General features: G+C 35.8%; 28 protein-coding genes. 25 read left to right on the top strand and 3 right to left on the bottom strand.

Translation table 11 applies throughout. The annotated features are described in order from the left end of the window. The 5 genes from BUC23_RS15675 to BUC23_RS15655 form a co-directional block, all read left to right on the top strand. The coding region (locus tag BUC23_RS15675) for a tail fiber domain-containing protein (protein WP_167365594.1) at positions 1-781 on the top strand (781 nt) is incomplete at its 5' end. Between the two features lie 158 nt (positions 782-939). Then, positions 940-10,653 carry a beta strand repeat-containing protein gene (locus tag BUC23_RS15670; RefSeq protein WP_139259919.1) on the top strand — a complete coding sequence of 3,238 codons (9,714 nt, stop codon included), beginning with the start codon at positions 940-942 and terminating at the stop codon, positions 10,651-10,653. Positions 10,654-10,821: 168 nt separating this feature from the next. Further along, positions 10,822-12,168, top strand: coding sequence for a TlpA family protein disulfide reductase (locus BUC23_RS15665; protein ID WP_208609331.1), 1,347 nt, complete (start codon positions 10,822-10,824; stop codon positions 12,166-12,168). 135 nt (positions 12,169-12,303) lie between these two features. Beyond that, entirely contained in the window at positions 12,304-13,062 is a 759-nt protein-coding gene (locus BUC23_RS15660) for a T9SS type B sorting domain-containing protein (protein WP_167365593.1), read from the top strand. 18 nt (positions 13,063-13,080) lie between these two features. Further along, positions 13,081-13,983, top strand: a complete 903-nt coding sequence (locus BUC23_RS15655; RefSeq protein WP_167365592.1) for a PorP/SprF family type IX secretion system membrane protein — start codon at positions 13,081-13,083, stop codon at positions 13,981-13,983. 256 nt (positions 13,984-14,239) lie between these two features. Here BUC23_RS15655 and BUC23_RS15650 read toward each other — a convergent pair whose 3' ends face one another. Continuing rightward, positions 14,240-18,313 (bottom strand): T9SS type B sorting domain-containing protein, encoded by a 4,074-nt coding sequence (locus BUC23_RS15650; RefSeq protein WP_084538377.1) that lies wholly within the window; start codon positions 18,311-18,313, stop codon positions 14,240-14,242. Between the two features lie 952 nt (positions 18,314-19,265). Between BUC23_RS15650 and BUC23_RS17240 the strand changes: the two genes are divergently transcribed. The 15 genes from BUC23_RS17240 (at position 19,266) to BUC23_RS17745 (ending at position 34,748) form a co-directional block, all read left to right on the top strand. Then, entirely contained in the window at positions 19,266-19,535 is a 270-nt protein-coding gene (locus BUC23_RS17240; protein WP_084538376.1) for a hypothetical protein, read from the top strand. A 1,367-nt stretch (positions 19,536-20,902) separates the two neighbouring features. Beyond that, positions 20,903-21,766 carry a helix-turn-helix transcriptional regulator gene (locus BUC23_RS15630; RefSeq protein WP_073211124.1) on the top strand — a complete coding sequence of 288 codons (864 nt, stop codon included), beginning with the start codon at positions 20,903-20,905 and terminating at the stop codon, positions 21,764-21,766. A gap of 87 nt (positions 21,767-21,853) precedes the next feature. Then, the gene (locus BUC23_RS15625) at positions 21,854-22,078 is read left to right on the top strand and encodes a putative antibiotic biosynthesis monooxygenase (protein ID WP_073211122.1); all 225 of its coding nucleotides are present in this window, start codon (positions 21,854-21,856) and stop codon (positions 22,076-22,078) included. A 3-nt stretch (positions 22,079-22,081) separates the two neighbouring features. Next, the gene (locus BUC23_RS15620) at positions 22,082-22,594 is read left to right on the top strand and encodes a DUF2938 family protein (protein ID WP_073211119.1); all 513 of its coding nucleotides are present in this window, start codon (positions 22,082-22,084) and stop codon (positions 22,592-22,594) included. A gap of 124 nt (positions 22,595-22,718) precedes the next feature. After that, on the top strand, positions 22,719-23,627 hold the full coding sequence (locus BUC23_RS15615) for an NAD(P)/FAD-dependent oxidoreductase (RefSeq protein WP_073211183.1): 909 nt from the start codon (positions 22,719-22,721) through the stop codon (positions 23,625-23,627). 11 nt (positions 23,628-23,638) lie between these two features. Further along, positions 23,639-24,274 (top strand): class I SAM-dependent methyltransferase, encoded by a 636-nt coding sequence (locus BUC23_RS15610; RefSeq protein WP_073211116.1) that lies wholly within the window; start codon positions 23,639-23,641, stop codon positions 24,272-24,274. A 232-nt stretch (positions 24,275-24,506) separates the two neighbouring features. After that, positions 24,507-25,100, top strand: coding sequence for a short chain dehydrogenase (locus BUC23_RS15605; protein ID WP_073211113.1), 594 nt, complete (start codon positions 24,507-24,509; stop codon positions 25,098-25,100). Positions 25,101-25,264: 164 nt separating this feature from the next. Beyond that, positions 25,265-26,647 carry an alginate export family protein gene (locus tag BUC23_RS15600; RefSeq protein ID WP_073211110.1) on the top strand — a complete coding sequence of 461 codons (1,383 nt, stop codon included), beginning with the start codon at positions 25,265-25,267 and terminating at the stop codon, positions 26,645-26,647. Positions 26,648-26,720: 73 nt separating this feature from the next. Next, positions 26,721-27,404, top strand: coding sequence for a peroxiredoxin-like family protein (locus BUC23_RS15595; protein ID WP_073211108.1), 684 nt, complete (start codon positions 26,721-26,723; stop codon positions 27,402-27,404). 67 nt (positions 27,405-27,471) lie between these two features. After that, on the top strand, positions 27,472-29,088 hold the full coding sequence (locus BUC23_RS15590) for an NADP-dependent glyceraldehyde-3-phosphate dehydrogenase (RefSeq protein WP_073211105.1): 1,617 nt from the start codon (positions 27,472-27,474) through the stop codon (positions 29,086-29,088). Positions 29,089-30,034: 946 nt separating this feature from the next. Next, complete coding sequence (locus tag BUC23_RS15585; protein ID WP_167365591.1) at positions 30,035-32,473, top strand: TonB-dependent receptor domain-containing protein; 2,439 nt, start codon at positions 30,035-30,037, stop codon at positions 32,471-32,473. Between the two features lie 157 nt (positions 32,474-32,630). Continuing rightward, positions 32,631-33,359, top strand: a complete 729-nt coding sequence (locus BUC23_RS15580) for a head GIN domain-containing protein (RefSeq protein ID WP_073211101.1) — start codon at positions 32,631-32,633, stop codon at positions 33,357-33,359. 118 nt (positions 33,360-33,477) lie between these two features. Continuing rightward, the gene (locus BUC23_RS15575) at positions 33,478-33,768 is read left to right on the top strand and encodes a DUF5694 domain-containing protein (protein WP_279625713.1); all 291 of its coding nucleotides are present in this window, start codon (positions 33,478-33,480) and stop codon (positions 33,766-33,768) included. A 529-nt stretch (positions 33,769-34,297) separates the two neighbouring features. Further along, positions 34,298-34,459 carry a hypothetical protein gene (locus tag BUC23_RS17750; protein WP_244153834.1) on the top strand — a complete coding sequence of 54 codons (162 nt, stop codon included), beginning with the start codon at positions 34,298-34,300 and terminating at the stop codon, positions 34,457-34,459. A gap of 124 nt (positions 34,460-34,583) precedes the next feature. Next, the gene (locus BUC23_RS17745; protein WP_244153832.1) at positions 34,584-34,748 is read left to right on the top strand and encodes a hypothetical protein; all 165 of its coding nucleotides are present in this window, start codon (positions 34,584-34,586) and stop codon (positions 34,746-34,748) included. A gap of 57 nt (positions 34,749-34,805) precedes the next feature. On the opposite strand, the gene BUC23_RS15565 is transcribed toward BUC23_RS17745, so the two are convergent. After that, on the bottom strand, positions 34,806-35,513 hold the full coding sequence (locus BUC23_RS15565) for a LytR/AlgR family response regulator transcription factor (protein ID WP_073211095.1): 708 nt from the start codon (positions 35,511-35,513) through the stop codon (positions 34,806-34,808). Continuing rightward, positions 35,510-36,571, bottom strand: coding sequence for a sensor histidine kinase (locus BUC23_RS15560; RefSeq protein ID WP_073211092.1), 1,062 nt, complete (start codon positions 36,569-36,571; stop codon positions 35,510-35,512). The genes BUC23_RS15565 and BUC23_RS15560 overlap by 4 nt, the downstream gene beginning before the upstream one ends. 213 nt (positions 36,572-36,784) lie before the next feature. Here BUC23_RS15560 and BUC23_RS15555 point away from each other — a divergent pair, with 213 nt between their 5' ends. From BUC23_RS15555 to BUC23_RS15535, 5 genes are all read left to right on the top strand, one after another. After that, positions 36,785-38,212 carry a C1 family peptidase gene (locus BUC23_RS15555; RefSeq protein WP_084538375.1) on the top strand — a complete coding sequence of 476 codons (1,428 nt, stop codon included), beginning with the start codon at positions 36,785-36,787 and terminating at the stop codon, positions 38,210-38,212. Between the two features lie 375 nt (positions 38,213-38,587). Next, positions 38,588-39,655: a sensor histidine kinase gene (locus tag BUC23_RS15550; RefSeq protein ID WP_073211089.1), complete on the top strand. Its 1,068-nt coding sequence runs from the start codon at positions 38,588-38,590 to the stop codon at positions 39,653-39,655. Continuing rightward, on the top strand, positions 39,648-40,343 hold the full coding sequence (locus tag BUC23_RS15545; RefSeq protein WP_073211086.1) for a LytR/AlgR family response regulator transcription factor: 696 nt from the start codon (positions 39,648-39,650) through the stop codon (positions 40,341-40,343). Before BUC23_RS15550 ends, BUC23_RS15545 begins: the two co-directional genes overlap by 8 nt. Before the next feature lie 172 nt (positions 40,344-40,515). Beyond that, positions 40,516-41,019 (top strand): nuclear transport factor 2 family protein, encoded by a 504-nt coding sequence (locus tag BUC23_RS15540; RefSeq protein ID WP_073211083.1) that lies wholly within the window; start codon positions 40,516-40,518, stop codon positions 41,017-41,019. 83 nt (positions 41,020-41,102) lie between these two features. Next, positions 41,103-41,472, top strand: a 370-nt coding sequence (locus BUC23_RS15535; protein ID WP_244153831.1) for a carboxypeptidase-like regulatory domain-containing protein, incomplete at its 3' end; no start/stop codon positions are given.

The raw sequence follows: 41,472 nt of genomic DNA, 5'->3' as shown, positions 1-41,472 counted from the left end.
TAGTCCAGTTGCTGGCGATATGTATTACAATACGGGGGATAGTCACTTATATGTATATAGTGGAACGGTTTGGTTACCTATGGATAATAAATTGGCCAATGGAGAATTATATGTGGGTGATGTTTCGGGCATTGCCGTTTCAACATCCAAGAACACGATCGCATTGAGCGGTTTTGCTGCTGCAACAGCGGATATTGATTTGGGAAGCAAAAAAATCGTGAATCTTGCCGATCCAACGGCGAACCAAGACGCAGCGACAAAAAACTATGTGGATACCAAGGTAAGTAGTATAGCCTCCGGTGCCGATAATCTGGGGAATCACACAGCAACACAGAATATTAAGCTTTCAGTTAATTCCATAAATAATGACGGACAAAGCGGTAAAGGATTAAGTTTTGCTACACGGGGCGATGCAAGTTTCGGGCAGGATGTAACTGTGAATGGGAATTTCTACACCCCATCAGACAGCAGGTTAAAAACCCATATTGAAACTCTGGATAACGTATTGCAAAAAATAGAACAGATCAGAGGGATACGTTTTGAGTATAAGGATCAGCATAAATATGCTACAGGATTAAAAGTAGGTGTTATTGCGCAGGAATTGCAAAGTGTTTATCCTGAAATGGTGACACAAGGTAAAGATGGTTTTTTAAAAGTGGATTATACCCAGCTTACAGGTATTCTTATCCAGGCGGTAAAAGAGCAGCAAAAAGAAATTGATGCATTGAGAGCCCAGATGAATCATCAGCAGCAGCAAATCGACAGCATATTAAAAAAATGAATTAATATAAATTAGGGTTCCAAAAATTGACGGGAGGTTTTTATTATGGGTTTCGAATAGAGTTTATCGAGTAATCAGCATAATAGCAACACAATTCACTGGAAGAATATCAAAAGAGTAAGAGACAAGGGTTTCTGAACAAAAAGACACACGTTATTTTGAAGACATTATTTGCTATTTTTAAGATTGTTTTTTTCTTATTGTTTTTCGGAACTGGTACAGTTGCGGCACAAGATTATTTTCAGGTCATTGGTGGTATCCCCTATCTTCCGGCAGTTGACCCTTCCTCTGTTAGTACCCCTGTATCCGGAATGCTTATATACAGCACTACGGAGAATCAACCGCTTATATACAATGGATCTTCTTGGGAAACACTATGCAGCAGTAACATCGATACAGCACCGGTTAATGATTATCTGGAAATAAAAACCGGCATTCCATTTTTACCTTCTTTAAGTGCTGCACCTGCAGGAATAATTAGATCTGGTGCAGTTTACTTGTCGAAAACGGCAAGAGCTATGATGCTTCATGATAAGGACAGTTGGGGATCGGTAGCTACGATCGCCGGTAAGGCTAATTTTATCGAGTATAGTGATTTTTCTACTGACAGCGGGTTGAAAGTTTCCAAACTGCCTGTTCTTAAAAGTGATCCGATACCGTTAAGAAGGGGGGGTATTTACATCAATACGGTTTCAAAAGCCATCCGATATTACAACGGCGCAATATGGGTAGACATAAGTTGTTTGCCTGTAATCTCGCTTATTCCACTTACTTCCATTTCCAGTATTTCCGCTCTTAGTGGTGTTAATATCATCAATAACGGGGGATCGAGAGTAACCCTTCAGGGAATCTGCTGGAGTACAAATGTTAATCCGGATAATACACTCGCCACTAAAATAAGTAATCCGGTATTTGGAACCGATATAGGACTTTTTCCGAGCACCATTGCCAGTTTAAAGGCAGATACGGTTTATCATGTGCGTGCCTATGCGGTGAACAGCTCAGGGATTGTGTATAGTGATGATGTATCATTCAGGACCGCTATGGCTGACTTGGCCTCTCTCATTACCATACCGATTGATGCCAGTTTATCTCTAATAAGTGCCAATAGCGGGGGGATAATCAATAGCGATGGAGGAGGAGCAATCTACCTCCGTGGAATTACCTGGAGCGTCATAGGGGATCCTATAAGCAATCCAGCAACCAAAAGTTTAGATGGTTCAGGGGTTGGTCCCTTTCCTAGCCAGATAACTTCTCTGGTTAGAAATACAAATTACTATGTTCGTGCCTATGCAGACAATGAAGCAGGCCGGGCTTACGGTAATCTATTAGAACTTGTAACAGCTCCCGCCACCACGCCGGTGCTCAGTTTACCTAATATCAAAATTAAAGATATTACAAATACCTCGGCGGTAAGTGAAGTTACCATCATAGATAATGGGGGTGAGGTGGTAACCGAGCGGGGAATGTGCTGGAGTACAGATCGGATAAATATTATTTATGGTCCTTCGGCGGCCGTTGGCCCCACAGATATAGGTTCATTTGTTTGCAATATAACTGGTTTAGTAACGGGAACAACTTATTTTGTTCGGGGTTACGCCAAGAACAGTATAGGTATTAGCTATACTAGTGAGTCAAGTTTTATTACCACTTCTTTACCTACTTTAACCACCGTTATACCCTACAATTATGATGTTGCCAGCTATAAAGATGGTTTTTTTCCAAGCATGGACGGTACCCGGGCTTCCAGCGGCGGAGATATCACCAGTACTGGGATTTCATTAATTACCAAACGGGGAATCTGCTGGAGTACGAGCCCAAATCCTACAGTTGCTTTAGTCACTAAAATAGAAGAGAATATAAGCGGAAAGGGTACCGGAACTTTTTACAAAAGTTTTGCTGGATTAACTCCGGCTACTACCTATTATGTGAGGGCTTATGCGATCAATAGTAATGGGATAGCCTATGGTAATGAACTGCGTTTTAAAACACCACAACAGCCTGTTTTGACAACTACAAGTGCTTCGTTGATTACCAATACCACTGCCAACAGTGGCGGGAATATTGCAACTGATGGCGGTTTGTCGGTAACTGAACGAGGACTGTGCTGGAGTCTTACCGGCACTCCCTCGATTACTGGGGCACATATTGGTAATGGAACAGGGGATGGTAATTTTATCATTAATCTAAAAGATTTAAAGGGAGGAACGACCTATTATATTAGGGCTTATGCCATTAATACGGTAGGAGTAAGTTATGGCAGTATACTTAATTTTGCAACTGCTTCGCCTGAAAAGGCCACAATCACCACAACTGATGTTCTTGACACCTCCGATGCTACAGCCATAGCTGGCGGGAACATTACAGGAGATGGTGGTGCAGATATTAGTTCCCGAGGTATAATCTGGAGTTTTACACCTGATTTTGTCCCTAATTTACTATCGCCTAACAAAATAGAAAATAGTGATGGTACCGCTACGTATAATTGCACCATTATGGGGCTTGTATCGAAGAAGACGTACTATGTTGTCGCTTATGCCATCAATAGTGCGGGTGTAGTATATGGAAATATGATACATTTCAAAACATATACGTTACCTTCTTTAACCACAAAAGCCGTAGCGATCAGCAGTATAAGTGCTACTGCCGCTGTAAGTGGTGGCGATATTTATAGTGATGGAGGAGATATAGTAACCAGCAGCGGAATAGTCTGGAGTACATCGGTCAATCCAACTTCTACATTAGCCACGAAAACAACAGGGGGAATTGGTATCGGGGAATTTATCAACGATATCAATGGATTAATGGGAAGCACTACTTATTATGTTCGTGCCTACGCTATCAATAGAGCAGGTACGGCGTATGGTAATGAAATAAATTTCACGACAAAAGCCCCAACCCTTCCGGATATAGAAACAGCTGATCCTACCAAAATTACAGGGAACACAGCCTTGGGTGGCGGACGTGTAATTAGTGATGGCGGAGGAGTTATTACTGAATTCGGAATTGTTTGGAGTACTGTTTCAGGATTTACCCCCAGTACGACAACAAGCCAAAAAACCGTGCAAACAATGCTACCAACCACGGGTAATTTCACTAGCGACATAAGTGATTTACTTCCCGGGACTACTTATTATGTGTGTGCCTACGCGTCTAATGTATCTGGTACAAGATTTGGTACTGTTGCTGTTTTTAAAACTGCCTTGCTGGCTGTATTAACTACGATAGTACCTATTGGTCCTTCGATTACCAGTACTTCAGCAACCAGCGGAGGCAAAATCATCGCAAATGGTGGATCCTTTATTAGCAGAAAAGGAATCTGCTGGAGTATCACAAGTAATCCAACTATTGCCGATAGTATTAGTGAAGGGGGTTCTGGTTCCAGTGATTTCATGGCAGACCTTAAAGATCTGATGGGCTCAACAACGTATTATGTACGTTCTTTTGCTGTTAATGCTGCTGGTGTCGCTTATGGTAACCAAATAAGTTTTATAACCCGGCCGCCAGTGCTTGTTACCATTGTGACCGCAGCTGCAAGTGAAATTACAGGAGAAATGGCTACCAGTGGAGGGGATATTACCAATAATGGAGGTGCAGTTGTAAGTAGTAGGGGGATAGTTTGGAGCATTGATCCTCTTTTCGATCCAGCTGCCGTTGTACTAAATAGAACAGCGGAGACGGGTTATGAGAAAGGAATTTTCGTCAGTTCCATGAAAACGTTAACAAAGGGTACCACCTACTATGTACGTGCCTATGCGGTAAGTGTTGCGGGTACCTCTTATGGAAATGCGGTTACCTTCACCACTCCCACGATGGCTACTATTACCACCAATTTACCGGGTTTCCTGACCGCTACTACTGCCGTTACGGGCGGTACTATAACAAATTCCGGAGGTTCAGCTGTGCTTAAAAGAGGCGTATTCTGGAGTATTGTCAAGGATTTTGTCCCTGATGCTTCATCAGCCGACCAAACCAATGAAGGTACGGGTATAGGCAAGTTCGATAGTGTACTGAAGGATCTCATAGCCAGTACAACATATTATGTAAGGGCTTACGCGATTACAATTACAGGTATTTCATACGGAGGACAGGTCAGTTTTACCACATCTCTACCTACCAAAGCCAGGTTGACCACGGTTTCGACAACTGAAATCACCAGCACAACTGTGAAAAGTGGCGGAGATATCACAGACGAGGGAGGGGCGACCACTAATATTCGCGGGGTAGTATGGAGCACCGTGCCTAATTTTGATCCTGTTGCAGAAACAGTGAACAGAACGGCACAGATTGGAGCTGGAAAAGGGGTTTTTAGCAGCGCGATTACCGGACTGATTCGGGGTGCAATATATTATGTACGTGCCTATGCTACCAATAATGCAGGGACGACTTATGGGAATGAGCGTAGTTTTACTAGTTCCGTAACCGATCCCATTCCAGTTATGGCAACTATTGTAACTAATGCCGCTGATTTAGTGACTAGTTCCAAGGCTGTTTTGGGCGGTACGATAATGGATTCCGGTGGATCAAGTGTGCTTAATAAAGGAGTTTTCTGGAGTACAGTTAAGGATTTTGTTCCTGATATTGCATCAGCAGACAAAACCGAAGACGGTACCGGCACAAGTAATTTTTACAGCTATCTCAAAAACCTCACCTCAAACACAACGTATTATGTAAAGGCGTATGCAGTTACAACTGCAGGTATTTCTTACGGAGGACAGGTTAGTTTCACGACATCAACAACCACCTTAGCAACATTGACTACAATTGCGGCAACCGACATTACTGGCTCAACGGCTAATAGTGGAGGGGATATTACTGATGAAGGCGGGCAAACCACTCATATCCGCGGGGTAATATGGAGTACGCTACCTGATTTTGATCCTGCAACAGTACTAATAAATAAAACAAGGGAAAGTGGAGCGGGAACGGGTACTTTTGCCAGCACACTGATCAACCTGAATCCGGGTATTACCTACTATGTGTGTGCCTATGCGGTCAATACCGCTGGAATCTCTTATGGGGATAAAATTAGCTTTACCACGCCAACGATGGCCACCATTACGACTAATTCACCGGGTATAGTGACCAATACTAAAGCGGTTATAGGAGGAACAATAAGTAATTCCGGTGGTTCAGCTGTGTTTAAAAGAGGGATATTCTGGAGTACTGCTGCTGGGTTTATTCCTGATATTTTATCAGCGGATCAAACCGATGACGGTACGGGTATCGGAAGTTTTGATAGTGAGCTCAAAGACCTTGCACCCGATACGAGGTATTATGTACGGGCTTACGCGATTACTGCCGCAGGTATTTCTTTTGGGCAACTGGTTAGTTTTTTTACGTATCCACCTACCCGAGCTGTATTAACTACTGTTGTTCCAATCAATATTACTGACACAACCGCAGATAGTGGTGGAAATATCGCTGATGAAGGCGGTGTAGCTGTTGATAGCCGTGGGGTACTATGGAGCACTGTATCTGATTTTGATCCCATTACAGTAACAGTGAATAAAACCGTACAGATTGGGGGAGGGACTGGTGTTTTTACCAGCGCAATTACCGGACTCAATAGAGGTACCACTTATTATGTACGCAGCTATGCCACAAATGTAAAAGGGACGGCCTATGGGGATGAGCTTAGCTTTACGACGCAAAGTACCCCCACTTTATTCACATATAGTATTACTGAAAACACTGGAACCACTGCAGTAAGTGGAGGTCTAGTCCTTTCCGATGGTGGTGCACCAGTGATCGTACAAGGCGTATGCTGGAGTACAACCCATAATCCAACTGTAGGATTCACAACTAGAACAGTAGATTCGGGAGCAGAGTTCTTTACCAGCAATCTGAAGGACTTATTACCTGGTACCATGTATTATGTGCGGGCCTATGCCACCAACAAAATAGGGACTTCTTATGGAAATGAGGTTTCGTTTGTCACCAATCCGATTCGAGCCAGTTTAACTACGGTCGATCCTGAAGTCACCTCCAGTACCACAGCAAATAGCGGGGGACTTATCAGTTCTACCGGAGGTGCACCGATTACTGCCCGTGGTATTGTTTGGAGCAGTGACGAAAACTTTGATCCAGATACTATTATCCTGAACAGAACAACAGACGGATCAGGTGTAGGCGGCTTCATAAGTGAGCTTAAGGATTTAGTGAAGAGCATCACGTATTATGTACGTGCCTATGCAACCAATAGTGCAGGAACTGCCTATGGTAATCAACTCACCGTTGTCATATTTGCGACTTCACCGATTTTGGAAACCAATAAAGTGCCTTTGATTACAGCGACAACTGCAGTTTGCGGCGGGCTGATAACCAGCGATGGTGGAGCCGAAGTAGTCCAACGCGGGATATGCTGGAGTACCAGACAGAATCCAACCATCACATTAATAACTAAAACCAGTGATGCTGATTTGGGAGACGGAAGTTTTACCAGCCTAATGACGGGCCTATTGCCAAATACACTGTATTATGTGAGGGCTTATGCCAAAAATGGAATTGGGGTTGCTTATGGCTTTGAAGAATCTTTTATCACTCTTGCCGCACCTACTTTAACGGCTACAACGCCGGCTACAAGCATCAAGGCCTCTATAGCTACGAGTGGAGGGTGGATTACCGATGATGGACGTACCCCGATACTCAGCCGTGGAATTGTATGGGATACTTACACTAACCCGACTGTTGCATTGAGCACTAAAACAGTTGATAAAGGGATATTGGGTACTGGTGTTTTTAGCTTGGATCTTATGGGTTTATTGCCAAATACGACTTACTATGTACGAGCCTATGCGACTAATATAGTTGGTATTACTTATGGTAGCGAGATGGTATTTAAAACAGGCGCGGTAACGCTCCCGGTCTTATCGGCAACTACCGTTACCGATATTGCCGAATATTCGGCCAATGGGCACGGAGATATAGTTGATGATGGGGGCACGCCAATACTCACAAGAGGATTTGTATGGAATACCATCAGTTTGCCAACTATAGCCCTGTCAACCAAAATTCTAAATGGGGCCGCAGAAGCAGGCCCATTTAACGACTTTTTCTCCGGTTTAAATCCTAGTACTTCTTACTTTCTGCGGGCTTATGCCACCAATATTATGGGTACCAGTTATGGAGATGAAGTGGTCTTTAAAACATTGGCATTAAGTCCTAGCTTGAGCAATGTGACAATTTCTACTATCCAGTTGACAAGTGCGATAGGAACCGCTAGTCTTGACTCTGATGGTGGAGCAGCAATCACCGATCTTGGTCTAATCTGGAATACAACAGCTACGATTCCTATTGCAACACCGAGTAACAGCCTTTCTGTCGGATCTGTGGGCACGGCAATTTCAGGTACACTTACTAGTCTCTTGCCTGGTAGTGTGTATTATGTTTGGGCATTTGGGACCAATAAAGTGGGAACGGGCTATAGTGTATCTCCTAAGACTTTTACCACGCTAGATCTGGCCACCCTTACGACCACGAATCCTAATACAATTACGGGTACTTCAGCGATTGGCGGCGGCACGATCACTAATAGCGGAGGAGTAGGAGTGTCCGTTTTGGATAGGGGCGTTTGCTGGAATACAGCACCAAATCCAACTGTTGGACTGCCGACCAAAACGAGCGACGGCCTCGGCAGCGGTACATTTGGAAGTACGCTTTCAGGCTTAACAAAAGGAACCTTATATTATGTGCGGGCATATGCCATAACCGCTATGGGTACCAGTTACGGTAACCAGCAGAGTTTTTCGACTGTTGATACCCCAAGTGTAACCACTACTTCAGCTGCTACTTCCGTTACGGCAGGCACGGCCAGTTGCTCAGGCAGTGTCGCTAGCGACGGAGGCGCATCCGTAACTTCTCGCGGAGTTTGCTGGAGTACGACACATACCCCAACCATTCTGGGATCCAAAATTAGTAGTGGTATAGGTACCGGTTCATTCACAATCACTCTCACCTCCTTAACAGCAGCTACGACTTATTATTTCAGGGCTTACGCGACCAATGCTGCGGGCACGGCTTATGGTAGTGAATCAAGCTTTACCACATTGGCGGTAGCTCCTACGCTTGGCAATGTGTCAATATCTTCTGTTCTAATGAACACCGCAGTAGGAAGCGCTACCCTGACCGCTGACGGTGGGGCAACAATGACTGATATGGGCCTGATCTGGAATACTACTTCTGCATATCCGGCTAGAACAGGAAGTAACAGCTTTTCTGTCTCAGCCAGCGGAACGTCAATTTCAGGAACCCTTAGCAGCCTCTTGTCTGGAACAGTGTATTATGTTTGGGCTTTTGGTACCAACGCAATAGGAACGGCTCACAGTGCAACCTATGCTACATTTACCACTAGCAAACTGCCTTCAGTAGGTACTAACTCAGTAGTTACTGCCATTACGGAAGTTACTGCCACAAGTGGTGGAACAATCAGTAACACCGGAGGAACAGGAGTATCGATACTGGCTAGTGGAATTTGCTGGAGTACAGCAACGGATCCGACTGTTGCCCTGTCTACCAAAACGACCGATGGTCCCCTCACTACCGGTACTTTTGCCAGTAACCTGTCCGGCTTAACAAAGGGAACGCTCTATTATGTGCGGGCGTACGCCACAAACAGTATGGGTACCAGTTACGGTGGCAACGTGACTTTTAGCACTCCAGCAACTGCGAGTGTGAGTACTGCCACTAGTGTTACTCCCATTGCGAGTACCACGGCAACTTGTGTGGGGAGCAACGTTACCAGTATCGGAGGTTCGGCAGTAACTGCTCGAGGAGTTTGCTATGGTACAACGACTGGCCCAACGATACTGGGAACTAAAACAACCAATAGTTCCGGGCTGGGTGTATACAATAGTGCGATCAGCGCATTAGCATCCGGAACCACGTATTATTACAGGGCCTACGCTACTAATAGTTCAGGCACGACCTATGGCGATGAATTAACTTTTACCACCTTGGCGGTACTTCCTCTCGTGGGTCCTGTGACACTTTCAAACCAGACCACTACTTCTGTAAACGGTTCAGCAACGATAACCGCAGCGGGGGGAGCTATATCGAGTCATGGTCTGGTGTGGGGTACGACGTCTAACCCAACCATAGCCAACGCCGTGCTAGACAGTGGGGCAGGTGTGGTAGATATCGCAACCACGATTGCTGGTGGGTTTGAAGGCACATTATATTATGTACGGGCGTATGCTACCAATACTGCGGGTACGGGATATAGTTCTGTATCAGCCAAATTCAAATTATGTGCGCCCCTTACCATTACCCATATAGCAGGGACAGGGACTAACAAGGCTCCGGTGACAAAAACAGTAACGTATAAAACAGTGTCAGTAAATTATACTGGTACACCACAATGCTGGATTACGCAAAACCTTGGAGCCGACCGCGAGGCCGACTCGGCTACTGATGCGTCAGAAGCCGCGGCAGGCTGGTATTGGCAGTTTTCTGGAGCGAGCGGTTATATGCATGACGGGACAATCCGTACGCCTAGTACCGGCTGGGTTACTATTGCCGGTACTGGTACTAGTACCTATACCGTTGATCCATGCGTTTATATGCTTGGTACCCCTTGGCGAATTGCTTCTTCAAGTGAATTTACCACTGCTGATGGGGCACCCCAGAACTGGGTCACAAGTGCGGATACGTTCGCGTCCCCGCTGAAGCTACACCATGGAGGAATGCTGTCAGCCCCTGCTGGTGCACTGATCCAGCGTGGAGTAAGTGCTGGTGCAGCAGGATCATACTGGGTAGGTGGTGTTAATAGTACCGCCAGCACTTCCAGTTATTACAATGCAAATAGTATGAGCTCTGGTGTATTAACTAACGCCGATAAAAGATTAGGTCTTTCTGTACGTTGTGTGAAGTAACAATAAGTAATAGTTAAATGACAAAATTGAATAAAAATACTAATGAATAAAGAACGGACAAAATCATCATTTATAAATGACGTACGGCTTTGCTGTATTGCAATTTTATGGCTGCTTGCCATGCCTATGACAGGACAGATACAAGATGTCAGTTTAAAAATACATCTGATGGGGGTTTCCCAAAGTAAAATTAAAATACTGTCTGTTGCAGGATCGTCGATGAAAACCATTGCCGAAAATCCCGGAATAAACAAAGGAGAAACGGCCGTACTCAAAGTTGCAGGAAATATGCTTCCGGCGGAGTTTGTAGTGCGGTTTGACTATCAGGAAAAGGAAGGTGGCGATTCTTATCCTGCCGAAAAACACATTTTTATGGACAAGCAAGACTTGGAACTTTGGGCACGACCCAAAGCCTTGAATGAGCCAGACAGCACCTATTTTCAAAAGAGTGAAATAGAAAACACCTTGTTTGCCCGTTTTTCGGCAGACAATGGAAAGAGAAGAGCGCAATTGGGGTTGTTGCAGGATTTTCTGATGAACTACGACCAGCAGGAATCAAAATTCTTTATGTTGGCCACGGAAGAGTACGAAAAGAAGCGTTTGGTTTATAACAAATGGATAGCCACAGAGACGAATCAGCACCAATTAGCTTTTGTAAGCAATGGGTTTGTATTCCAGCACCTTCCCCCGATGATGTGGAAAGGTACTGAGCGGGATAGGACAAACAATGCCATTGCTAACTATTTTGACGCGATGGATTTTAAAAACCCATTAATCATCAAAAGCACCGATATCAAAGATTGGATGAATAAATATATAAATCTTTATGGAACAATGTGTCCCACAACGGAGCTTCGGGATTCATTATTCACACTGGCAGGAAAGCGGGCGATAGAGAAAGCCCGGTTGGGACATCCTTTGGTATATGGCTGGATGGTAGACTATTTCTACAACGGCTATGAGAGTTTTAACATAAGTGCGGGCATAAAAATGCTCGAGCCTTACCTGAATGATCTGCTTTGCCTGACCAACAAAAGAACAGCCATAGAGGAAAGATTGAAAGGAATGGAAACGTTAGTGGTGGGTTCTATTGCGCCTGATTTTCCCTGGAAACTGGACTCGGGTGAGACGATAGGATTCCATGAATATAAAACGGAAGCGAAATATAAACTACTGCTGTTTTGGTCAGCCGACTGTCCGCATTGCAAGGAGATGATGGAGAAATTTTATCCCTGGTATCTGGAATTGGCTAACAGGAAGTTGATGGATGTTTTTGCGATTAGTCTGGACGAAACGGAGACTGAAATCCCAATATGGGAACGAGAGATGACTATGCTTTCTGCTTTCAAACATAAAAGAGCAGAACAGGGAGTCCGGAGTCTAGAAGCTACCGCATACTTTGTATTGGCTACACCCACAATGATTCTTGTAGAGGCAAAAACCAATACAATTGTGGCTCTGCCCGAGACGGAGCAACAGTTGCATCTTTTTTTATGGACCAATAGTCAGCATTGATTAGTTCCGTTTGCTAAAAACCAGGGTTTAAAAAAAGAAAGTAAATTCAGTCGAAATGGCTCGTTTTTTTTGATTGTTTTTAGACAAATAAGTAGGCTGAATATTTTAAAAATTATAACAATAATAATGGGAAAAATGAAGAAAATAGTAGCGTCGATTTTTATGGGAATCTCCTTTTTGCTATCTCCCTCCATAAGGGCACAGCTGGCCATTGAGTCGGAAGGTATTTTTATCAAAAAAGAGACCCTGTTTTATACTGAAGGGCTGACCCTGATTCCTTCCCATAATGTGGAAATGAATAATCAGGGGATTACCATGCAGGATAGGGCAGTCATTTGGCCAAAACTCAGCAGTATTCAGCTCATGTATCAGTTCAGTAGACCAATGACCTTTGCAGGTGAGCTGGGTTTCAATTATAAGGATGTAGCGTTAAATGATAATGACGAAAAGAATTTAGTGTTGGCTTATACAAAAGCGGTCAGCAATAACTACAAGGATTTTGAACTTGTCAAAGGAACTAGTGTCAAGCCCGACAAGACCTATATAAGCCAGCTCTTTGGGAGTGCGATTAATTTGTCGATTTTAACCGCTGTATCGATGGAGTCATCCCTTACGTCCCCTTATACGGACCTGGAAGCCAATAATTTAATAACGCCTAATGGAGATGGGATAAATGACTTCTGGATTGTAAAAAACATGCAGCAGTACCCCAATAATGAGTTGTATATCTTCGATCGGGATGGTCGTGAGGTTTTTACGATGAATGGGTATGATAATTCGTGGAACGGAATGTCTAATGGTAACCCCCTGCCGGAGGGTACCTATTACTATATCCTATCAATTGATTCAGGTAAATCAAAAAAGAGTGGATTTGTGTCCATAGTAAAAGAATAAAGGAATAAATAAGTAATTATGATAAAAAATAGAGTTGAAAAGGGACTGATGACATTCGTTAGTTTAATTTGTACAATAATAGGCATGCAAAAGGGTTCCGCGCAAAGTAGCAGACCATTAGGTGCTCAGTTTTATGAAAATCAGTACCTCAGTAATCCAGCTTTTGCCGGTATGGAGTATGGACTTAATTTGAATCTAAACTACCGCAATCAATGGAGGTCTATTGCCGGCTCTCCGGTTACTATGTCCATAAGCGGAGATTATCGTTTTAAAAGTGTGGGGGTTGGCCTCAATATTTATAAGGATGAGGCTGGTTTGCTAGGGAAAACCCAAATAAAGGGTACCTACGCTTATCATTTGCCACTATACGGCGATAGGAGAGATTTGCATTTTGGCCTGTCTTTGGCAGTTATGCATCAAAACCTGGATGATTCAAACGTAATTGCAGAATCCGGTGATGTGCTGGTAGACCAGTTTAATCAGCGAAAAAGCTATTTAGATGGCGATTTTGGGATTGTCTATACCACAGAGAGACTTACCCTTCAGGCGACATTACCAAACTTAGGAAGATTGTTTTTTCATAAGAACGAGCAAAACACGATAAATGGATTTATTTACTTAACGGCAGTATCGTATAAAATAGGGACCGACCTGGATGCTTTATCCATTGAGCCAAAAATTAGTGTTAGAGGAGCTAAAGGCGTTGACAATATTGTAGATATTGGCTCCAATGTGAAGTTAAAAAGAGATATGCTTTCTTTTATGGCGATGTACCATAGTGACAATAGCGCGACCCTTGGTCTGGGATTGAACTATGACAAGTTCTTTGTCCAGTTCTTTTATACCAGCCAGCAAACCAATAATAGAGAAAATTTTGGAGGAGATTTTGAGATCAATTTAAAGATAAACCTTTTAAAATAGTAAAAGTTAAGAAGCAAAGAAATAGAGGAAAATCTAATTTTTATATAAAATAAAGGGGTAAAACGTTGCGATTTTATTTGAAAATGACAAGTAAACACATGTAAGGAACAGGTATAAATATTTATTTGAAGAAAATTAAATTCATACCTGTTTTAACTTAAAGAAATGAACTATAAAAGCCTTAGTTCTTTTTTTAATGATAGATTTCGATGGTTCAATATCTTATCAATTTACTTTTCATGTGGTTTATTTATAATTATCGTTTCATACTAAAATGTGCTTTGAATTCCTGGTCAACCCCATGATATTTATAAAAGACTTGAAACCAATAATCGGATGCTGGAAGGGGATGTCCATTGTCAGTTCCGTCCCAACCAGAACTGGCAGGGCTGAATTGTTTAATTAATTTTCCGTAACGATCATAGAGGTAAATAACCGCGTCAGGTTGATTTGTTATATCCCAAATATTCCAAAAATCATTATTACCGTCTGCATTTGGAGTGAAATATTTTGGATATTTCAATACTTTAGCACTTAATGTAATAGTACCGCAGTTACCTTTTGTATCATTAATGGTAATATTATGTACTCCCGAAGGGACATCATGAAATACATTGTCAGTTTGAAAAGAGCCATTTTCTAATTGGTACTCATAAGATCCAAAACCATTTGTAATAGTTATGATAATGTCGATGCTGTCTTCAAATGGAGCTGTAACTTCAGCATTTGCAATGGGCAGGCTAGATTTTTCAACAAGGACCGTTGTTGGTTTGTAATTACAGTCGTTTCCTATATCATTAGTTTTTTTTAGAATGGTTACTAGATAGTTTCCTTCTTCTGTGGCACTATAATTAACTCCTGTACCCATTAGTACTCCATTTAAGGACCATTCTGCAGTGAAGATTTCGGGATTAAGACCTGTTGTTATTTCAAAAGGATTCAGTAACGCACCCGTTGAGAAATCGACACAAATTACTCCGCCATCAATTTTAAGATCTTTTAGTGGATAGATTGTAATGTTAAACTTTTCTTCAGTAGAGCAACTTGCATTGGATTTTGATGACGCATAGATATACATTAACTGACTTTTTATTATTTTTTGACCAGCAACATATCTTGTGCCAGTTCCATTGGATCCAGAAAAATAGTTGCCCAGTACCAACGGCGGAAGGGTATAGCTGTCACAGGCTTCAATGTCTTTCTGTTTGGTTAAAATAGGTGTTGTAGAAATAGTAACTGTAAAATCAGTGTCATCCGAACAACTTAATCGGGTACCTATGCTTGCATGAACGTAAATAGTTTGAGAGGTGGTTAAGGTCGATCCTGCGAGAATAATAGCGCCTTGACCATTAGGCTGAGAATAATAATTGCCGACAGCTAATACCGGTAATGTGTAGCTGTCACAACTGGTCACATCTTCAAAAGTACCGACCTCAAGCCCCTTGGCATCTACTCCAAAGAACGTTTCGTCACCGCAAGTGCTAAAATCATCCCACTGATTGTAGATGTAAATTGTTTGCGAGGCCGTAATAATAGTTCCAGTTTTTATAACAGTACCAGAACCGTTGGGTCCCCCAGAAGCAGTATAATATTTTCCGTTAAGTAAGGGAGGAAGTTTAAAACCAGTGCAGGTAAAAACATCAGTAAAGCTTTCAACAGGAGGACTATTTCTATAGGTGATGGTAAAACTATCCTCTATAGGGCATCCAAAATCGTTGACATCATGGATGTAATAAGTTCCGGATAAGAGAATTGGATCTCCTTCTTTTAATGATTTTCCAAGCCCATTTGGTTGATCATAATAATTCCCCTTTGATAGATGAGGTAATATAAAATAATCTTTTTTGCATCTAATTTCGTCGCTTAAGTTAGATATAGTTGGTAGCGGTTTTATTGTAATTTGATAATTTAAATTATTGGTACAATTGGGAGTAGTTGATGTCTTTGCGTAATAATATACGGTTTGTGAACTCGTAATTGTAGTTTTGGCTGGAATTATATCTCCTGCCCCTAACGGCTGATTGTAATAATTCCCAAAAGGAACATTTGGCAAGGTATAGCTTCCACATGAAGAAATGGGCTGGTATATGGAAGTGTCAATAATATTCACCCTAAACATATTCTGATTTGTACAACGTCCATCATTTATAAATACGTACACATTTTGGCTGGTGGTAAGCACAGTTCCTTCTTTCAAAGGAGTGCCAGTACCGTCGGACCCGGTATAGTAATTTCCGTTGGTCAAAGATGGCAGCTGATACGAATTACAAGTAATAATATTGCTTGGGTTGTCTACCGGTGGTAATGGGAAAATCGTAATTACAAGAGCTTCATCTCTACATACAATTCCATTGATAGCAGCATAGTAATATATGGTCTGGTTTGTAGTAAAAATAGTTTCGGCGGCAATTAGTGTACCTCTTCCGCTTGGTCCGGTAAAGAAATTTCCAAAAGCTGGTGCAAGTACTGTGTATTGACCGCAGGAAGTGGTTGGAAAACTAATCTCTTTAATAAAAGTTACCGCGAAAGAATTTTGATTCGTACAGCCGTCAGGTGTAATTGGACCATTAAAAATATAATAGGTTCCGCTATTATGTATTACGTCGCCAGCATGTAATAAAAGTCCGGTTTTATTTGGACCAGTGTAGTAATTTCCGTTTGTAATTGGAGGCAGAATATAACTACTGCATTCGGTCACATCTGGAATACTATCTATTGGAGGTAGAAGTGAAACGATGAGATTAAAATTGATGATATCAAAGCAAGTAGACTGAGAAACATTCACCATTCTAACCCAAATTGTTTGAGGAGAATTTAAAATGGTCGTTTTAAAAGCATTTGGATTTAGTATTGGATTTATATTATTTTCAGCGTCAGTTTGAGAGGTAAAATAAGAAATAGCATATCCGGCGGCATTCTGCCCATTAAGGATTGTTGCATTTTGAACGGTTAAATCGGTCAATATCATTGCAGAATCATTGCTACAAAGATTCATATCTGGCGGGGTTGTTGCTTTAATAGGTTCGTTCATCAGAAGATCAAAAGATAGTATTTTGTTACAAATGGCATTTCTATTTGAATTATGTACTACTTTAACATAAATGGATTTGTTTACCAAACTCGAATAAGATGGTATTTGTGAGGCTGGAATTACAGGTTCGTTTGCATTTGCATCTACGAGAGAGGCAAAATACATTAGAGTAAAATCAGTAGGATTTAAACCTAATGAAACAATATTATTTTGTGTTAAATCATATTGATGGTAGGGTAGGGAAGAGTAGCAGGTGTGTAAATTAGTAGGGTTTTTAATTTTAAAATCAGAAAGAGTAATTTCATCAATAATTGTGCATCCCGAAGCAGGAAGTGTTGCCGTGATTCCGTAAGTTCCTTTTTGAGTTGCTTTTAAATTAGGACCAGTGGCGCTAGGAATATTTACTCCGTTTAATGTCCAAGAAAAATTATATGCACTCCCCAGTCCACTATCAAGAAGAATTGTTTCACCTTCACATATCATTTGGTCAGGACCTAGGTGGGTTGTAGTGGTAAAGCTTCCTCCTTTAATAAAGACGGCGGAATCTAAGTTACTATCATAATAGTCGCCGATTGCTAATTTCATGCGATAGGTTCGATTGGGAACAACAGTTGAGGATGCCTTTAACAATGCAGTTTCACCACGCATATTTATGGCGGATGCGGTGGGGTTTGCTACATTATAACGTGAAAATAAATTTGAATTAGCTGATAAACAAGAGGGGTTATAGGCATTATTTCTAATATTTTTGACAGAAACAGGAATAGTGGTTTCTGGAATTACACCCAGATTAGTGGTATTACCAGATGTTAAATCAGTCAACAAAAAAGTAAAAACATCACTGAATCCACATTGGTATTGCCCATATTCATTGGAAGCAAATATAAAATCAAAACTAAAATTGCTAGATGAAGGAGTGAAATCAAATTGAATAAAAGCAACATCGCTTATTGGAGCAATCTGTCCATTTTTATCACTTATGTATTGAATGTCAATGTCTCCAAGAGTAGTTAACTGGCTACTTTCGTCAATTCCGGTATAATTCCCTTCTGTATATTTTGCAATACCATTTCGAATAATGATACCATTTGATATGGGGAAATTTGCATTTGTATTGATAAATTTCCCGATGCCTTTATGTGATGAGAATAGAAAATTGGTTAAGGTTGAACAAGAGTTTTGCATCAATTCGTCTTGAATCAGCTGCGGTATACTTAAAGTGGTGGTGTCAACAACAATTCCTTGGGAAAAGGAGCAAGAATAAAACATTAGTAAAAATAAAATAAAGAGATTTTTCATAAATGATTTACAGAATAAAAGGGTCTTTTTTTTTAAATATCAACAACTTCTAATTTTGTTGAATCATTAATTCTAAATTAGATTATGGTAAATATTTTTTTAGAATTTTATGTCAAAAACTGATATACTCTGTAAGCTAGAACTGCTATTAATACTATACAAATTAAAAATACAACTGGTGCAAACATTTCTATATCGCTGTTTATTCTATCAATTTTTCCTGCACAGTTTTGACAAAAATGCAGTTTTTTACATTCTTTTTTTCGTCCCAATATAGTTGTCTTAAATGTCTTTAAAAGGCTTCCACATTCTTGGAGGTCTTGTCTTATATATTCGTGATTACTAGGTATAGGAATTGCACAGCGGCTACAATTAAGCATGTTGTTTTATTTGTTATATTTATTAGACATATTTTTTGGAAGGTTTACCAGTTAATATCAGAATTTAATTTTTCGTTGAAATATTTAGATTTTTAGTCACAATACCAATTTTGAAATTGAATCTGATTTTCAGCTCGACATTATTGATCAGAAAAAAAGTATTTTTTTTTGCGGGCAAACAATAGTAAAACACCAAAAATTCCAGCAAGAATATTTATATAATTTATTTTAATTGAGAAATCTTGAAATAAAAATAAATTCGCAATGCTAAAAATTGTATAACCTAAAAGACTAGGAAAGATATAATCAGCTTTGTTTTTAAATTTTAAATCAAAAGGATAAAAAATAGTTCCTAATCCCAAAGCGGAAAGCGATAGGAGGTAATTAGTAAAAAGTTCTGTAAATATATTAGTAATATAGTTAAGAATATTCATTCCTAGTAAAATGGAAAAGGGAATTAAAATTAGCTTTCGATACATATTTTATATTTAAGGTTTATAGTCAAGATATAAAGACGTTAGTTAAATAATTTTTTACAGCTATTTAGTGATTAAATAAAATAGAAGCGGTCAATGAAAAATGTGCCAATTAATGGGATGGGTTTTTTTAGCTGGTTTATAGCGTTACTTATTCCTAAAAATAAGAATATAAGTATAGATAGTTCCATTGTGGTAAATAGAATTATTGGAATATTAGGTAATATTATAATTGTGAGTATAGTAAGTAGTGCGCCTAATATTCCCAAGCCAAATGCTTGTTTTAGATGGTATTTGGTTAGTGGTGATTTTCCACCTCTTTTATATAGTATGAAAGACACTATCCAACCAACTATTGTAATATAGCCAATAGCGGAAATTATTTTTCTATCCATTTTGGTTTTAAACTTCATCTGTATTATAAGTATATTAAAATAGATTTTCTTTGATATAAGTTACATATTCATATTACTATCAGAATGTATTTTTAGCATATCCGTACTTTTAAGTTTTTTTTTTTTTTTGACTTTATTAAAGTATGTTCAAACGGACAAAATATGAGCGCAATTGTATAATGATTTCTGGTAGTATTTTTGATGCATCCAGTAGCATGAGATTTTCCACTCTTTGCAATTTAATTAGTCTTTCTTTATTGAATGCACAAATGATCATAGGGATCCCTATATTATAAACTTTCATAAGATTGTAAAAATCATACTCTGAATAGATGACAAATATTATTATTGAGTGGTCACTGTTTTTTTTGTCGAACTTTTCCAAATCTTTATACGATTCAAAAGAAATATCTTCTTTAAATTTATGTTTTACAAGTTTGGAAAAATAGTTTTGGGTATCAAATACTAACCCTTTTTTTACGATCATACTGTAATTTGTTTACATTTAGATTTTTTTTTAATAGCGACTATACGAGCACGAATTTGATTTTCAGAAAAGTATTTCAGTATTAATGCTACCTACTTAAGGCCAATAGTTACAATGTCTATTAATGACAATATAGTTTGCGAGTATGAAATGGCGTAGAATCTATTTTACTAAGCTCTATAATTGTTGTCCAGGCGGCAGAATTCCCCAAAACCTATTTACCCTACCTTATTAAAAGTATACTACAAATTTTTTTTACTAAATAAGTAGCACCGCCTGAAGCAACAAAATATCCTAATACAAACATTTTTCTTTTTACCCAGTTACAGCAAATTCATTATCGAAAATGATTAATATAAACTGTTAATTAATTTTTAATTACTATTTAGAGATTTTGGATAATTATTAGGAATTGATTTGTCATTAATTTGCGTATAAATAGTTTTGCAGGGCAAATTTGCGTAAGTTTTTGTTTTTCTTCATGCACCCAGGTTAATAAATGAAATTACTTGATTTAATTAGGTGTTTTCTTCTAAACAAGACATAAATTAAAGACGATCAATTTCACGGATTTCCTTTTAGAAATACAGAATGTTACCAGCGAGCCCAGTTTTTCTCTAGCTGAGGTATTCGAAAAGCAGTATTTATTTATTCCACATTTCATATTATATCAGTTTTGCTAATGCGGAAGTTATGCGTTGAATTGATACCCGGCAATTGCCATCCTTAGTTCACTTGGTGAATGTACCAATTTATAGCTCCCACTTGTAAAGCACTTGGTAATTAAAAATGATTTACTTTTCTTTGTGAAAATTTATGTCTCTTCCTAATCAGCAACAGGTCAAACAAAAATGACAAACATTCCAATACGACATATCAATGAAATCCAAAAAGAACCATACTTATTTGGAAACTTTACCATTAGAGATATTCGAGAATTGTTGAACGAAAAAGACATGGTTCAGGATCTTCATCGACATGATTTTTACTATATACTATTTCTAAAAAAAGGTAGTGGTACTCATCAGATAGATTTTAAACCATACGAAATTCAAAATCATTCGATCTTTTTGATGCGTCCAGGACAGGTACATCAACTAGATTTAAAAGCAGGAAGCACAGGATTTTTAGTACAATTTAAAACTGATTTTTTTTATTCGCAAAACAAAATATTTCAACAACTTATTCGTAAAGTAAATCACATCAATTTTTGCAACTTAGATGACAATGGATTTAATAAATTAAAGATTATTTTATTGTATATTTTCAAAGAATATAATGATAAACAAGAAGGATATCATGAAGTAATAAAATCAAATTTAAGTATTTTTTTTATTGAATTAATTAGACATCGTCAAAATAAGGAAATTACTACTAATGATACCGACAGTTATGCTCAGGAACAATTGGATAAATTCGCAGAACTTTTAGATTCAAATATTGCAGTGAAAAAGCAAGTATCACAATATGCATATATGTTGAATATCTCATCTTATCAATTGAATGCAATTACAAAAAAATTGCTAAATAAAACACCTTCGGAATTAATTAATGAACACATTATTTTAGAATCAAAAAGATACCTTCTTGCAACTTCAAGCCAAGTTAACCAAATAGCTGACTTCTTAGGTTATGAAGATATTTCTTACTTTATAAGGTTTTTCAAAAAACATACTTCCTACTCACCTGAAGCCTTCAGGAATAATTTTAAATAAGTCCTATCCAACTTCATATTTGTCCTATCTAGCTGATTACATACTGCCATACTTTTGCTTAACAAATAATTTAAAAAAGTAATTGGTATGAAAACAAAAATGAAATTAATTGCAGCATTAAAGATATGGGTTGTAATTTACCCTTCGATCACAATATTTCTTTATATATTAAGTAAATCTTCAATGGAATTGCCTTTGTATTTAAAAACGTTATTCCTTACGCTTATTCTAGTTCCTTGGGTTGTATTCATTGGGGTTCCATTTGTAGATTCTGTACTGCGTCTTCTTTCAACCAAAGTGGATAAAAAATAAACTATGACAAAAAGTGTGAAAACAATTTTAGTTGGTATAGGAGCGACTGGTTCAATCGATTGTTTTACGTATTTAATTAGCCTTTTTGGCAAAACGCCACGTGGCATACTTTTTGTTGGTAGATGGTTAGCATATATGCCCAAAGGACAGTTTATGCATCACACAATTATTGAATCTCAAAGTATTGTAAACGAGCTTTTGATTGGTCAGATTGCCCACTATGGAATCGGCATTGCCTTTGCCTTTCTGTTGGTAAAATTATATGGTAAAATGTGGTTAAAAACGCCAAAATTAGGTCCAGCCTTAACTATAGCAATTATAACTCTGGTTCCTCCTCTTTTTATTTTACAGCCAGCACTGGGTTTTGGAATAGCATTCTCAAATATGCCTCAACAAGGTCTCCTCATTTTGAAAACTTCGTTTATTCATGTTATCTACGGGATTGGTTTATACTTAACTGCTATAGCGATAAATAGAATTAACAATGGCCCGATTAAATTCAAGAAAATCCATTAAAAATAAAGCGGAAGTGGAAAATTCAGTACTGATACCAAGACGAAAATTCATTAAACAAAGTGGGTTATCAATACTAACACTTGCTTTACCATTCTCTTTAACAAAACTTTTAAAACACAACAAAATGAAAAATAACAAAAAATTTGATGTAATAATAGTTGGAGGTAGTTATTCGGGGCTTTCAGCAGCCATGGCTTTAGGTAGAGCATTAAAAGAAGTGCTAATTATTGATAGTGGAAAACCATGTAATGCAAGAACCCCTCATTCTCATAATTTCCTGACCCAAGATGGGAATACACCAGCAGAAATAGCGGCCCTAGCAAAAAAGCAAGTCGAAAAATATGACACGATAAAATTTTTTACTGGCTTGGCCAGTACTGGAATAAAAAAAGATAATGGTTTTGAAATTCAAGTAACATCAGGAGAAACTTTCAGTGCCGACAAGTTGATTTTTGCAACGGGAATAAAAGATGAGATGCCTAACATTGAGGGATTTTCAGATTGCTGGGGGATTTCAATGCTACATTGTCCTTATTGCCATGGATATGAAGTGCGAAATAAAAAAACAGGTATACTAGGCAACGGTGAACACGGTAATGAATTAGCGCAGTTGATTTCTAATTGGACGAGTGATTTAACTTTATATACCAACGGAAAATCAACTTTGACAGAGGAACATACTGAAAAATTGAAAAAACATAATATAGAAATTATTGAAAAAGAAATTCATAGATTGGAACACAACAATGGCTATCTTAAAAATATAATTTTCAAGGATGGATCACAATCAGAAATTAAGGCAATGTATTCTCGCAACTCGTTTGAACAACATTGTAAAATTCCCGAATCGTTAGGTTGCGAATTAAATGAAGAAGGATATATAAAGGTAAATCATTTTCAAGAAACTTCTATTAATGGTATTTATGCCTGTGGAGATAATGTAACACGTTTACGTTCAGTTTCAAACTCCGTTGCGATGGGTACAGCAGCTGGAATGATGGCAAGTAAAAAAATGATTCTGGAACAATTTTAATAAAATCAATCATGAATAAATCTTGGGATAGTGAATATAAAAAAATGTGGGAAGAGCGATACAAAGAAACCGAATTTGTATATGGTAAAGAACCAAATGTCTTTTTTGAAAAATGGATCAAGAAATTAAAACCAGGTTCTATATTGATGCCTGCTGATGGTGAAGGTCGCAATGGAGTCTTTGCAGCAAAATTAGGATGGGACGTAACCTCTTTTGACTTAAGTGAAGAGGGAAAATTAAAGACATTAGAATTAGCAAAAGAAAATCAGGTAAGTCTTAAATATATCGTTGGTGACCTAGATGAATTACAATTTGAAAAAGAATCTTTTGACGGTATGGGTTTAATATATGCCCATTTTGCAGCCGAAAAAAAAACAATACTCCACAAGAAATTAGATCAATTTATCAAACCTGGTGGTATCATTATTTTTGAAGCTTTTGGTAAAAATCATTTACACTTTAATGAAATTGATCCAAAAGTTGGAGGTCCTCGAGATCTTGATATGTTATTTTCCACTGCCGAAATTAAATCCGATTTTGAAAATTACGATATATTATTATTAGAGGAAAAAAAAATAAATTTAAAAGAAGGCAAATATCATATTGGAAAAGGCTCCGTGATTCGATTTGTTGGAAGAAAAAAATAAAATTAAAATTTGGCAAAACTAGCCCCGAAACTTTATGATTTCGGGGCTTTTTCATTTAATTAAATTCCAAACAAGTAAAATATTTCTCAATATAATTTGCAAATTCATATGTATCAAGAGGGCAAGAAAAACTATTGAAAATATGTCCTATTCAACTTCATTTTTGTCCTATCCTGCAGGCTAACTCTTGAAATATCTTTGTCAAATAAATAATCAATTAAAATTTCAACAAATGAAAATTATCATCGTAGGTGCAACTGGCACCATGGGAAAGTACTTATCAAGTGCATTTGAAAATGAACATGAAATCATTAGAGTAGCTACTCAAGGAGGAGACTATCAAGTGGACATTACTTCTCCTGAAGAAATTGAAAAATTCTTTCAAGCTGTAGGCCCTTTTGACGCGCTAATTTCAACAGCTGGACCAACTTTTGTTGGACCATGGAAAAAATTAGACAACACAACATTCAGAAAAGGAGTTGAAGGAAAAATGATGGGACAAATTAATTTAGTGCTTATCGGACAAAATTATATCAATGCTAAAGGGTCTTTTACTCTAATCACTGGCGCTTTAACAGAGGAGCCGCAAATTAACTTCGCCAACGCATCGGCTGCCAACGGAGCAGTGGAAGGATTTGTTCGTGGAGCTGCCATTGAACTAGAAAATGGTATTCGTATTAATGCGGTTAGTCCAACAGTAATTGAAAATTCTCCGCAATACTTCCCATATTTCCCTGGTGAAATTCCAACTACAATGAAACAATTGGAATTCATGTTTAGAAAAAGTGTTTTTGGTGCAGGTACTGGACATATAATTAAACCCTAATTCTGATCGCGAAAGCGATCGTACCGTGGGTCATTGTTTGCAATGCTAATGGCCTGCGGTATTTTTTAACGAGTTTCAATCATTTTTCGTCTGGCAGCTAACTGTCATACAATCAAAATATAATCAATCTATGGTTGGTAATATTTCCAATTTTTAAAATAATTATGAAAACAAGTATCCAAACATTTTATTTTTTTTTAATAGTAACTATTTTAGCGTTCTCTTCCTTAAAGGCACAAAATAAAATTAGTCTTGTTCGATATGACGACAACTTTACGCTTCTAAAGAATGACACGGTAAAAAAAGGATTTGAAAAATTAAAATATATCTCATTAGGAGAAAATAAATTTATTTCTTTTGGTGGTGAATTGCGCGAACAGTTTCAAATCTATAATAATACAAACTTTGGAGATGTACCACCAAGCTATCAAGATAAGTCACCCAATCAACTTTGGCAACGTTTGATGGTGCATTCTAATATTGAATTAGGAAACCATTTTCGATTTTTTATTCAACTGAACAGTACGCTTCGTTTCTTGAATGACAATCCGATTGTTCCCGAGATTGATGAAAACCAATTAAGCCTGCATCAAGCGTTTGCAGAACTCAAACTAACCAATTGGAATTTTAGATTGGGGTATCAAGAAATGTACTATGGCAACCATAGATTAATTACTGTAAGAGAAGGACCTAACACTAGACAAGCTTTTGATGGTCTTGTAGTTAAACATAAATTCAAAAATGGAACAATTGATTTCTTTGCAGTTTCTAAAGTAATTTCCAAACAGTACGTCTTTGATGACTCTAGTATGCACGATGGCTTATATGGTATATACGGTACAAACTATTTTGCTAATCACAAAATAGGATTAGATTATTATTTGGTCGATTTTCAATCTAAAGCTAGAAAGTACAATTATCAGTCCGGTTTTGAAGACCGTCAAACGTTGGGTTTACGTTTATTTTCAAACTTAAAAGCAATAAACTTTGAATTGGAAGGCGGCTATCAAACAGGTAAATTCAATGATTTAAAAATTGATGCTTATAGCGTATTAGCAGATATAAACGCAACGGTTCTTCCATCAAAAAAGGGAATTATTGGTTTTGCTGCTAATGTATCCTCAGGAGATAAAAACAAGGGAGACAACAAATTAAACACTTATAATCTACTATATGCCAAACCGGCATATGGGCTAGCAGTTCCAATTGGAGCTAGTAACATTATCAGTTTGTATCCTTACATTAAAATAAATCCGACGCAAAAGCTCAACATGCTGGCTCAAGTATTCTTTATGGCTAGAAATAGCAATCAAGACGGAACCTATTCACCTGGCATGACACAAAATAGACCTAAACCAAATGCACTTTTCAGCTCAGACAAAAAAACATTAGGTCAATTTTATGTTTTAGAAACTAATTATCAACAAACAAAAAATCTATCTTTCTCTTTTGACGCTTCTTATTTTAACGCTGGAAGCTATCCTAAGACTACAGGAAATGGAAAAGACGTTACTTATTTTTCCTTTAAATCAACTTTTAAATTTTAAATTATTGAGCAAGGTTTGAATACTTTACTGTTGCAATTCTATTTTATAAACTAATATTCTAAATCTTTAAAAAATGACTGACTCAATCAAAATTCCAGTATATAGAGAAGAAAAAAAAACATTTGAATATGACCTAGAGGCTATGCTTGGTAAAGAAACTTTAGACATTTTCAATTTGGATGCAACGCTATTAGCTCAAAAAATTACATCGCCATTAAAAATCAATGTTGGTGATAAAACACCATTATTCCATCTTCCTAATGCCGTTGGGGATATAATTTCAATTGAAAATTTATTAAAACAAGGACCGGTAGTTATTACTTTTTATAGAGGCAATTGGTGTCCCTATTGTAATCTGGTATTGAATGCTTATCAGAGAATATTACCAGAAATTAAAACATTGGGAGCTAACTTAATTGCTATTTCTCCTCAAAACCCTGTTAGTTCTTTGTACATGCAAGCCAAGCATGACCTCGGTTATGAAGTCTTAAGTGATGCTGAAAATACTATTGCAAAGTTATTTACAACTATAATAAAAAGCGAGACCGAAATTATAAATGAAGCTAAAAAATTAGGCATTGATTTTTATGATTTCTACGATTTTTACGACCATAATTCAAAGGAAATTCCTGTTCCAGCGGTTTTTATAATTAATAAAAACGGTACTGTTGTTTTTGCAAAATGTGAAAACGGTGATTATAGACTTCGAGTTGAACCACAAGATATTTTGGATGCTTTATTGAATATAGCTGAATGATTATAATTCAAAACAATCTGTAAAGGACAATTGCTTTTAATTAACCATTACTGAATAAATTAAACTTATGAAAATTTTAGAGAATATATTTCCCACTTCTGAACAAATTCCATTAGAATGGAAATTAGATAATTTTACCGAACAAAGAGAATATCTAATTAATGGAGAGCTGCGAACTTGGAATGGCCCTATGAAAGTAGTAATATCACCTATATCAATTAAAAACGGAACCCAAATAATTAAAAACAGTATTGGAAGTACGCCATTGTTAACTGAAAAGGAATCGCTACAGGCCTTAGACTCGGCAGTGAACGCGTACGGTAATGGCACAGGTGAATGGCCTACAATGAGTATTGAAAAAAGAATTGCTCATATAGAACAGTTTGTTGTTGAAATGAAAAAACAAAGAATTTCAGTAGTGAAATTACTAATGTGGGAGATTGGTAAAAATTTACCAGACAGCGAAAAAGAATTCGACAGAACAATTATTTACATTGAGGATACTATCAGAGAATTAAAAAATCTCGATCATGGTAATTCCAAGTTTGAAAATGAAGAGGGAATTATTGCGCAAATAAGACGGGTACCTTTAGGCGTTGCTTTATGTATGGGACCGTACAATTATCCTCTAAATGAAACTTTTACTACATTAATTCCAGCACTAATAATGGGTAATACCGTAGTCTTTAAACCAGCAAAATATGGTGTGTTATTTATGAAACCACTTATGAAAGTTTTTCAAGAAAGTTTTCCGAAGGGTGTTATAAACATTATTTATGGTAAAGGTAGAGAAACTGTTGGTGCCATTATGGCAACTGGTAAGATAGATGTATTTGCATTTATTGGCATTAATAAAGGAGCAAGTGATATAAAGAAACTGCATCCAAAACCGCATCGATTAAGAAGTGTATTGGGTCTTGATGCAAAGAACCCAGCATTTATTTTACACGATGCCGATATTGATACAGCAGTAAGCGAAACTATTGCAGGTTCACTATCTTTTAACGGGCAAAGATGTACTGCCATTAAAATTATTTTTGTTCATGAAAGTATTGCTGATGCATTTTTGAAAAAATACACTAATAGTTTAACAAAATTAAAGTTTGGTATGCCATGGGAAAAAGATGTTAAAATTACACCTTTACCAGAAATAGGAAAGACGGCATATTTAAAGGAACTTGTAAAAGACGCTAAGCAATTTGGAGCAGACATTATTAATGAAAACGGTGGAGAGATAAATGATACCTTTTTCTACCCTGCCGTACTTTTTCCTGTAAATTCTCAGATGAGAATTTACCACGAAGAGCAGTTTGGTCCAGTTGTCCCGATAGTACCTTACACCGATATAGAAGAAATAATCAATTATTCTGTACAGTCAAACTTTGGGCAACAGTTAAGTGTTTTTGGTACAGATTCTGAAAATATTGGACTTCTGATTGATGAACTTGCTAATCAGGTAGGACGGATTAATATCAATGCACAATGCCAACGTGGCCCAGACAATTACCCATTTATTGGAAGAAAAGATAGTGCAGAAGGTACTCTAAGTGTTCATGATGCCTTAAGAGCTTTTAGCATTCGGATTCTGATTAGTACAAAAGATAATCCTGTTAATCGAGAAATTTTTAAAACAATTGTAAGAGAAAATCAAAGCAATTATTTAAGGCTAGATTATGTATTTTAATATGTATTCAACTGGTATTACAATTACCTAAAACTAAAATAAAACTTAACAGCATTTACCATTGAAGATGATAAAATAGCGTCTTCAATGATAAAAGAGTATTAAAATCAAATAATAGTTTTTGTATTACCTATTTAAAAGAGATTGTTAGTTTAGCCTCTAATGTTGTCTCTGCGGATGAAGATATTGGAGATGATCAAATTAAAAACCCAAGATTTAGCGTATGTATAGCTTGTTGATAGTCTTGCCGTTCCTATTGGAGTTAGAGACAAGATCAGTTTGTATCCCAATATTAAAATAAATCCTTTTTCCGAAATTAAGCATTCATGCATAAGTTTTTTTAATGAAAAGAAGTTGTAATCAGAAGGGAACTTATTCTCCAGGAATGATTGAAAACAGACCAAAGCCAAATATGCTTTCTATTTCAACCAAACAACATTGAGTGATTATAATGTTCTAGAAACTAAATATCAGCAAACAAAAAATCTATCTTTCTCTTTTGACGCTTCTTATTTTAACGCTGGAAGCTATCCTAAGACCACAGGAAATGGAAAAGATGTTGCTTATTTTTCCTTTAAATCAACATACAATTTGTAATCATAGAATAAATCAGGACATAAGACTAGAATTCTTCGCCAATGCCTTGCAGGCTTAAAACAGTAGTTTGCAGACACCATTACTTACTTCGCATAATAAAATTGTAGCACTTACTTTTTTCGTGGATTTTTGTATAAAATACTGGCAATTTATACGTAAGAACAATCATGGAAAAGATTATTTAAAGCGATAGTGTCCCCAAGGTCATTATTTTGTAATGGTAATGACCTTCGGTTTATGAATGAGTTTCAATCTATCTACAGCAAACTGGAGATACAATCAAAAAATTAATCAAATAATTATTAGTAGTAGTACCAGCATATTATACTACTTACTTAAAAATCAAATTATGAAAAAAGAATTTATTTCATTAGTAGCTGTACTTGCTCTATTTTTAGGTATAGGTCACTCCCTTCATGCTCAAGAGAGGAAAATTATTTTAGAAATTAATAGTTCTATAAACAATACAGCTTGTAATTTAGATTCAGGGCAAAGAAACTGCCTATTAGAAAAAACTAAAAATAATACTATCACCAAAATTTCAAGTTTTTCAGGCAAGGGATGTCAGTTTTTAACTTCACAGACACTTTCTTTAGGCAGGTACTTAATGACCGTTTCTTGTTTGGGGTTTGAAGATGAAAAAATAGATTTTGAAGTTACTGATCAAGATAAAAGTAAAATTGTTTTAAAGACGATTAGTTTGAAAGAAAAAAACAATTCACTTAATGAAGTAACAGTATATGGTAACAAGAAGCAGTTCATAAAGGTTGAATCGGATAAAACGACAGTAAATATAAGTAACAATGCAATGCTAAATAGCGGTAGCAGTCTGGATGCTGTAAAAAGGCTACCTGGAGTTATTACTTCTCCTGCTGGAGGTCTAAGCTTGAACGGGAAAAATGTCACTGTATATGTGGATGGCTCCCCAAGCACTTTAAGCGGCAACGATCTGCAGAATTACCTTTCAAGTCTTCCTGCAAATGCAATTGATAAAGTGGAATTAATTCATAATCCCGGAGCTGCATTTGATGCTAATTCAAATGGTTCTATAATTAATATAGTGACAAATTCTAAACGTCTAAAGGGTGTGAATGCAAGTTTTAATATCAATTACAGTTTCAACAAATACCAAAAGCCGGCTCCGCAAATTCTATTGAATGGAAAACAGAAAAATCTGTCGTGGCAGACTATGTTAGGGTATAGTTATGACGACGCGGAAAAAAGGATTACAACTGAACAGTCTTTTACTTCGTTCTCTCCAGCTAAAGCTCTATTTCAAGATAAATTCACCGTTACTACTAAAAGAAATGTATATTTTCGCTTGGGGACAAATTATAAATTGAGCAGCAAGTCAAATTTATTGTTTAATTACAATGTAAACTTTGAAAATGAAGACATTGATTATCGATCAATTAGTAAAGGAGAAGGGTTTGTATTTAGGGATAACGGGATTACAAAAAATAAAAATGGCAATCAGGAAGCCAGTCTTCAATATAAAACCAAGCTCGACACTCTGGGAAAATCGCTTGAGGTGATCGGTTTTTTTAACTCATTCAACAAAAATCCTTTGAACAAATCTAATACGTCTGACAACATGTTCAATACTGCTGATCTTGATTTTGGACTGACGAATTCCTATTTAAAATACGACTTCGTTTTACCATTTGAGAAAATGAATTTTGCAGTAAACACGGGAGGAAAGTATAATATGATTAAAGTAAATGACTTAGGCAAATACAACTTCAACAAAATAGGAAGAACTATTGATTTTGAGTATCTGCAGAATAATTTTGCTTTTTATGTTGAAGGTAGGAAGAAAATTAAAAAATTGAATATGACAGCTGGTTTGCGTTATGAAGGTTTTAATGTAGAGCGCTTGGCGAGCTCAGTTGCTGACAAAGTAAAATTTAAGAACTCGAATTTGTTCCCAAATGTCAGTGCTTTGTATGAAGTAGGTCCGCAGATGAATTTATCGGCTTCTTATTCCAAAAAAATACAGCAACCCAGCTACAATACGGTGGATCCAAACAACAATTCAACATTCAATCAATACAATTCTTCTGTCGGAAATATTTTATTGAAGCCAAGCTTTTTTGATAACTACGAATTTAAATTCACAGCTTTACAGTTTGTTCAGTTAGGTGCCAATTATACTGTTGCGAAAGATGAAAGCCAATATATTTTTAATGCTAAACCAGGAGAATTAGTAAGCAATGAATCATTTCAATCATTCGATAAAATGAAGACTTTCAGTGCATTTTTCTCTTTCCCAGTTCCAATTGATTATTTCTTCAAAGGGAAGAAAGAATTCGATAAAAGAATGAATGCGATTGACAAGATGAATTACATTTATTTTCATATAAATTACATCAAAACAAAAATTGATGGTTATGATTTTCCTTATACTAATAAAGCCATTGTAAACTGGGGAATGCAATCACAAATCTTGCTGCCTTGGGACATTACAAACGTGATGTCATATTCCATCTTACCAAAAGGAACTTGGATAATATACCAGATTGAGAATCCCATCCATCAGTTCGACATTTCTTTCAACAAGGATTTTATAAATAAAAAGCTAAAAATGGGACTACATTGTTTTGATGTTTTCAATAGTAGTGAAACAAATGCTCTGGTTTCGGGTGAGAATCTAAACACGGATTACCATCAAAAAAAAGACAGTAGAACTTTCAGAATATCTTTAACCTATAATTTTGGAAATTTAAAATTAGAAAAAGAAAACACGGAAATCAAAAACGAAAAAATAAAACAAAATACTGGTTTATAACTTGTCCTTAAATTATGGATATCATTTATATTAAATAAGAAAAAAAATCATAAAAGCTTTACAAACTAATAAAAAACAAGTCTTACTTTAAATTTAACATGTCTGTATTTTAACAGAATTTATCTCTATTTGAGGCAATAATCTAAAACTTTATTTCATGAAAAATTCAATCAAATTACTTGTTATTTGTTCGCTATTACTAACTTCAATGACTTATGCACAATGGTCATCAATACAAATAATAAAAGGTAACGGAAAAGTAACTTCTGTAAATAAATCTACGGACCCGTATAATGCAATTGCAATAGAAGGTTTTTTTGATGTCGAATTAGTTTCAGGAAAAGTAGGAAATATTACCATAAAAGGTGAAGAGAATTTATTACCTTACATAAAAGTTGAAGTTGTCGGGCAAGTACTTAAAATTTCAAGGAAGAAATACAAATATATCTTCAATGGACAAAAAATTATTTTAGTTGTCCCTATTGAAAGCATAAATCAAGTCTCATTGACTGGTTCGGGTCATGTAATAACTAAAAACAGTATTAAATCGAAATCGTTTTCAGGTAAATTAATTGGCTCTGGTGATATGAATTTAGAAATAGAATCAAATGATGTTAGCCTTAATTTAAGCGGTTCAGGAAATATTCGACTAACAGGAACAACAGAAAAATTAAATAGTAATCTATACGGATCAGGGGATATACAAGCCGCTAATTTGAAAGCTAAAAATGTTAAGGCAAATGTTTCAGGTTCGGGAGACACTTCAGTTTACTGCAGTGAGAGTATATATGCCAGAGTTTCGGGTTCAGGTAACGTAGAATATAGAGGTAATCCGAAACAAGAAGACACAAGAGTGAATGGCTCAGGAGGAATATCGAAAGCTTAGCTTTTTAGTTTAAATATTACAATCAAGGTATTTTATAAATTTTTTAGTAACTCTTTTGACAGTATAATACAAAAAACATTGCAAGAAATCAAATGGCAAATCGTGGACTTCCAGTGATCTGGTCAATTATTCAAAAGGGATAAGAGCTGAGCTTATACAAAAAAATAATAGCAATAATATCAAAATGGATTTTGGCACCTATTTGATTGGTGTTTTTAAATATGAAACGAAAGAGAATGAGTTTTTCGGACCCGATTTTGTGACTGGTTGGTGGTTTAACAGAAATTTGAGGATTTTTAGAAATATTCAAAAAATAAATGCAAAACCAACAGATAGAATATTAGTTATTTTAGGTGCAGGACATATGACTTTATTAAATTCAGTTTTCGATTCTTCCCCAGAATATTAATTGCAAAAAGTTAACGAATATTTAAAATAAAATTTAATTGAGGTAGTCCGTTTAAAAAAAAACAAAAACTTGTCTATTTGCAAAGAGTGGCTAGAACGAATTAGTTCATGTGGGACAAATTATCTCTTAACGTGAGCACTTTTGAAATGGTAAGGCCCATAATTTGGGATTAAATATTAAAAATAAATAAGATAAGAAAGACCATAAAATTCTATTGATTTAGCCGGACTAGTAAAATAGGTTAAAGCAGTACTATTGAAATTTATGACTTGATTATTTTAATATTCAGCATGTCAATTTAAAATGGCATAAAACAAAATAATCTACAATTACTGTTGTATGAGCAACTTGAATGAATAAATTAAAGTAAAAAAGAACAGTGGGTTGGCTGGATTTAGGTAACATCTTTTGTGGGGTTGTTATGATGATTTGATTTTGGTTAGTTAATTTTAAAAATAAGAATCCTAATTGTTGTCCAAAATCCACGCTAATCCATTATCCGAAGAACAAAAGACAAAGTATGGGCAAAATGAAAACAATAGAAATTAATTTTGAAGACTTTCTAATAACTACAGGCAAAACAAAAATGGACATCCTTGTCATTCACGCCTTTTTCTCTAACTATTCTGGTTGGAGTGATAATATCCCACTAGAAAAAGTAAAAGTGGCTATTGACAATTCCCAAAATTAGGACTTTTCCATAAACAAAAGCAAATTGGATTTGCGAGAGTGATCTCAGACTTCTCCACAATTGCTTATGTAGGAGACATTTATGTTTTGGACCACTATCGAGGAAAGGGGTTTTAAAAAAACAGATGGACATGGTAATCAATCACCCAAATTTGAAAGATTTAAGACGGTTGATTTTATTGACTTCCACTGCTGATTGGTTGTACGAAAAATATGGATTCACAAAACTAAGAAAACCGGATTTGTATATGGAACTTTACCATCCTGATATCTATAAATGTATTTTATAATACAAAAACATGTTTTACTACTTAACTACAAAAGCATAATTACCGCTAAATTTATAGTCAATCATTTTTAATAATATTCGAAAAGTGTTCCTTATAGGTAATCCCAATTGGTATACGAGTTTTATTTATAACCACAATAGACTTTTCAATAACCTCAATATGTTTCAATGAAATGATATAAGATTTATGAATCCTTACAAATGTATTGGAAGGCAACATCTTTAGTATTTCACTCATTGGCAGTAGCGTCATAATTTTACCCTTTAGAGTATAGAAAAGCATATAATTTCCAGCAGCTTCTATGTAAAAAATATCATCTGTTGCTATTTTGAATGTTTTCGAACCGCTTTTAATAAGTACAGATTGGCTATGCGGCTCATTATTGGCAGGCACAGATGTCTCTTCTTTTTTTAAGGAAGAAAGGTCAAAAGCCTTGTTCACTCCCTTAAGAAATCGATCATATTTTACAGGTTTCAAAAGATAATCCACTGCATTAAACTCATAACTTTCCGCTCCGTATTCCGAATAGGCCGTCGTGAATATGATTTTTGGCAGCACCGGCAACGCCTTCAATAATTCGATACCCGATAGTTCAGGCATATTAATATCTATAAACACCAAATCTATGGGGTTCTTCAATAGAAAATTCATTGCATTAAACGGATTTGTAAACCCGGCAACAAATTCTAAAAAGGGTGTTTTCTGAATATATCCTGAGATCAATTCAAGGGCTAATGGCTCGTCATCAATAGCTATACATTTCATAGTTGGATTGGTTTTAGCTGTATTTCTAATCGCACCTGAAATAAATGTTCTTCATTCTTAATCTCTAATTGATGTTGGTTGGGATAGAGTAAAAGTAAACGTTCTTTAACATTTTTCATTCCAATCCCCGAATGTTCCTTATTGGTTCCAACAGGACTATTGTTCTTTAAATTTCTCGTTTCGAGTATCAATGTATCTGAATATAAAAAAATGAATATAGACATTTCGGCTTTCTTGCTCAGCATTATGCCATGTTTAAATACATTTTCAATGAATGGAATCAGGATCATCGGAGCTATTTTTAAATTTTGAAAATTTCCTTTCACTTCATATTTTACCTGACTGGCAATTTCCGGTGATAAACGCTGCAATTGAAGGTTAATGTAATTGTCGATATAATTAATCTCCTTTTCAAGTATCACTTTATCTTCATTGCTTTCATACAAAACGTATCGCATCAGTCCGGACAATTTTTCAATGATGTCGGCAGTTCCTTCATCGTTGCTTTTAATGGCGCTGGCGAATGCCATATTTAATGTATTGAAAAGAAAATGGGGATTGATTTGAGCTTTCAGATATTTTAGTTCAGCGCTCAATTTATCGCTTGCCAATTGTTGTTGCAATTTCTTGCTGATTAGCCAATTTTTAGTTAGTCCATATGCTGTCGATAAAGACAAAATAAGGGTTTTAGTCTGAAAGTTAAGAAGGATTTCTGAAAAAAAAGGCTCTTTTTCACTCGAAAAAAGGGATATCGTATAAAAATGGTCCAAAACACTATTTATCAAAACAGTACCAATATATAAAACAATCATCAGCGTAATATACAGTCGGTATTGCTGTTTTGAAAAAAAACGTGGAATGAGGTATAAAGCATTAAAATAAAACAATATAATACTTAAAATGGTACTCCAGATCATAGGAGGATAAATACTGTCGTCCTGTTTTCGAAAAGAGCCAAGCGTTCTAACTTCAAACCAAACAAAAAGGAAGAAAGACCCCCAAATAATAAAATGTATTACAGGTTCGATTGTAACTTTTAATCTGATTTTTCTTGGCATTTGTAATCGTTTTAGTTGTAAAGATAGTTAGTAAAAATTAAAAAATTGGGATAGCAAACCTATAATTATTTGTATTCTACTTTTGGCTATTTGTATTGCATTCGTCCATTAAATAGGGTCAGTCCTATTGTTTTTTTGCGTGTACAAATAATTGTTTTTTTTCTGCAAAATTTAATGAGTTAGTTTGTCAAAATAATTATAAACAACTTTATCATGAAAACAAAAATTTCAGTATCAGTTATTCTACTATTTATTGGATATCTGAGTAACGCGCAAAATATAAAATCCGATCCTTTGGAAGGCTCTTGGATAGGAAAAACCAATACCAAAGACGTATCAGCTTCAGAATTAGTGCTATTTAGAATTGAATTGAAGAAAAATTTAATTAAAGGCTATATGGATTTTCCTGATAAAAGGTTAAAAGATATCTCACTAGATAAAGTTTGGAGGGTTAAGGATAGTGTATTTGCAGATGCAAGAAAATCATTGGGATGGCCTGATACGGCTCCATTAATTTTTAAAGGAGTAATGATGCCTGGAGATTCTATCGTTGATGGAATGTGGGGCGGCAATACACCCTTAAAATTGAGTCGAACTAACTATGTATTTAAACTTAAAACAAATACAAATCCCCAAATGGCAGGTTTTAAAATAATTAAATTAATTGAAAGTACCCCTTTTAAAGATCAGCAAGCCACTGGTGATTGCTGGAGTTTTGCCACCACTTCCTTTATTGAAACAGAAGCTATAAGACTAGGGAAAAAACCGGTAGTACTTACTCCGATGTTTTTTGTCAGACCAACTTATATCAATAAAGCGGAGAACTATATAAGAAGAAATGGAAGTAGTTTTTTTGGTGAAGGAGATTTAACCTTCAGCGTAATGAAAGCATACAAAGAATTCGGAGCCATTCCTGAAAGTGTTTATTCCGGTAAATTAGATTCTGATACCAAGCATGATCATGCAGAGATGAACAATGCATTATTGGAGAAGGCTAAATTTTATAAAAATTCTCACGGAGATTTGACACCCGAGATTTACAGAAGGGACATGGATGAAATCCTGACACAAACTTTAGGAAAAGTTCCAGACACTTTTGTTTACGATGGAAAGCACTTTACCGCTGCATCTTTTGCAAAAGAAATGATTGGAATCAATCCTGATGATTATGTGGAAATTACCTCATTTAACCACCATCCTTTTTATTCAAGGTTTACTTTAGAGATTGAGGCCAACTGGAATAATAATCAATATTTAAATCTTCCATTAGATGATTTCAGTGCCGTAGTTGATGATGCCCTAATGCATAATTATTCCGTTTGCTGGGATGGGGACATCTATGAAGGATTTAATGATGGTTTCGCCGTTTTGGGTGATAGTAAAATAATTACACAACAGATTAGACAGACCGCATTTGATAATCGTACAACCGAAGACATCCATAATATGCATATTATTGGTATTGCAGAGAGTGGCACAGGTAAAAAATTTTACATTATTAAAAATTCAGGCGATGCCAAGGATTGCGGAGGCTATCTTTATATGTCCAAAGAATATCTACTTTTAAAGACGATTTCAGTTATGGTCAATAAAAACGCTATTCCAAAGGAAATCATGAAGAAAGTAGGCAAAAATATTTAATTTTTTATAAATTATCAATTGATAAAATAGTAACTTTAATTTTATTTCTTCTATTTTTAAAGCAATAACAATTTAAGTACTAAATTCAACCAAAAGCCGAATCTATTTTTTTCGGCTTTTTTAATTTTATATGTAGCAGCAAAAAAACTATAACTAATAAATAGGTCAACTTAAATCAAAGCTGTCTTCTTTATAAAGTCATGTTTGCAAAATTCACAAAAGTCTTTGTCAATTTCTTTTTTTTCTATCCACCAGATTTGATTCTGTGTCTAATTTCCCAATCTTGCAGACGAATATACCCTATTTGAATAATAGATTTTCCATAAACTTTAAAATCATCGTATTTAGCTCTCCTAAATTACTAAATTTAAATTTATGAAAAAATCAATCGTTATTTTGTTACATATTGGTTTTTGGATGTGCTATTTCCTTTTAATATTAATCATGCTAACTGTTTTCTACAGAAGTAGCAGTCATGCAGTAGATCAGACAGCACGAATTGTAAATGCGTTCAATTCACTTCTCCTATTTGCATTTTTTCCTTCGTTCATCACATTTTATTCTTGTAGTTTTATAGTATTTCCAAAATACCTGCAACAAAATAAATTTTTGCTTTCCACTATTTTCGGTATTTTGATTTCTATAGGTGTTTCGATACTAGCGTACATTATAATGCGGTATTTTATAGAATCAGGTCATCTTATTGATATGGATAAAGACGGCATAAACCAAAGGTCTACTGCTATAAATACAATAATGGCTATGAGCTTTATTGCTTCAATTTCCGGTTTGGCGGCCTTAATTCTTAAAGGTTTTATTACTTGGGTTAAAGAAATAAAATTAAAAGAAGAATTAAAACAAAAAAATCATGAAACAGAAATGGCATTGGTAAAGGCCCAGATTGATCCTCATTTCCTATTCAATACGCTAAATAACATTGATGTATTGATTTTAAAGGATGCCGGTGAAGCTTCAAACTATTTAAACAAACTATCCGATATTTTGCGTTTTATGTTATACGAAATTAAAACAGATGCAATTTTACTTAAAAAAGAAATTGAGTACATTGAGAAGTATATAGAATTGCAAAAAATAAGAACTGCAAATTCAAACTATGTAAGTTTTCAGATAAATGGCACTATGGATAATAGAACAATAGCCCCTATGGTCTTTATTCCATTTATTGAAAATGCCTTTAAGCATAGTACAAATAAGAAAATAGACAATACTATAAGTATTGAAATATATATTAATAAAGAGAATATCATATTCTTGTGTGAAAACAAATTCGATCCAACTCGACTACTAAAACAAGAAAGCGATGGTTTAGGGAATGATCTTATTCAAAAACGTCTGAATCTAATTTATCCAGAGAAGCATATATTAGAATTAGAAAATCGAATCAACCTTTATAGTGTGAAATTAACAATTAAAAATGAATAGATACTCTTGTATAATCATAGAAGACGAACCTTTGGCTCTTGAGAGAACCAAGAATTTTGTTAGCAAAATACCCTTTTTGAATTTATGTGCTACGTTTGATAATGCGCTTGATGGGCTCTCTTATTTAAAGGATAATAAAGTCAATTTACTTTTTTTAGATATTAATATGGATGAATTATCCGGTATTGAGTTGCTTGAAAGTTCAAAAATAGAAAGCCAGGTTATTATAACGACAGCCTATCAGGAATACGCTATAAAAGGCTATGAGCTCAGTGTAACGGATTACTTATTAAAACCTTTTACGTTTGACCGGTTTTTAAAAGCGGTAAATAGAGCGCGTGAAAATATTAATCAACCCCTGCTTACTACTCAACAGGATTTCATTTTTGTGAAGACCGAAAATCGATTAGAGAAAGTAAATTTAAGCGACATTCTATACATTGAAGGGATGAGAGATTATCGAGGAATTCATACCGTAAATAAAAAAATTATGACACTTCAAAATTTTAGTGAACTGGAACAAATTATACCTCCCAATTTAGTTTGCAGAGTTCATAAATCTTATATGGTTGGGGTTAGCAAAATTGAATCTATTGAACGGATGAGGATATTGATTTCTAATCAGAGAATCCCAATTTCAGAAACCTACAAAGAGCTTTTTTTTCAAGTAGTAAATAATAGAACCTGAATTTTCATTACATATTTTGCAGACTTAAAACAGGAGTTTGCAGACATCCTTATTTAATTGGCATATTAAAATTGTAGACCTCACTTTATACTTGGACTTTTGTGTAGTTATAATTAATAAATGGGAATAATTATATTAATGTATTTAACATATAACCTTACTTAAACAATCAATGAAAAGACTAACAGTATTTTTAATTTTATTACTTATTTCAAATTTAACCTTTGGACAAAACAAAGAGACAACGGATAAAAAAGAAATAAAACAGATTTTAAATTCGTTTATGGACTGTATTGTAAAAAAAGACAGTATAAAATTTTATACTCTTTTTCATAACGATCCGATAGTTTGGATTGGAGTTATAAAAAAAACAACGCATGAGGTGATGCTAAAAAAAGAACCAACTAGAAAAAATTATTTTGAAAGTACATATAAAGAATTCTATAGACTTCTTTCAGATGCTTCAGAAGAAAAATTTTACAATATCGACATAAAAGAAGACGGCAGTATTGCTGCGGTAACTTTTGATTATAGTTTTTGGAAAAACAAAATTAAGGCAAACTGGGGAGCTGAAAGTTGGGGTCTCATTAAAGTAAATGGGAATTGGAAAATAACAAGTGTACTATTCTCTCTGGAATCAGAAAAAATCAACCCGGAACCCATTAGAGCAAAATAGCTAGGCTAAATAGGAGTTACCCTTACCTATTTTAAATACAAATCGCATGGCAATTATTTTAAAAAATATAAAAAATTAAAAACATGAATACAAAATTAATTTATTTCGTAACGCTGACACTTCTGCTTTCTGTCAGTAGTATGTTTTCTCAAGAAAAGTGTACTTTAAGTGGAACCGTTTCTGATGCTAAAAGCAATGAAACCATAATTGGTGTAAACGTATATATTCCCGAATTGAAAACGGGAACTACCACTAACGAATATGGTTTTTACTCTATCACTATTCCTAAAGGGAACTATAGAGTTCAGGTGAGTTCAGTAAGTTTCCAAACAATCACAGAAAGTGTTAATTTAGACAAAAACACCAAAAACAATTTCAAGCTTTTCAGTAGTGAAGAACAATTACAAGAAGTAGTAATTAAAAAGGATAGGAAAGCAACCAATATCAAAAAAG

Source organism: Flavobacterium xinjiangense, from assembly GCF_900142885.1.
In the GTDB taxonomy this organism is placed as follows: Bacteria; Bacteroidota; Bacteroidia; order Flavobacteriales; family Flavobacteriaceae; genus Flavobacterium; species Flavobacterium xinjiangense.
This window is presented reverse-complemented; position numbering and strand designations above follow the sequence as displayed.

What these genes read in the sequence shown, in the direction of transcription:
- BUC23_RS17750 (WP_244153834.1), top strand. Translation starts at nt 34,298, where the DNA reads ATGAAAACAATAGAAATTAATTTTGAAGACTTTCTAATAACTACAGGC.
- BUC23_RS15545 (WP_073211086.1), top strand. Translation starts at nt 39,648, where the DNA reads ATGAATAGATACTCTTGTATAATCATAGAAGACGAACCTTTGGCTCTT.
- BUC23_RS15595 (WP_073211108.1), top strand. Translation starts at nt 26,721, where the DNA reads ATGACTGACTCAATCAAAATTCCAGTATATAGAGAAGAAAAAAAAACA.
- BUC23_RS15555 (WP_084538375.1), top strand. Translation starts at nt 36,785, where the DNA reads ATGAAAACAAAAATTTCAGTATCAGTTATTCTACTATTTATTGGATAT.
- BUC23_RS15630 (WP_073211124.1), top strand. Translation starts at nt 20,903, where the DNA reads ATGACAAACATTCCAATACGACATATCAATGAAATCCAAAAAGAACCA.
- BUC23_RS15655 (WP_167365592.1), top strand. Translation starts at nt 13,081, where the DNA reads ATGATAAAAAATAGAGTTGAAAAGGGACTGATGACATTCGTTAGTTTA.
- BUC23_RS15650 (WP_084538377.1), bottom strand. Translation starts at nt 18,313, where the DNA reads ATGAAAAATCTCTTTATTTTATTTTTACTAATGTTTTATTCTTGCTCC.
- BUC23_RS15560 (WP_073211092.1), bottom strand. Translation starts at nt 36,571, where the DNA reads ATGCCAAGAAAAATCAGATTAAAAGTTACAATCGAACCTGTAATACAT.
- BUC23_RS15660 (WP_167365593.1), top strand. Translation starts at nt 12,304, where the DNA reads ATGAAGAAAATAGTAGCGTCGATTTTTATGGGAATCTCCTTTTTGCTA.
- BUC23_RS15565 (WP_073211095.1), bottom strand. Translation starts at nt 35,513, where the DNA reads ATGAAATGTATAGCTATTGATGACGAGCCATTAGCCCTTGAATTGATC.
- BUC23_RS15600 (WP_073211110.1), top strand. Translation starts at nt 25,265, where the DNA reads ATGAAAACAAGTATCCAAACATTTTATTTTTTTTTAATAGTAACTATT.
- BUC23_RS15580 (WP_073211101.1), top strand. Translation starts at nt 32,631, where the DNA reads ATGAAAAATTCAATCAAATTACTTGTTATTTGTTCGCTATTACTAACT.
- BUC23_RS15665 (WP_208609331.1), top strand. Translation starts at nt 10,822, where the DNA reads ATGGGGGTTTCCCAAAGTAAAATTAAAATACTGTCTGTTGCAGGATCG.
- BUC23_RS15625 (WP_073211122.1), top strand. Translation starts at nt 21,854, where the DNA reads ATGAAAACAAAAATGAAATTAATTGCAGCATTAAAGATATGGGTTGTA.
- BUC23_RS15590 (WP_073211105.1), top strand. Translation starts at nt 27,472, where the DNA reads ATGAAAATTTTAGAGAATATATTTCCCACTTCTGAACAAATTCCATTA.
- BUC23_RS17745 (WP_244153832.1), top strand. Translation starts at nt 34,584, where the DNA reads ATGGACATGGTAATCAATCACCCAAATTTGAAAGATTTAAGACGGTTG.
- BUC23_RS15550 (WP_073211089.1), top strand. Translation starts at nt 38,588, where the DNA reads ATGAAAAAATCAATCGTTATTTTGTTACATATTGGTTTTTGGATGTGC.
- BUC23_RS15585 (WP_167365591.1), top strand. Translation starts at nt 30,035, where the DNA reads ATGAAAAAAGAATTTATTTCATTAGTAGCTGTACTTGCTCTATTTTTA.
- BUC23_RS15620 (WP_073211119.1), top strand. Translation starts at nt 22,082, where the DNA reads ATGACAAAAAGTGTGAAAACAATTTTAGTTGGTATAGGAGCGACTGGT.
- BUC23_RS15615 (WP_073211183.1), top strand. Translation starts at nt 22,719, where the DNA reads ATGAAAAATAACAAAAAATTTGATGTAATAATAGTTGGAGGTAGTTAT.
- BUC23_RS15610 (WP_073211116.1), top strand. Translation starts at nt 23,639, where the DNA reads ATGAATAAATCTTGGGATAGTGAATATAAAAAAATGTGGGAAGAGCGA.
- BUC23_RS15540 (WP_073211083.1), top strand. Translation starts at nt 40,516, where the DNA reads ATGAAAAGACTAACAGTATTTTTAATTTTATTACTTATTTCAAATTTA.
- BUC23_RS15605 (WP_073211113.1), top strand. Translation starts at nt 24,507, where the DNA reads ATGAAAATTATCATCGTAGGTGCAACTGGCACCATGGGAAAGTACTTA.
- BUC23_RS17240 (WP_084538376.1), top strand. Translation starts at nt 19,266, where the DNA reads ATGAAAAATGTGCCAATTAATGGGATGGGTTTTTTTAGCTGGTTTATA.